Annotated in this window: 49 protein-coding genes and 2 riboswitches (2 of these 51 only partly in view); of the genes, 17 read left to right on the top strand and 32 right to left on the bottom strand. The window is 41.7% G+C overall.

Annotated elements, in window-relative coordinates:
• From BK575_RS05205 to BK575_RS05190, 4 genes are all read right to left on the bottom strand, one after another.
• A protein-coding gene (locus BK575_RS05205; protein ID WP_078409212.1) for a methylthioribulose 1-phosphate dehydratase crosses the window boundary here: on the bottom strand, positions 1-311 show its 5' end (the start). The gene continues 313 nt to the left of window position 1, outside the view; the window shows 311 of its 624 coding nt (coding positions 1-311); it begins with the start codon at positions 309-311; its stop codon lies beyond the left edge, outside the window.
• Positions 308-970 carry a 2-hydroxy-3-keto-5-methylthiopentenyl-1-phosphate phosphatase gene (locus tag BK575_RS05200; protein ID WP_078409211.1) on the bottom strand — a complete coding sequence of 221 codons (663 nt, stop codon included), beginning with the start codon at positions 968-970 and terminating at the stop codon, positions 308-310. The genes BK575_RS05205 and BK575_RS05200 overlap by 4 nt, the downstream gene beginning before the upstream one ends.
• Positions 967-2,211 (bottom strand): 2,3-diketo-5-methylthiopentyl-1-phosphate enolase, encoded by a 1,245-nt coding sequence (gene mtnW / locus BK575_RS05195; RefSeq protein WP_078409210.1) that lies wholly within the window; start codon positions 2,209-2,211, stop codon positions 967-969. The genes BK575_RS05200 and mtnW overlap by 4 nt, the downstream gene beginning before the upstream one ends.
• 169 nt (positions 2,212-2,380) lie before the next feature.
• Positions 2,381-2,495, bottom strand: a riboswitch (SAM riboswitch).
• Between the two features lie 84 nt (positions 2,496-2,579).
• Positions 2,580-3,761, bottom strand: a complete 1,182-nt coding sequence (locus tag BK575_RS05190; RefSeq protein WP_078409209.1) for a pyridoxal phosphate-dependent aminotransferase — start codon at positions 3,759-3,761, stop codon at positions 2,580-2,582.
• Between the two features lie 109 nt (positions 3,762-3,870).
• Between BK575_RS05190 and BK575_RS05185 the strand changes: the two genes are divergently transcribed.
• From BK575_RS05185 to BK575_RS05165, 5 genes are all read left to right on the top strand, one after another.
• A complete protein-coding gene (locus tag BK575_RS05185) occupies positions 3,871-4,656 on the top strand; it encodes a carbon-nitrogen family hydrolase (protein ID WP_078414653.1) in 786 nt (261 codons plus the stop codon).
• A 176-nt stretch (positions 4,657-4,832) separates the two neighbouring features.
• Positions 4,833-4,998: riboswitch (SAM riboswitch) on the top strand.
• 209 nt (positions 4,999-5,207) lie between these two features.
• The gene (gene mtnK / locus BK575_RS05180; RefSeq protein ID WP_078409208.1) at positions 5,208-6,389 is read left to right on the top strand and encodes an S-methyl-5-thioribose kinase; all 1,182 of its coding nucleotides are present in this window, start codon (positions 5,208-5,210) and stop codon (positions 6,387-6,389) included.
• An 89-nt stretch (positions 6,390-6,478) separates the two neighbouring features.
• Entirely contained in the window at positions 6,479-7,531 is a 1,053-nt protein-coding gene (mtnA, locus tag BK575_RS05175; RefSeq protein WP_078409207.1) for an S-methyl-5-thioribose-1-phosphate isomerase, read from the top strand.
• A gap of 155 nt (positions 7,532-7,686) precedes the next feature.
• Entirely contained in the window at positions 7,687-8,133 is a 447-nt protein-coding gene (locus BK575_RS05170) for a chemotaxis protein CheX (RefSeq protein WP_078409206.1), read from the top strand.
• Between the two features lie 237 nt (positions 8,134-8,370).
• On the top strand, positions 8,371-8,553 hold the full coding sequence (locus BK575_RS05165; protein WP_078409205.1) for a hypothetical protein: 183 nt from the start codon (positions 8,371-8,373) through the stop codon (positions 8,551-8,553).
• A 47-nt stretch (positions 8,554-8,600) separates the two neighbouring features.
• Here the strand turns inward: BK575_RS05165 and BK575_RS05160 are convergent, their stop codons facing one another.
• The 9 genes from BK575_RS05160 to BK575_RS05120 all read right to left on the bottom strand — a co-directional run bounded on the left by BK575_RS05160 (position 8,601) and on the right by BK575_RS05120 (position 20,379).
• Positions 8,601-9,122 (bottom strand): methylated-DNA--[protein]-cysteine S-methyltransferase, encoded by a 522-nt coding sequence (locus tag BK575_RS05160; RefSeq protein ID WP_078409204.1) that lies wholly within the window; start codon positions 9,120-9,122, stop codon positions 8,601-8,603.
• 13 nt (positions 9,123-9,135) lie between these two features.
• A complete protein-coding gene (locus tag BK575_RS05155; protein WP_078409203.1) occupies positions 9,136-11,301 on the bottom strand; it encodes a PAS domain-containing sensor histidine kinase in 2,166 nt (721 codons plus the stop codon).
• Positions 11,302-11,644: 343 nt separating this feature from the next.
• Positions 11,645-12,367 carry a LutC/YkgG family protein gene (locus BK575_RS05150; RefSeq protein ID WP_078409202.1) on the bottom strand — a complete coding sequence of 241 codons (723 nt, stop codon included), beginning with the start codon at positions 12,365-12,367 and terminating at the stop codon, positions 11,645-11,647.
• 1 nt (position 12,368) lies between these two features.
• Positions 12,369-13,793 carry a LutB/LldF family L-lactate oxidation iron-sulfur protein gene (locus BK575_RS05145; protein WP_078409201.1) on the bottom strand — a complete coding sequence of 475 codons (1,425 nt, stop codon included), beginning with the start codon at positions 13,791-13,793 and terminating at the stop codon, positions 12,369-12,371.
• Positions 13,794-13,849: 56 nt separating this feature from the next.
• Positions 13,850-14,566, bottom strand: a complete 717-nt coding sequence (locus tag BK575_RS05140) for a (Fe-S)-binding protein (protein WP_078409200.1) — start codon at positions 14,564-14,566, stop codon at positions 13,850-13,852.
• A gap of 412 nt (positions 14,567-14,978) precedes the next feature.
• Positions 14,979-16,757, bottom strand: a complete 1,779-nt coding sequence (locus tag BK575_RS05135; RefSeq protein WP_078409199.1) for an L-lactate permease — start codon at positions 16,755-16,757, stop codon at positions 14,979-14,981.
• A 202-nt stretch (positions 16,758-16,959) separates the two neighbouring features.
• On the bottom strand, positions 16,960-17,796 hold the full coding sequence (gene nadE / locus BK575_RS05130; protein WP_078409198.1) for an ammonia-dependent NAD(+) synthetase: 837 nt from the start codon (positions 17,794-17,796) through the stop codon (positions 16,960-16,962).
• Positions 17,797-17,998: 202 nt separating this feature from the next.
• A complete protein-coding gene (locus BK575_RS05125; RefSeq protein WP_078409197.1) occupies positions 17,999-19,459 on the bottom strand; it encodes a nicotinate phosphoribosyltransferase in 1,461 nt (486 codons plus the stop codon).
• Between the two features lie 206 nt (positions 19,460-19,665).
• Positions 19,666-20,379 (bottom strand): FadR/GntR family transcriptional regulator, encoded by a 714-nt coding sequence (locus tag BK575_RS05120; RefSeq protein WP_078409196.1) that lies wholly within the window; start codon positions 20,377-20,379, stop codon positions 19,666-19,668.
• Between the two features lie 380 nt (positions 20,380-20,759).
• Between BK575_RS05120 and BK575_RS05115 the strand changes: the two genes are divergently transcribed.
• The gene (locus BK575_RS05115; protein ID WP_078414652.1) at positions 20,760-21,674 is read left to right on the top strand and encodes a proline dehydrogenase family protein; all 915 of its coding nucleotides are present in this window, start codon (positions 20,760-20,762) and stop codon (positions 21,672-21,674) included.
• 316 nt (positions 21,675-21,990) lie between these two features.
• A complete protein-coding gene (putP, locus tag BK575_RS05110) occupies positions 21,991-23,454 on the top strand; it encodes a sodium/proline symporter PutP (protein WP_078409195.1) in 1,464 nt (487 codons plus the stop codon).
• A 215-nt stretch (positions 23,455-23,669) separates the two neighbouring features.
• Here putP and BK575_RS05105 read toward each other — a convergent pair whose 3' ends face one another.
• Positions 23,670-25,364: a sigma-54 interaction domain-containing protein gene (locus BK575_RS05105; protein WP_139367968.1), complete on the bottom strand. Its 1,695-nt coding sequence runs from the start codon at positions 25,362-25,364 to the stop codon at positions 23,670-23,672.
• 467 nt (positions 25,365-25,831) lie between these two features.
• Here BK575_RS05105 and BK575_RS05100 point away from each other — a divergent pair, with 467 nt between their 5' ends.
• Entirely contained in the window at positions 25,832-27,601 is a 1,770-nt protein-coding gene (locus BK575_RS05100) for a B12-binding domain-containing radical SAM protein (RefSeq protein WP_078409194.1), read from the top strand.
• A gap of 203 nt (positions 27,602-27,804) precedes the next feature.
• Here the strand turns inward: BK575_RS05100 and BK575_RS05095 are convergent, their stop codons facing one another.
• The gene (locus tag BK575_RS05095) at positions 27,805-27,993 is read right to left on the bottom strand and encodes a hypothetical protein (protein WP_078409193.1); all 189 of its coding nucleotides are present in this window, start codon (positions 27,991-27,993) and stop codon (positions 27,805-27,807) included.
• Positions 27,993-28,163: a hypothetical protein gene (locus BK575_RS28320; protein WP_028396784.1), complete on the bottom strand. Its 171-nt coding sequence runs from the start codon at positions 28,161-28,163 to the stop codon at positions 27,993-27,995. Before BK575_RS28320 ends, BK575_RS05095 begins: the two co-directional genes overlap by 1 nt.
• Positions 28,164-28,401: 238 nt before the next feature.
• Between BK575_RS28320 and BK575_RS05090 the strand changes: the two genes are divergently transcribed.
• Entirely contained in the window at positions 28,402-28,716 is a 315-nt protein-coding gene (locus BK575_RS05090) for a DUF3905 domain-containing protein (RefSeq protein WP_078414650.1), read from the top strand.
• Positions 28,717-28,759: 43 nt separating this feature from the next.
• Here the strand turns inward: BK575_RS05090 and BK575_RS05085 are convergent, their stop codons facing one another.
• Positions 28,760-30,112 (bottom strand): TrkH family potassium uptake protein, encoded by a 1,353-nt coding sequence (locus BK575_RS05085; protein WP_169907549.1) that lies wholly within the window; start codon positions 30,110-30,112, stop codon positions 28,760-28,762.
• Positions 30,113-30,293: 181 nt separating this feature from the next.
• On the opposite strand from BK575_RS05085, the gene BK575_RS05080 reads away from it, so the two are divergent.
• The 3 genes from BK575_RS05080 to BK575_RS05070 all read left to right on the top strand — a co-directional run bounded on the left by BK575_RS05080 (position 30,294) and on the right by BK575_RS05070 (position 34,293).
• Complete coding sequence (locus tag BK575_RS05080; protein WP_078409192.1) at positions 30,294-31,427, top strand: CdaR family transcriptional regulator; 1,134 nt, start codon at positions 30,294-30,296, stop codon at positions 31,425-31,427.
• Positions 31,428-31,549: 122 nt separating this feature from the next.
• Entirely contained in the window at positions 31,550-32,962 is a 1,413-nt protein-coding gene (gene glcD / locus BK575_RS05075) for a glycolate oxidase subunit GlcD (RefSeq protein WP_078409191.1), read from the top strand.
• Positions 32,959-34,293 carry a (Fe-S)-binding protein gene (locus BK575_RS05070; protein WP_078409190.1) on the top strand — a complete coding sequence of 445 codons (1,335 nt, stop codon included), beginning with the start codon at positions 32,959-32,961 and terminating at the stop codon, positions 34,291-34,293. Before glcD ends, BK575_RS05070 begins: the two co-directional genes overlap by 4 nt.
• A 223-nt stretch (positions 34,294-34,516) precedes the next feature.
• Here the strand turns inward: BK575_RS05070 and phaC are convergent, their stop codons facing one another.
• From phaC to phaR, 3 genes are all read right to left on the bottom strand, one after another.
• Entirely contained in the window at positions 34,517-35,605 is a 1,089-nt protein-coding gene (gene phaC / locus BK575_RS05065; RefSeq protein WP_078409189.1) for a class III poly(R)-hydroxyalkanoic acid synthase subunit PhaC, read from the bottom strand.
• A gap of 188 nt (positions 35,606-35,793) precedes the next feature.
• A complete protein-coding gene (gene phbB, locus BK575_RS05060; protein ID WP_078409188.1) occupies positions 35,794-36,537 on the bottom strand; it encodes an acetoacetyl-CoA reductase in 744 nt (247 codons plus the stop codon).
• A 112-nt stretch (positions 36,538-36,649) separates the two neighbouring features.
• A complete protein-coding gene (phaR, locus tag BK575_RS05055; protein ID WP_078414648.1) occupies positions 36,650-37,267 on the bottom strand; it encodes a polyhydroxyalkanoic acid synthase subunit PhaR in 618 nt (205 codons plus the stop codon).
• A gap of 383 nt (positions 37,268-37,650) precedes the next feature.
• Here phaR and phaQ point away from each other — a divergent pair, with 383 nt between their 5' ends.
• The 3 genes from phaQ (at position 37,651) to BK575_RS05040 (ending at position 39,288) form a co-directional block, all read left to right on the top strand.
• Positions 37,651-38,088, top strand: a complete 438-nt coding sequence (gene phaQ, locus BK575_RS05050; protein ID WP_268877701.1) for a poly-beta-hydroxybutyrate-responsive repressor — start codon at positions 37,651-37,653, stop codon at positions 38,086-38,088.
• A 173-nt stretch (positions 38,089-38,261) separates the two neighbouring features.
• On the top strand, positions 38,262-38,774 hold the full coding sequence (phaP, locus tag BK575_RS05045; RefSeq protein ID WP_078409186.1) for a polyhydroxyalkanoic acid inclusion protein PhaP: 513 nt from the start codon (positions 38,262-38,264) through the stop codon (positions 38,772-38,774).
• A 316-nt stretch (positions 38,775-39,090) separates the two neighbouring features.
• On the top strand, positions 39,091-39,288 hold the full coding sequence (locus tag BK575_RS05040; RefSeq protein ID WP_078409185.1) for an alpha/beta-type small acid-soluble spore protein: 198 nt from the start codon (positions 39,091-39,093) through the stop codon (positions 39,286-39,288).
• A 41-nt stretch (positions 39,289-39,329) separates the two neighbouring features.
• On the opposite strand, the gene BK575_RS05035 is transcribed toward BK575_RS05040, so the two are convergent.
• The 11 genes from BK575_RS05035 to BK575_RS04985 form a co-directional block, all read right to left on the bottom strand.
• The gene (locus tag BK575_RS05035) at positions 39,330-40,775 is read right to left on the bottom strand and encodes an anti-sigma factor domain-containing protein (RefSeq protein ID WP_078409184.1); all 1,446 of its coding nucleotides are present in this window, start codon (positions 40,773-40,775) and stop codon (positions 39,330-39,332) included.
• Positions 40,772-41,521, bottom strand: coding sequence for an RNA polymerase sigma factor SigI (gene sigI / locus BK575_RS05030; protein WP_078414647.1), 750 nt, complete (start codon positions 41,519-41,521; stop codon positions 40,772-40,774). Before sigI ends, BK575_RS05035 begins: the two co-directional genes overlap by 4 nt.
• Before the next feature lie 277 nt (positions 41,522-41,798).
• Complete coding sequence (locus BK575_RS27950) at positions 41,799-42,983, bottom strand: DUF5667 domain-containing protein (RefSeq protein ID WP_139367967.1); 1,185 nt, start codon at positions 42,981-42,983, stop codon at positions 41,799-41,801.
• Between the two features lie 221 nt (positions 42,984-43,204).
• A complete protein-coding gene (locus BK575_RS05020) occupies positions 43,205-44,005 on the bottom strand; it encodes a TerC family protein (RefSeq protein ID WP_078409183.1) in 801 nt (266 codons plus the stop codon).
• Between the two features lie 256 nt (positions 44,006-44,261).
• Positions 44,262-44,888: a DedA family protein gene (locus BK575_RS05015; RefSeq protein WP_078409182.1), complete on the bottom strand. Its 627-nt coding sequence runs from the start codon at positions 44,886-44,888 to the stop codon at positions 44,262-44,264.
• A gap of 233 nt (positions 44,889-45,121) precedes the next feature.
• Positions 45,122-46,198, bottom strand: a complete 1,077-nt coding sequence (locus BK575_RS05010; protein ID WP_169907547.1) for a Ger(x)C family spore germination protein — start codon at positions 46,196-46,198, stop codon at positions 45,122-45,124.
• Positions 46,195-47,289 (bottom strand): GerAB/ArcD/ProY family transporter, encoded by a 1,095-nt coding sequence (locus tag BK575_RS05005; protein WP_078414645.1) that lies wholly within the window; start codon positions 47,287-47,289, stop codon positions 46,195-46,197. Before BK575_RS05005 ends, BK575_RS05010 begins: the two co-directional genes overlap by 4 nt.
• Positions 47,290-47,316: 27 nt before the next feature.
• On the bottom strand, positions 47,317-48,747 hold the full coding sequence (locus tag BK575_RS05000) for a spore germination protein (RefSeq protein ID WP_078414644.1): 1,431 nt from the start codon (positions 48,745-48,747) through the stop codon (positions 47,317-47,319).
• Between the two features lie 348 nt (positions 48,748-49,095).
• Positions 49,096-50,064 (bottom strand): peptide-methionine (S)-S-oxide reductase MsrA, encoded by a 969-nt coding sequence (msrA, locus tag BK575_RS04995; RefSeq protein ID WP_078409180.1) that lies wholly within the window; start codon positions 50,062-50,064, stop codon positions 49,096-49,098.
• Positions 50,065-50,691: 627 nt separating this feature from the next.
• Positions 50,692-51,987, bottom strand: a complete 1,296-nt coding sequence (locus BK575_RS28845) for a globin-coupled sensor protein (protein WP_078409179.1) — start codon at positions 51,985-51,987, stop codon at positions 50,692-50,694.
• A 175-nt stretch (positions 51,988-52,162) separates the two neighbouring features.
• A complete protein-coding gene (locus BK575_RS04985; protein WP_078409178.1) occupies positions 52,163-52,663 on the bottom strand; it encodes a MerR family transcriptional regulator in 501 nt (166 codons plus the stop codon).
• A gap of 382 nt (positions 52,664-53,045) precedes the next feature.
• Between BK575_RS04985 and BK575_RS04980 the strand changes: the two genes are divergently transcribed.
• Positions 53,046-54,347, top strand: a complete 1,302-nt coding sequence (locus tag BK575_RS04980) for an NCS2 family permease (RefSeq protein ID WP_078409177.1) — start codon at positions 53,046-53,048, stop codon at positions 54,345-54,347.
• A 341-nt stretch (positions 54,348-54,688) separates the two neighbouring features.
• A complete protein-coding gene (locus tag BK575_RS04975) occupies positions 54,689-55,873 on the top strand; it encodes an MFS transporter (protein WP_078409176.1) in 1,185 nt (394 codons plus the stop codon).
• A 371-nt stretch (positions 55,874-56,244) separates the two neighbouring features.
• Here the strand turns inward: BK575_RS04975 and BK575_RS04970 are convergent, their stop codons facing one another.
• On the bottom strand, positions 56,245-57,671 hold the 3' portion of the coding sequence (locus BK575_RS04970; protein ID WP_078409175.1) for a methyl-accepting chemotaxis protein. The gene runs 562 nt beyond the window's last position; the window shows 1,427 of its 1,989 coding nt (coding positions 563-1,989); the start codon falls outside the window, past its right edge; it ends in the stop codon at positions 56,245-56,247.

The raw sequence follows: 57,671 nt of genomic DNA, 5'->3' as shown, positions 1-57,671 counted from the left end.
TTGTTGTCAAGCGTATGTACATGAAGACTGCACCCGGCATCCGTCTTATTATAAATTTCTACATGAAGCAGCGTTTCCGCCGAAGGCTTCAAATCCGTTTCCTCGGCCTTATTTCCCTGTGCGTCAACCAGCAGGAAATCTTCATTCGTGCGCTTGCGTTTATCCTTTCCGCTTGCCGTGACAAGAAACGTAAGCGGTTCGTCCGTTACTTTAATGGCCAGGTTCCCGCTTGTTCCCGGGAACCAGTCGCGTGCTGCCAGTTCATCTTTTACATCTGCCAGTTCGTGCCATCGCTTCGCCAACGTACTCATGATTTCACCCCCGTCAGTTCTTTTATATGGTCAATCACATCGTAAAATGTCGTAAATGGAAAATATGGAATTTGCAATTCTTCACATTTTTCGCTTAAGAAATCGCGGGCAATGACCGCATCGGCCATTTTAGCTGCCTGTAAATCGGTGATGGAGTCACCAACTACAATCTTAAAGTCCTCTTCCCGTTCAAGCTTTCGAATGAGGGAAGGCTTGCAGCAACCGCAATCATTACTGCACTTATCATCGCATGAATGCGGCCATGTAATCGTGATAGTATCACCGCTAAAATCAGAGCCGTTGCAGTAAATGTTCTCTTTTTCTACTAATCCATCCAGCATAGGATGAACGAAAAAATCGATTCCTCCGCTCACGATATAAAGGGGAAATCCCTCCTCTTTCGTAAAAGAGACAAACTCTGCAAAACCCTCTCGAATTTTTGCCTTTTCAAGCAAAAACTCGATAAGCTGCTGTTTCAGAGTTACCGGCAGAAGGGAAAACATCTTTCCGACCCCTTCTTTGATCGAGATATTTTGAGCAAGAACGTCATCTTTAATCGCTTCCCATTCGGGAGGGGCGAACTCTTTCATGAGGGCAATGATGTTATCGCTGTGTGTGATCGTTCCGTCAAAGTCGCAAAAAATAACGGGCTTTTTCATGATGGCACCTCTACTGTTCCCCATAGTTCAATTGCTTTTCTGAGAGGCTCGGATTGTTCAGCAGCTTGTTCAAGTGTTTGACCATTCAGCACGGCATCGACTGCATCACGGAAAGCACGTCCTCCACCGGCCGCTCCATCCGGATGGCCGTGAACGCCGCCTCCTGCATTAATAACTGAATCAATGCCAAAGTCATGCATTAACACCGGAACCATGCCCGGATGAATGCCGGCTGACGGAACAGGAAACGCCTGTTTAAGCTGTTTACTTGCAAATACCAATTCATCACTGATACTGACCGCATCCTCAAACGGCAAAGCGACGCTTCCGTATGGAGACGGGAATAAGGAGAAGTCTGCTCCCGCTATGCGCAGCAATTTTCCGAGTAAAAGAGAATACGAGAATCCGTAAAATTCAGATGGTGTGGATGCCCCGCTTACCGCCGGATGAGCCATGATTGGAAGCGCGATGTCATCATCTTCACGCAACGCTTGAAGTACATCCAATCCGTAAGCGAATACGTTGAACAAAAGGGCATCAGCTCCCAATTCAGCAGCACGCTTCGCCTTTTCTTTCAATTCAAACGTGCGCCCCGTTAAATTCACAGCGTATAACGTGCGATGTCCTGTTTGCTCAAACACTTCATCCAGCACCCGTTTTCCTTCCGTAATCCGCTTTTCAAACGGTGTCAGCTCGTTATCGAATAAAATTTCATCGTCTTTTACTAAATCGACACCGCCCAGTGCTTGTTCGCGAAGCTGCTCGGTTAAGTACTCAATGTCGCGTCCGATAACTCCTTTGAAAATACTCATTACAAGCGGGCGATCATACACACCGAGCTTTTCGCGGATTCCCTCAATTCCAAACCGCGGACCCGGAAAGGCTTGAAGCAGCTCGGGATGAAAATCCAGGTCAATTAGTTTTACTTTTCCATCAAGCGATAATTTTCCGAAAACCGTAGTTAAAACAGCTGGTAAATCGGCTGAAAAATTCACCGCCGGATAAGCGATTTTAATAATGGCTTGTGTCATTTGTTTATCTAAGTATTGATTGACTCTCTCGCAGTCTTGTAAAGGGGAAACCGACACAACACGCCCTTTATGTTTTTGCAATTGTTTTTGCTCCAGCAGCGGCAAATTCGTCCAGGAACCAACCGTCAGTCCAAGCGCGATTCCTTCTGCCTTTTTTTCTAAGTCCCCTGATGGGTCGTGAATCAAATAGCTTGCAATCACTTCACTCATATTCCGATTCTCCTTTGTTGTATATTCTACGGTCTTAGATTTTCTTGGCTGTTGAACCATTCATTTAAAACTGTTTCACTTTATGCCTTTACCATGCCCCTTTTTAGGATTTATGATAAAAATAAACAAAAAGCCCCTTCAATTAAGAAGAGGCTAATTACTAGCACTCTTCTTATCTCTCAGCGTATTGCTGCAAGAATTAGCACCGTGCTTAACTCGTTACGATCGTTAAGTCGGTTGCCGGGCTTCATCGGGCTCGTCCCTCCGCCTGCTCTTGATAAGAAAGTTGCTTATATATGTTATTTTTCAAAAAGTTCATTTCCAGTTAATCTAGTATGGATTATGACAGGAGTTTTTTTCTTTGTCAATTATTTTTCGGAAAATAAATTCAATTTTCCAATTCGCGCGACAGCTTCGCGTAAACGATCTTCATCCGTCAATAAACCGACACGAACATATCCTTCTCCATATTCACCGAACCCAATTCCCGGAGCCACGACCACTTTCGCTTCTTCCAGTAAGAAATCAGCAAATTGCTCAGAAGAGTATCCGTCGGGAACCGGCAGCCAGGCAAAAAAAGACCCTGCAGGCGCTTGTACATCCCATCCGATTCGCCGCAACCCATCAATTAGTACATCCCGACGCGCTTCATAAAGTCCGACAAGCTCATCGACACAGTCTTGTGGTTCCAACAGGGCAGTTGCTGCCGCTGCCTGAATCGCTCCAAAAATGCTGACATATAGATGGTCTTGCAGCAGGTTGATGGCTTCAATGACGCTTTCGTTTCCAACGGCAAAGCCAACACGCCACCCCGCCATATTATATGTTTTAGAAAATGTATAAATTTCAATTCCGATGTCTTTTGCCCCATCCGTTTGCAAAAAGCTAATTGGTTTTTGTCCGTTAAAACCAATGGCGCCATAAGCGAAATCATGTACAACGCAAATATCATGCTTTTTAGCCAATTCGACTGTTTCTTCAAAAAAAGCGGATGTGGCGGTCGCGCCTGTTGGGTTATTCGGATAATTCAAAAACATGAGCTTCGCCTCTTGCTTCACTTCTTCCGACAATTCTTCATAGTTTGGAAGAAATTGATTTTCCGCACGAAGAGGCATTATCTCCATTTTAGCGCGTGCCAGTTCCACACCCGACCAATAATCTGGATATCCTGGATCTGGAACTAAAACCGTATCACCAGGGTTCAGCAGGCATTGTGGAATTTCTACCAAGCCGGCCTTGCCGCCGAATAAAATGGCGACTTCTTTTTCCGGATTGACCTTTACCCCATATTCCCGTTCATAAAATGCAGCCACAGCCTTTTTCAAAAAAGAATGGCCTCGGAAAGGCGAATATTTATGATTCCGAGGATCTTCTGCTGCTTCTTGAAGTGCCTTTACAATATGAGGGGGTGTTGGCTGATCAGGATTCCCCTGGCCGAGATTGATCACATCATGGCCCTTTGCCATCACGTTTGCCACTTTATTTACAAGCGAAGCAAAAAATTGCTTCGGTAAATGCTTCAGTAACTCAGATTGCTCAAAATTTTTCATTTTTTGCACCTTCTCAAAAATTTCTTGAAATTCTAGTCACAAATAATATATCGTTGTAATCAACTTGTAAAGCTATTTTTTATTTCAATTGGAAGGCAGGAATATGCATATGGCATTAAAAGTCGCATGTATTCAGTTCGACATCGCTTTTGGCGATCCCGAAAAAAATTTTTTGCGTGCAGAAGAAAAAATGAAGGAAGCCCTTCAAAGCAATCCGGATATTTTAGTTTTACCGGAGCTTTGGTCGACAGGTTATGACCTGGCTCGCTTACAAGACATTGCAGATGAAAACGGTGAAAAAACGAAGCAATTTTTTTCCTCATTTGCCCAAAATCATCAAGTTGCCATTATAGCAGGATCTGTTGCTAAAAAAACAGAGAGAGGCATTACAAATACGATGTATGTATTTAACCATGAAGGAGAGGTCGTCTCTGAATATAGTAAACTCCACCTGTTTAAGCTCATGGATGAACACGTTTATTTGCAGGCAGGAGAAACGCAAAACCTATTCACTTTAAATGATACTTCCTGTGCGGGATTCATTTGTTATGACATTCGTTTTCCGGAATGGATGCGTGTCCATACAAGCCAAGGAGCGGAAGTATTGTTCGTTTCAGCTGAATGGCCTCTTCCTCGTCTGGCACATTGGCGCGCCCTTTTAATTAGCCGCGCGATTGAAAACCAGTGCTATGTCGTCGCCTGCAATTGTACGGGCAGCAACCCGGATAATGTATTTGCCGGCCATTCTCTTATTATTGATCCATGGGGAGAGATAGTGGCTGAAGCAACGGAAGAAGAGGAAATCATCACAGGAGTCATCGACAGCGAAAAAGTGCGGCAAGTACGTTCTCAAATTCCAATCTTTTCGGATCGGCGCACAAATTTTTATTCATAATTCATAAAAAATGTGTTGACAATCATGTGAATCTCCTGCTAATATTCACATCAAGCGATTAAAACATTCGAACTTTAAAGTAAATTCTAAATTTTCAAATGTACGTGGTATGTTCAAAAAGGACGCAAAAATTTTATCGGATTTGTTGAACAGCCGCTATAACCGAATATGTATGTCTCTTATCAAGAGTTGGCTGAGGGAATTGGCCCTATGAAGCCCAGCAACCGACCGTAATACCATCGCAAGGTGGAGCGCATGTTTCTCGCGCTGTTGAACATAACACTTGTTCACGAAGGCACGGTGCTAAATCCAACAGAAAGATATCTTTCTGGCAGATAAGAGGCTTGGACTCATCGTCTTCAAGCCTCTTTCGCAAAGAAAGAGGCTTTTTTGGTGGGCTTTGCCTGCCTAGGCAGGCAAAGCCCACCAAAAGGCAATGAAAAAGATAAAATCTTTTTCATTGCCTTGATTAAAACCTCTTTCTATTAAGTTAACTATAAAACTCATTAAACAGATGAGAACTCTTAGAAAAAACGATGGAGGTTTTTAACATGTCATTATCCACTCAAGTTGTTTACGAACCGCTAACAGAAGAAAAAGCGATTGCATTAGCTGTAAAATTACAATTTTTTAAAGAAGATGCTGTATTATTTTCCCGTGAAATTGGTGATGGAAATTTAAACCTGGTCTTTCATATTACAGATGAAAACAAAAAGGGCATCATCATCAAACAAGCGCTTCCATACGCGAAAGTTGTGGGAGAAAGCTGGCCGTTAAGCCTTAACCGGGCCAAAATCGAAAGTGATGCATTAAAGCGGTTTGCGCAATATGTTCCACAATACGTACCAAAAGTCTATTACGCGGATGAAACGTTGGCGGTAACGGTTATGGAAGATTTATCACATCTTAAAATTGCACGTACAGGACTTGTTCAAGGGGAAGCATACCCTCTTCTTGCTAAACATATCGGGGAATTTTTAGCACACGTTTTGTTTTACACATCAGACTTTGCGCTTGATCCGGAAGAAAAAAAGGAATTGGCTAAACAGTTTGTGAATCCCGACTTGTGTAAAATTACAGAAGATTTAGTCTTTACTGATCCGTTTTTTGATCATGAAACCAATGATTTTGAAGAAGAGCTTCGAGAAGACGTCAAGGCTCTTTGGGCGGATTCTCAAGTAAAACTTGAAGCAGCGAAGCTCAAGAAAAAGTTTTTAACAAACAGCGATGCGCTCATTCACGGGGATTTACATACCGGCAGTATTTTCGCTGATAAGGACACAACGAAAGTAATTGATCCAGAGTTTGCCTTTTATGGTCCGCTCGGTTTTGATCTCGGCCAGTTCATTGCCAACCTATTGTTGAATGCCCTCTCTCGCAGTGAAGAACAACAAAGTGAATTATTCGCTCAAGTAAACGATACATGGGAGATATTCAGTGAAACATTCACAGCACTATGGAAAAAAGACAGCCTGGAAGCTTTTGCTGGCGTCAATGGCTATTTGGAATACGTATTAAAAACAACATGGCGTGATGCCGTCGGTTTTGCAGGCTGTGAAGTAATCCGCCGTACGATCGGATTGGCTCATGTAGCCGATTTAGACGGCATCGAAGAGTCACAAAAACGCATTGAGGCAAAACGTCATGCACTGCGCCTCGGCAAAGCTCTTCTGCTGAATCAGCAAAGCATCACCCCTGATATCGTAAATGAAATTGTAAAAGTTACAGCTTAATAGATACGTTCAAGTTTAATATAGAGGTCCAAAAAGGAGGATAAACCCGGACTTTTTGAACAACCTCTTAACGAAAGGAAGTATTCACCATGACAACAACATTACCTCTACCACGCTCCGTACAATGGAACGATACACATATAACTTTATTGAACCAGCAAGCTTTACCTCTTTCTATCGAATATTTGGAGCTTCAAACATTGGAAGATGTGTGGGATGCAATCAAAACATTGAAGGTGCGTGGGGCTCCGGCAATCGGAATTACCGCGGCTTTCGGATTGGCTTTGGCTGCAAGCCGGTACGAAGAGGATAACATCGATGCATTCAAAGCAAGGCTGAACAAAGAACGTGACTATTTAGCCAACTCACGTCCAACGGCTGTTAACTTATTTTGGGCGCTTGATCGCATGGTTGGAAGCATTCAGGAAGTTACTTCCGTGAACGAAGCAAAAACAACGCTTGTTCATGAAGCTATTTGCATTCAAGTAGAGGATGAAGAAGTATGCTACAGCATCGGCAACTATGCTCTTTCTCTATTAAATAAACAGGATTCCGTCATGACCATTTGCAATGCTGGATCCATTGCAACTGCATATTATGGAACAGCGCTCGCTCCATTCCATTTGTCAATTGAGAAGGAAATTCCACTAAAAGTGTATGCATGCGAAACACGCCCTGTATTACAAGGATCACGTTTAACCGCTTGGGAATTGCAGCAATCCGGAGTCGATGTCACTCTGATCACGGACAACATGGCTGCCCACACAATTAAAACAAAAGGGATTAAAGCGATTATTGTAGGAGCTGACCGCATCGCAGCAAATGGTGATACTGCCAATAAAATTGGGACATACGGATTAGCGCTGCTTGCCAAATCATTTGAAATTCCATTTTATGTGGCCGCTCCCCTTTCCACTTTTGACCCTGCGATTGAAAGCGGTGCAGAGATTCCCATTGAAGAGCGTGCAGCAGAAGAAATCACACACCTGAATGGAAGCCGCATTGCCCCGGAAGGAATCTCGGTCTATAATCCGGCTTTTGACGTAACGCCTAATGAACTGATCACTGCCATCATCACGGAAAAAGGAATTTTAAAAGGAAACTATAAACAAGAAATTCAAAAGTTATTTCCGCAACAATGAATGGAGGGTGTCCTAAATCGGACACCCTCCATTCATTGTATAGCTTCATTCGTTATCATTTCTGTTAATAAGAGAAAAAATAAATTTCCTTCCTAAAATTTCGACAAATCATGATATGATAGTATTATTACTTTCGACTCAGACGAGGTGAGATTATGACATTGGCCAATTCAATGGAACATCTTTTAAAATCTGCTATTTCATCTTTCCAAACAATGGTGCCAGTTAGCATCACCATTGAATCAACATCCGACCCTTCTATGAATTCGATTCTTACCATTCAGCATGTTCATATCGGATTGACGGGAGATGTTTCAGGCTCTCTTATTATAAAAGGAGAAGAGAGCACGTTTTCCAGCCTTGCTCAATCTATGTTTGGAATGGAAGTAGAAGGCGCCATGCTCCAATCCTTTACATGTGAATTAGGCAATATGATTGCTGGCAATCTGGCCACTGAAGCAACGAATGCTCAGGTTTCCCTGGATATTACCACTCCTTCTCTTTATGAAGAACCCATTGCCCATCATACTGCCGTATTAGTAAGCTTACCATTAAAATTTCAAAACAGCGGTTATTTGCACGTGTCCATTTCTGCTGATTAAGGACGTATAACAATTTATTCTCATGTCTATGTTATTAATGGCGTCCTATATTTGTCATGAAAACGTAATAAAAAAGACCAACCTTAAAAGCATACAATGTAATGGTCCTATCATCGCCACCCTTCGTTTTCTTAATCAAGTTTGCACCAGCTTCGAAGGGTTGGGACACCGTATTCCTCTTTATGATTAAGAAAGGCCTGCTCACTTTCTTATCAACTCATGAAGGAGGCATTCTTTATGACGATGGACAATGCGAAGGAACCACATCTTTTGAAGAAAAGTAAGCATAATGAAGAAAAAAGAAAGATGTATCACAACATGAGGGACATTTCAACAGAGTACACGGAAGCCGAAGTTGTAACATCTGTAGATTTTGTTTTTATTGAAGGAGAAGGTTGGAAACTGGAAAGCAAGCAATAAGTCCTTTCTAGTTTCCAACCGGAAGTCTCCTTTAGCTCGTTCATTTTCTATCCTCGAATCAACATACCGTTTTGTGCATTCATTCCTTCGAGCTGTAAAAGCTCTTCTTTCAATCCGATTTGTTTCCCTGCATAACCTGTTAATTTTCCGCTTTTCCCGATTACCCGATGACAAGGCACGATAACTGGAATAGGATTGGCACGATTTGCCTGTCCTACTGCCCTTACAGCTTTTGGATTATTAATAGCTCTTGCTACATCGGCGTAAGACCATACTTCACCGTATGGAATGGTTGACAGCACCGCCCATACTTGCCGCTGAAATGGGGTACCTGTCATAATATCAAGAGGCACTTCAAAATTCGTTCGATTTCCCGCAAAATAATCCAACAGCTCTTGTTCTGCTTTAGCCGCCCATGATTCTGCATCTCCTTCTTGTACATAATGCCTTAGTTGAAATTGGGCAAACTCGCTTTTTGACACTAAAATATGAGAAAGGCCTTTTTCCGTTGAAATTAAATAAACATTTCCAAAAACAGGTACCTTCACGTTTCGATAAAATGTGTTCATAATAGTCCTTTCCTTATGAATATATCGGCAGATAGATGAAGAAAGTCGTCCCCTCTCCAAGCTTACTTTTTACATCGATATATCCTTTATGTTCTTCAATGATTTTATATGAGACCATCAGTCCCAGCCCCGTTCCTTTTTCCTTCGTTGTGTAAAATGGTTCGCCGAGGCGTTTAACCCGATCCTCCGGCATTCCATCCCCTTCATCTTGAATCGATACGACAACATAATCGTCACTATGCCTAAAAGCGGAAACGAAAATTCTGCCTCCTGACGGCATCACTTCGAGGGCATTTTTTAATACATTAATAAAGACCTGCTTTAATTGATTTGGTTCACAATAAATAGACGGAAGGGCATCGATGAATTCTGTCACGAACTGAACATTTTTCAAGGCCGCTTCTGCTCCGAGAAGGTCAGTGGTATCCTTTAAAATTTGGCTGACATTCCGCTCTTCATATTTTACCGCTTGCGGTTTCGCCAATACGAGAAAATCGGTAATAATGGTTTCAATTCGTCTCAGCTCAGATGTCATGACATCAAAATACAGAGAATAATCTCCTTTTATATTTCCTTGCAGAAGTTGAATAAAGCCTTTTAACGCCGTCATCGGATTTCGAATTTCATGTGCGATTCCGGCGGCAAGCTGCCCAACCACTTGCATCGTATCCGATTTTCGAATTTGTTCTTGCATGGCCTTTTTTTCTGTCACATCTCTTATCATCGTCATGTAAAGGCCAGGGATAAGATCTTTTTGGGTCGAAAACTCAATATTCTTTGTCCTGCCGTCTCTCATTTGATAAGTTAGTTCCCCGTCTGCCTTTCCTTCTATCTCAAGTGCCATATGATATTCATACAGCTCATCATAATATTCTTGCGGAATGAAATTCTGAAGGGGCCGCTGGCAAATTTCCTCTTTTGCCATTTCCGCAATTTTGCAGGCAGCCGAATTGACGTCCAAAATATTTTTATTGCCGTCCCACAATACAATTCCATCAAGAGATCCGTCAAAAATTTGGCGAAACTTTTGTTCACTCTCTCTGACCTCCTGCTCGATCCGCTTTCGCTCACTAATGTTTCGGTAGATGGTCAAATTATATCCTTCAATAATACCTCTTTTTGAGGTGAATTCCAGCTCTTTAATTTCTCCGTTTGGCATATAAAATGGAAGTTCAGCACGAATGGCTCCTTTTGCATAAAATTCATTCGTGACACGTACGGTTTCCGGATTCTCCATGTCTACGAAACGTTCCAAATTGCAGCCGATCAAATGAGAAAGAGGCAATTCGAACGTACGGGACGCTGCCAGGTTCGCGTCGATAATATTCTGGTAATCATCCCAAATAATAATAGCATCAATGGCATTTTCAAATATTTCTCGGAATTTCCGTTCACTTTTAGCCAGCCTCTGTTCCATTTGCCGCTTTTCTGTACTATCACGCATAATGGACATATAATATTCATTATAGATATTAGAGGTCGTTGTGCAGTCAAAGCACCTGCTCTCCCCGCTCTTCAAAGAAAGAAGAAGCTCCCCTTTTGCACATCCTGCTTGATATAGACTTCGCCACAATGTCGTCAGCTTATACCGATATGTTGGGTCGACCAGCTGTGCTAAAGACATTTCCAGCAATTGCTCTTTTTTATACTGAAGCGATCCGCATAACGAATGATTCACGTCGATGATTTGCCCATTTTTATCAAAAATAACAATTCCATCAATAGCCTGATCATACATATCCCGAAACATCCTTTGACTGACAAGGCGCTCTTCCTCCAGCCTTTTCCGCTCTGTCAAGTCATGAAATGTGCATATCAGCATATTCGTTTCGCCTGTATATTTTTCTGAGACAAATTTTATGTACTTCTTCAGCCCGTTGTGAAGGGTAATTTCTCCCTCATAGTAAAAGTGTTTTTTTATTTTAATAGATTCATAGTATTGTTCAATGACTTGATAAGGAAACATGATCAGAACATCTTTTATATGCAGTGACATCATTTCTTCTTTTGAGCGTTCCAGCAATCCGCATGCCGCATCATTCACTTTTATTACTTCAAACGAGTGATTAAATACAATAATGGATTCCATCACTCGATTAAAGATAATCTCTAATTGTTGTAACTCTTGATGTTTGGAATACTCCTCTTTCCCTTCGACTCGTTCATGCATAACTGTCATGATGAGACTACTACCCCTTTCTAATCAACCCTTTCTCCGATTTTACATATTCTACATCTTTTTGCTTTTTACCTGCCGCTATTTGTCGATTTTTATCATTGTCTATATAGATCGATTTAAAAAATCGGGCATGACCAAAGAACGGCCATGCCCGATTTTTTAGACTTAAGCGGCTGTCCCATAAGCCTCTAATAATAAATTACAAAAACTGATTTTCACTGAAAGGCCCCGTCACAAAATCCCTTTGTTTTACGGGATTTTCATGACGGGGCCTTTCAGGAGGATGACCGAAAAGGACTGTGTTTTACCCTTTTCGGTCATCCTCTTTTTCAAAAGCATGGTGCTATTTGTCATTGACGATGATATACGTTGCTTTAATGGGACCATGTACTCCAACAACCAAGTTCATTTCGATATCAGCAGAGTTACTCGGTCCCGTGATAAAGTTAATGCATGAAGCGATGTCTTCACCAGATTCTACGAGTCCATGCACATACTGGGCAGCTTGTGTAATACGCGGCACAATTGTGCTTTTAGGAATGATGGCAATGTATGTTGCCGGCAGCAGGCTGACAGAACGCCCTTTCCCATTTCCGCTAAATAATACCACTGTCCCGGACTCAGCCAGTGTCATATCGCTGAACGTAATCCCCACATTGGCTTGTTCGGCTTTTCGGACGTTTTCCTCTCCAATTTCCGGATTCCATACGTGAACATCTACCTGTTTGCTTTTCCACTCTTCCTTCATTAAGTGAGATAAGCCGTATTCTTCAAAGCGAGGATCGTTCCATGTGACCACCGGACCGCCGCCATAGCCCTCTACGACTCGTTTTAATGTATCCACAAGTCCTGCAGCCGACGTTTCCTCATAATCTGTGTAAATACGCGGGCAGTAATCTTTTAATTGCTGGGCCAGCTCATCTTGTGTCCATCCCTTGTATACATCATGCTGGGGCTGATGTTTCCATACTGGACGGGTGACTCCTTCTGTACGACGGCTTCTTCCAAGTTGCTCGGCTATGTTATTTAAAAATGTATCGCGATTTTGAATGGTACCGACTGTCATTTTACTTCTCTCCTTTTTGGTGGTCTTTAAACCACGAACGGAATGTTTCTTTGTTTGGTGCCGGAAATTCGCGAATTTCCGTCCATGCTTTTAATGGTCCTGGGCCTTTTGAGATTTTATCACCGGTTGTAAACGGATTCATGGCAGTTGGCGCAATTTTTGCTCCAATCTTATATAAAGATGACGAAGCAGCACCTAAGCCGAAAGCCTTCATAGCCAGCTTTTCTGAAATCGGTGCACGGCCTTCTCGTTCAACAATCACTTGACGATGTTTATGCAATAGCTCATGCAGCGGAATTTTAACCGGACAAGCGTCTGTACATGCCGCACACAAAGTGGACGCATACGGAAGCTCTTTGTAATCGTCGTATCCACCTAACAATGGTGATAACACCGCACCGATCGGGCCTGAATAAATCGAACCATATGAATGTCCTCCGACATGTCGGTAAACCGGACATACATTCACACAGGCTGCACAGCGGATGCATTGTAGAACAGATTGAAACTCGGTTCCTAAAATGTTGGAACGGCCGTTATCAACAATAACGAGGTGAAACTCTTCAGGACCATCTACATCACCAAGCTGTTTCGGACCTGTCAATGTCGTGACATAACTTGTTAGGCGCTGACCTACCGCACTGCGCGTCAACAAACTGACAAGCACTTCAAATTCTTCATAAGTTGGAACGATGCGCTCCATTCCCATTACCGTGATTTGCGTTTTTGGCAAAGCAGAGACGAGACGGGCATTCCCTTCATTTGTGACAAGAGAGACAGATCCCGACTCGGCAATACCGAAGTTACAGCCTGTTACACCCACATCCGCCGAAAGGAATTCCTCGCGCAGCATTTTACGTGCATGCAGGGCCAATTCTTCTGGTTTTGAACTACTTTTATACGCTAGCTTCTCTTCAAAAACGTCCCGAATTTGCTCTTTATTTTTGTGAAGAGCAGGAGCAACAATGTGGGAAGGTGGATCATGGTCATCTACTTGCAAAATATACTCTCCTAAATCCGTCTCTATTACCTCACAGCCGAGTGATTCAAGCGTTGCGTTCATATTGATTTCTTCTGTGACCATCGATTTGGATTTCACAATTTTTTTGGCGTTTTTTTGCTTAATGACACCGGTAATGTACTCATTGGCTTCTTCTGCTGTTGAAGCAAAAAATACGTGGCCGCCGCGCTTTACAACATTTTCACTTAATTGCTGTAAATAATAATCCAAGTTCTCAAGTGTATGCTGGCGGATTTCCTCTCCAAGTGAACGCCACTCCTCCCAATTGCCAAGCTCTTCTGCTGCATCTAACCGGCGTGTACGAAGGCGCTCTTGTGCCCCAGCAACCGCCATGCGCATAAATTCATTATTAATCCCTTTATCAACACGGTCTTTAAAACCGTCTGTACCAATTTTCATTGCCATCTTTCTCAGCCCCAATCTTTTACTTGCTATTCAATATCTTCGATCCCATTTTCTCTTTACTTACTATTCAATACCTCTGCAATGTGCATGACTTTCACCGGCTTACCTTTACGTTCCATACGTCCGCCGATATTTATTAAACAGCCGCAATCCGCCCCGATTAAATAGTCAGCTCCTGTATCGACTGCACATTGAACTTTTTCATCGACCATTTGTTCAGAAATTTGTCCCATCTTAACAGAAAACGTTCCGCCGAATCCACAGCAATTATGCGCGTTCGGAAGCGCTTCAAATTCTAGCCCTTCTACATTGCTTAATAATTTAAATGGTGCTTCTTTCACCCCGAGAAGGCGCGTCATATGACAAGATGTGTGATAGGTCGCTTTGCCATTAAGCTTTGCCCCGACATCCTCTACTTTTAATACATCTACAATAAATTGAGTTAATTCGTATGTTTTATCAGCAAGCGCTTGCGCTTTTGGCTCCCACACAGGATCACCTTTAAATACATGCGGATACTCTTTAAACATCGTTCCACAAGAACCAGAAGGCGTTACGACATACTCAGAATGTTCAAAAGTCGTAATCATATTTTTCATCGCTTCTTTTGATTCTTTGACATAGCCGCTATTATAAGCAGGCTGCCCACAGCACACTTGCGACTCAGGAAAATCAATTTCACAGCCAAGACGCTCCAGCAATTCTACCGTTGCTTTTCCTGCACCTGATTGGAACATATCTACTAAACACGTAACAAACAATGAAACTTTCATATCTTTTCCCTCCATATACAGATAGACCTCGTCATACTTCCTTATATATTATGAAACTGCGCTGATTTTATCGTACCTATCATTTTTATTCCGCCGAAAAGGTTCTCTTATAAAGAATGTAGCACAAAGAGCATTGACACATGTTGAAATTCTTCTACCAATCGTATGTCGACAGGTCATCTGATGACTATATTTATTATACTCTTTTTTCTGCAATTTTGACAGCCTTCTTTTTATCTGAACGAATGTTTTATACACGAAAACTTTGACTGACAGTGCAAAATAAATGAAACTTCCATCAATGGGTGTCTTACTGCCCGTTAATGCGGGACAAAACAACTAAGCTCGATGACAACCTTTTCCGAGGATGAAAAAGCGATTGTCATCAAGCTAGTATGTTCAAAAACTATTATTACGCACTCTTTTTAATATTTTGACCAGCATTTTCTTGCTTTCTTCCTGCAATAATCGCCGTGACAATCGCCACAGCCACAAGTGCAACCACAATGGTTCCTGGATTAAATCCTAATCCATGTAAGGTAATATAACCGACACCGCCTCCGAAAATAACATAGAAGGCCGTTGGGATCAACGTTTTTCGAATAATCGTTCCTTCATTACCCACTAATCCCGCTGCAGCTGAAGCTGCTACTACGTTATGCACACAAATCATATTTCCAGCCGCACCGCCAATAGCTTGGAGAGCGACAATCACTGCCGGAACAGCTCCGATATTTTCCGCTACACCGAATTGGAACAAGGAAAACATCATATTACTAATCGTGTTACTTCCGGCTACAAAAGCACCGATTGCACCGACCGTTGGAGCGGCAAGCGGCCAGTTATCTCCGAATACACTTGAAATCCCCTCTGCCAATACAAGAGGCATGCTTAAAAATCCTGATTCATTCACACCTGTGTTAATGAACACCTGTACCATAGGCACCGAAAATAGTAAGGCTGCCATGGCACTGGAAACAGTTTTGAAAGAGTCCCCCACTGCTTTTTTTGCTTCATTCATTTTCATTTTATGCATAAAGAACACAATTACAGCAACTGCAATAAATACAACACCTGGAATATTGAGAGGCTTGGATGAAATAACCATTTCAGTACCGAATACGTTTTCAATACTGATGACCACTGATTGAATCCATTCAGCAAACGGTAAAAACTTTACACGTGTTGCCACAAGGAATAAGGCAACCAGTACATATGGCATCCATGCTGAAATCATTGAAATCGAACGTCTAGGTTTTTCATTTGAAATATATAAGCTGCCTGTCCAGCCTTTTTCCCACTCAGATGCCGGCGCGAAATCCCATGTTGTTTTTGGCATTAAAAAGCCGCTTTTTGCTGCTGGAATAACGATTGCTAATCCAACTAGACCGCCGATCATCGATGGAAATTCAGGTCCCAGTAAATTGGCAACGAGTGCATATGGCACCGCAAATACCACTCCCGCAAAAATAGCAAACTTCCAAACTTGCAAACCTTCTTTGAATGATTTGTTTGGACCAAAAAACTTTGTAAGCATGGCAGCTAAGAACAATGGAATAAATGTTCCGACAATCCCATGGAAAATGGCTACTTGTCCGCCGATGCCAACAAGATATTGATCATATGTGACACCTAAGTTAGCGATATGCTCATTCACAAGCGGAGCATCTTTTAATCCTGTACCTACCCCGATTAAAATAGGTGTTCCCACTGCTCCAAACGAAACCGGAGTAGATTGAATAATTAATGCCACCATAACAGCTGCCATTGCCGGAAATCCGATCGCTACAAGTAACGGAGCAACAACTGCTGCCGGAGAACCCCAGCCCGCTGCCCCTTCAATGAATGAACCGAACAGCCAGCAAATGATAATCGCTTGAATGCGGCGGTCAGGCGTAATGCTCGTAAAGCCGTGACGGATGGTATGTACGGCACCGCTTTCTTTTAACATATTTAATAATAAAATAGCTCCAAATACAATGACCCCTACCTCTAAAGCAGAAATTACACCTTTCAGCGCCGCTGCTCCTATTTCGTTAACCGGTACCTGCCATACAACGGAGCTCATGACAGCGGTTACAATCAAAGCGATTGGCATTGCTCGCTTTGCGGGCCATCTTAGAATAACTAAAAATAAAAACACTGAAATAATTGGTACTATCGCTAATAACGCTAACATCCCTGTTCCCATACAGAGAGCCTCCTCCCATTATCTTCTCCCAAATTTCACTTATTTTATTCATCTCAATAAAGTCATCTGATGACTAGATTACCTGTTGTCATGATTATATGATAAAACGTTTTCATTTACAATATTATTTTTCACAAAATTGTACGGAAATTATATAAGCAAAAATAAAATGGACACAGGCGTTGACCTGTGTCCATTTTATTTATATATTTTTCCAGAAATCATCAAAAACAGTGATTGGAAGATGACGCTTATGCTGGGACTTCAAATAATGGGATTCGATTTTTGCCTGTGCTCCCGGCTTCACTTCTTTTCCTTCCAAGTAATCATCGATTTCCTCATATGTAACACCCAATGCCGCTTCATCCGGCAGCTGTGGACGATTTTCTTCCAAATCGGCTGTCGGTGTTTTCATATAAAGATGTTCCGGACATCCCAATTCTTTAAGCATCATTTTCCCTTGACGTTTGTTCAAACGGAAAATCGGTACTAAATCTGCTCCCCCATCGCCGTATTTCGTATAGAACCCTGTGATTGCTTCTGCAGAATGGTCTGTTCCCAATACAATCCCGTTATACATGCCGGCAATGCTGTACTGAACAACCATCCGTTCACGGGCCTTCACGTTTCCTTTCAAAAAGTCGGACAGTTGTCCTCCTGTCGCTTCTTCCACAGCCGCAACACTTTTATCGACTGCCTCTTTAATGTTAACAGCAATGCTTTTGCTCGGCTGAATAAAACGAAGAGCATCCTGGCAATCATCTTCATCGGCTTGCACCCCGTACGGAAGACGAACGGCGATAAATTGATACTTTTCTTCCCCGGCTTCCTCGTTCAATTCATTTACCGCTATTTGAGCCAATTTGCCCGTTAATGTGGAATCTTGTCCTCCTGAAATTCCAAGAACCATAGATTGTAAAAAAGGATATTTTTTAAAGTATGTTTTTAAAAAGTCGACACTGCGACGAATTTCTTCTTTCGGATCAATTTCAGGCTTTGTTTTCATTTCCTCCACAATTTGACTCTGTAACTCGTTCATAATAAATAAAAGCTCCTTTCAAAAATAAGCAATCTAGTAACGCAATCAAAAACTCACATCATGTGTAATTAAATATTACATAAAAAAAGACAAGTTTGGCAAAATTTTTGTATAAACCGCTACTACTTTCTTTTCACTTTATAACTTTAATATGATTTGGTAAACGAAAAGATTCGGCGAAAGTCTATTCAAAAATCATTTACTATAGGCGGCTTTTTCCTACAGTAAATGATTTTTGGCTGATTAATTTCATCTTTGTATTCCATACATCTTCACTCAAGTCGACAGGGTAACGTTCTGGATTGAGCTTTCGCAAATATTCATCCCAAAAAAACGTCAGTTGTTGCTGATGATGGTCACGAATCGTTTTTAAATCCGGCAAATCGTATGTTTGCCTACCGCTCACAAAAATAGGTTTAAGCAATTCGATTGCTTGGAAATTGGTGACGAATTTATGCAGATATATGTGAATTGGATCAAATAATTTAATTTTATCCTTGGTTTCTACTTCTTCATGCACAAAAGCAATATAATCGCCTTCTGCTTTTTGGTTGGCGTTGTTAATAATTCGATATACGCTTTTGAAACCCGGGGTTGTCATTTTCTCGGGATTCGCAGACAGCTTAATAACTGGCTTATACTCGTTCCCTTCTTTTTTTGCGACCAATTTGTACACACCGCCCAAGGATGGGTTGTCTGCTGCGGTAATAAGCTGTGTTCCAACTCCCCATGCATCAATTTTTGCTCCTTGTGCCTTCAAGTTGAAAATGACGTTTTCATCCAAATCATTACTTGCAACAATTTTCACATAATCAAGCCCTGCCTCATCGAGCATTTTACGTGCTTCTACGGATAAATAAGTCAAATCCCCGCTGTCTAAACGAATTCCCTTTAATCGGTGCCCCTTTTCTTCCAAATACTTCCCAACTTTAATCGCATTAGGAACCCCTGATTTTAGTGTATCGTAAGTATCGACAAGAAGCACCGTATTATCAGGATGAACTTTGGCATAAGCTATAAAGGCATCAAGCTCCGATTCAAAATCCATTACCCATGCATGGGCATGTGTACCAATGGAAGGAATCCCAAACATCTTTCCAGACTCCATATTGCTCGTGCCGTCAAATCCGGCAATATAGGCTGCTCTCGCTCCCCAAATCGCCGCGTCAGCTTCCTGGGCGCGCCTCGTTCCAAATTCAAATAATGTATCATTTGGAGCTACTCGGCGAATCCTTGATGCCTTCGTGGCAATAAGCGTTTGGTAGTTCATAAAATTGAGCAGCGCGGTTTCAATCAATTGAGCTTCAAAAATGCGCCCTTCTACTCGAACAATCGGTTCATTCGGAAACACGATTGTTCCTTCTTCGACTGCATATAAATTTCCTGTAAACCGGAAATTTTTAAGCTCTTGAAGAAAAGCCTCATCATATTGTTCCGGCTGCTCTTTCAAATAAGCGATATCCTCCTCGGAAAATCTCAGTCCATTTATATAATGAACGATACGCTCAAGTCCCCCGAATACGGCATAGCCATTCCCAAATGGAACTTTTCGGAAATAAGCATCAAACACCCGAATCTGGTCATGCCTGTTCAGCTTCCAATGTGCATAAATCATATTGATTTGATATTTATCCGTATGGAGCGTTAAATTATGGTCACTCATTCGAAAGATCCCCTTTCAATCCACCCCGCCTATTTTTGCTGGATGTTGTGTAAAAGATGGCTCAACAGCAATCATCTTAACAAAAACTGTCTTTGGTATCATTACCACTTACTTTCCCGCAATTCTTGTAATTTAATCTATATGAGTCCCCTTATCCCAAAAAATGCCCGAAAACCACTCTTTTTCGCAGCTCCCGGACATCCTTTTTATCGCTCAATATACTTCATCAATACCTGCTCTACCGCTGTCAAATGCGTTAGCATCAATTCTTGGGCCTTGGAGGCATTTTGTTCAGCAACCGCTTCATAGATTTGCATATGCTCTTGATACAATCGTTCAGACGTCGTTTGCTCGGAATAAAGCCAAAGCCTTCTCGTCTCTCTCATTGTTTCAAGCATCATTTCTGATACATTATTCATCAAATTGACAAGTAACGGATTTTGCGATGCCATGGCAATTGCCATATGAAAATCGAAATCTGCTTTTTCTCCAAGTTCCTCATTCCCTGCAGCCGCCTTCATATATTCAAGAGCCTCTTTCATTTTTTGCAAATCATCCATCGTACGCTTGGCTGCAGCCGCTCCGACCGTTCCCACTTCCAGCACTTTGCGAACTTCGAGCAAATGGCTGATATCTTCTTTTTTCATCAGCACAGCTGCCGTTACAGGAAACGAGATGAAATCTGCATCAAACTGTCGGATGTATGTACCTTCCCCTTGCTTCATCTCAACAAGCCCCATCGCTCTCAAAGCGCTTAACGCTTCACGAATGGCCGATCGCCCAACTTGAAAATTTTCAGCAAGCTGCTGAACAGAATCCAATTTGTCTCCCGGTTTCAATTGCCCTCCTTTAATCATACTTAAAAGAGCCTCTGCCACTTCCTCATATATTTTCTTTGGTTTAATTTGTCTATATGCCAAACACCTTCACCTCTAAACTTACTGCTTCCACATAGTATATGTTTTATTATATCAATACGTCTTCGTTGGATTCCACAAAAGAAAACGCTGCTTTTCTAAAAAATATCAAAAAGCCTCCTCTTCTATCGTATACTGCCAAGTTTACACACCGCATAAAAGGGTATTCGACTAACAAAGCTTTCCTACTTACACTATACAAAACAACCTTTTGAACAAAAGTGTTCAAATTTAAACATTTTATACAAAAATAAAAAAATAAACAAAAATGTTTAAAAAGTGATTTACAAAACTGTATAAACATTACTATAATTAATTTAACAAGTATAAAACTCTTAACTCCATAAATTCTCACAAGTTTAATTTGAAGGGGGCTATCAATGATGGAACTGTTGATGAGAAACATGTTTCAAGCCTTAGGAAAAAACCAATCAGCCAATAAACTCGCCAAAAAATACGGCTTGCAATTTGGAGCAGCCCGTTTTGTCGCTGGAGAAACCATCGAAAAAGCGGTTAAAGCAGTCGAAGAATTAAATCAAGCCGGGAAAGTCGTAACACTCGATCACTTAGGTGAATTCGTCTTTACCGAAGAAGAAGCAAACGAATCTGCAGCGATGTGTATCCAAACATTAGATGCAATTGCCAAGTCCGGTGTTCAATCGAATTTATCTCTTAAAATGACTTCGTTAGGTTTAGACATCAGCAAAGAACTTTGCATGAAAAACATGCGCAGAATTTTAGACCGGGCAAAAATGCATGGAAATTTCGTCAGAATTGATATGGAAGATTACGCCCATTGCCAGATTTCTTTAGACATTTACCGCGAGCTCAGACAAGAGTATGACAACGTAGGGATTGTCATTCAAGCCTACCTATATCGGACGGAACAGGACATGCAAGACTTGGATAAAGATAAAGCAAACCTCCGTCTCGTGAAAGGTGCATACAAGGAATCAGACACAGTGGCGTTTCCGGAGAAAAAGGATGTAGATGAAAATTATAAAAAAATTATTAAAACACATCTTTTAAACGGCCACTATGCCGCTGTTGCCAGTCACGACGAGGAAATGATTAACTATACAAAAAAAATTGTCCAAGAGCATAACATTCCAAAAGATCAATTTGAATTCCAAATGTTATATGGAATCTGCGTAGAACTTCAGGACAAACTTGTTCAAGAGGGGTACAAAGTTCGCGTCTATGTTCCATACGGGATCGACTGGTTCGGTTATTTCATGAGACGCTTGGCAGAACGTCCTGCGAATGTGTGGTTCGTTTTGAAAAACCTATTCAAATAAGATTTTTCCAAATACACAAACCCATAAATGATAACGGTTACAAAAAATTTTGGGTTTGTACCGAAAATACGATGGAACTGTTGCACAAACTATAGACATGAAGCCATTATTTAAACAGAAGCGGCCGACAGCGATTCACGGCCGCTTATTATAGGATGTTTTCTTAAAACATAACAGCGCAAAGGCTCTCCCTCGCAAAACCCAAAATGTATGCGTTATCATAATGGGGAATCTTAAAAAAAGTCGCACTATTTCTCGAAATGAGATAAAATATTATTTTCCTAGAAAAAAAACATACTACAAGGGGGATTTAACCATGGATTTCCAACTGCTTATTTCCATTTCCGTCTATATGATCGGAATGCTGTTTATAGGTTATTATGCATATAAACGAACATCCAACTTAACCGATTATATGCTTGGAGGAAGGACGCTCGGACCTGCTGTAACCGCCCTTAGCGCAGGAGCTTCCGATATGAGCGGATGGCTGTTGATGGGACTGCCGGGTGCAATGTTCGCCCAGGGGCTCAGTGCTTCGTGGATTGCAATCGGACTTACAATAGGTGCTTACGCGAACTGGCTCTATGTCGCGCCGCGTTTAAGAACCTATTCGGAAATGGCCAATAATTCAATCACCATTCCAGCTTTTTTAGAAAATCGTTTTGGTGATCAATCAAATATCTTACGTTTAGTATCTGGACTTGTTATTATCGTTTTCTTCACTTTTTATGTGTCTTCCGGAATGGTATCCGGCGGGGTGTTGTTCGAAAATACGTTCAACCTCGACTATAAAGTCGGCCTTTGGATTGTGGTAGCTGTTGTCGTTTCTTATACCCTTTTCGGCGGCTTCCTTGCCGTAAGCTGGACAGACTTTGTTCAAGGACTCATCATGTTTATTGCTCTTATTCTTGTTCCTATTGTGACCATCATGCATGTCGGTGGGATGAATTCGGCTTTTGGTGAAATTAAATCGATTGACCCGAAGCTCTTTGATATTTTTAAAGGAACAACCCTTTTAGGAATTGTGTCTTTATTTGCATGGGGTCTCGGGTACTTCGGCCAACCTCATATCATCGTGCGATTTATGGCTATTTCTTCTGTAAAAGAAATCAAAAAAGCCCGCCATATCGGAATGGGCTGGATGATCTTTTCGATAATAGGCGCAATGTTAACTGGCCTAATCGGGATTGCTTACTATTCTCAAAATGGCATAAAGCTGGACGACCCCGAAACCATTTTCATTGAATTGGGTGAAATTTTATTCCACCCTCTGATTACAGGCTTTTTACTGGCGGCCATTCTTGCGGCGATCATGAGTACCATTTCCTCACAGCTTCTGGTTACCTCCAGCTCATTGACAGAGGATTTATACAAAACGTTTTTCCGCCGTTCGGCCACGGATAAAGAGCTTGTATTGATTGGGCGCCTTTCGGTTTTGGTTGTCTCAATCGTCGCTGTTTTCATTGCATATAATCCAGGCGGCAGCATTTTAAACCTGGTCGGATATGCATGGGCCGGTTTTGGCGCTTCCTTCGGGCCGGTTATTTTGCTCAGCCTTTACTGGAAACGAATGAACAAATGGGGAGCTCTTGCCGGAATGATTGCAGGCGCAGCGACTGTAATCATTTGGACTCAATTTGACGTATTAAAAAATAACCTTTATGAGATTGTACCTGGATTTGTGGTGAGCTTAATTGCCATCTATGTAGTCAGCCTGCTCACACCGGCACCATCCCAAAACACTCAAGAACAATTTGATCAATATAAACACTCAGCTTAACAAAAAGGCTCTCCCCTATTTTTTAAGGGAGAGTCTTTTTATTGGGATGTTTTCGTAAATATGTTTGCTTTTTATACTGTTTATGTTTTTGATTCCTGCACCTTAAATATCCCACAAAGGTCTTTGCATAAACGCGGGAAGAATCCGTCCGGATTCTTCCCGCGTTTATGCGTAAATCAATGGACATGAGCGCTTTTTTGCTCATGCCCATTGATTTATAGGTCGTATTCCCTGATTTTATTGTATAAAGTTCCTCTTGATATACCTAGCAATTTCGCTGCTGCACTTTTATTTCCGTATGTTTTCTTCAACGCTTCTTCGATGGTCAGCGCTTCTTCTTTTCCTGGCTCTCTTCCTTTGGACAATGTTCCATTTGATAAAGGCCTGCTGTTTTTCGCAGAATAATCGGAAGTCATATTTTGCGGAAGATGCTCAAGCGTAACAACATCCCCCTCATTCAGAAGGATGAATCGTTCTACCACATTTCGAAGTTCCCTTATATTTCCCGGCCATTCATAACTTAATAATGCCTCTTTAGCTTCAGGACTGATGTCCGGCATGGATTTTCGATATTTAACAGCCAACTCTTGTATAAAGTTTTCGACTAATCCCTCGATATCTTCCTTTCGTTCACGCAATGGAGGAATATCTATTTTGATGACCGTCAAATGATAATAAAGATCTTTATGAAATTTCCCTTCTTGTACCATTTCTTCTATGGCAGAAGAAGCCGCTGCGATGATACGTGTACGGGCGTTTACAACTTCCATTCCCCCTACCCGGTAAAAGGATTGGTTCTCCAAATAATTCAAGAACTTCACTTGAATATCAAACGGCATCTGATCAATCTCTGCAATGAATAACGTTCCCTCTTGTGCTTGTTCAATTTTGCCCGCTTGACCCACCTGCTCTTCTTCTGTAAAAGGCCCCCCTTGATATCCGAATAGTTCGGCTTCTAAAAGGCCAGAAGGAATAGCAGAGCAGTTAATAGATACAAAAGGGCCATTGCCTCTCGGACCTCCATAATGAATGGCTTGTGCCAACATTTCCTTTCCCGAACCCGGCTCACCTGCCAACAAAACGGAAATATCCGCATGGGCTGTTTTTTGCGCGATTTGTACGGCTTGTTTAATTTGGGTACTTTCGCCAATCATCGAAGAAAAGGGACGTTCTTGATGGATGAGCACAGGAGTTGAAGCATCTATTTCTTCGTTAAGCCTTACGATTTGGGTAATGTCATGTTCGGTCGCCACTCCGCCAATAATCATATTATCCTGTATGATAGGAGAGGCATTTATAAGTACGTGGGTATCAGCGGCAGGATGATGATACTCTCCCCGGACTGGCCGCCCCTCACTTAGAATACGGTGAAGCATAACGGATTCGGCGTGGAAGTGGTCCCCGATTTTTCGGCCGATAATCTCATCGCTCTTAATTCCATATGTTCTTTCCGCTGCAGCATTCCAGCAAATTACTTTTCCTTCCTGGTCAACTGCTGTGACCGCATCATTCACGGTTTCTGCCAGTGTTTCAAAATAAGCCGTCAGCCTTTTTGTTTCCGTATGTAATTTTTTGATCCATATGTTAGCTGTCACAATTCCAATAATTTCTTGTTTTTCATTTTCAATTAGAATTGGCCGTCTCCAATCCGCTTCCTCTTCCCGTAATTGTTCCTCGCTGAAGATCGGTGAAGGAGGCCAATGCACCTTTTCAAGCCACTCATATGCAAGCATGGAATCGTGGGCTGAGGCGATCATGGGATATTCATGATTCGCAATCGTATAGCTTATTTCTCCGGTAATCACAACAAAACCGTATTGCAAAAGCTTGCTCTTTATTTCCGATAATGGGGTATCCCGCTTAATCAAAATAAAGGAGTGATCCATATTAATTTGTTCAAATTCCAGCACGCTAAATCCCTCTCTTTATATGATCTTTTTCTACTACTGTATCATGTTTATATCGTATTATCTATATAAACGCACCTAAACCATTCAACATTAATAAAGGAAACTTCCAGGAAGAAAAAGTAATCCAATTGAATTTTCCTGAGCGCCTTTGGCGAGAATGTGATAAAATAATGCTTTGTGCTAAGAGGATGAATCAAAAGGTATAAAAAGCATACCTTTTGATTCATCCTCCTGAAAGAACCGTTATGGAAATCCAGTAAAACTAAAGATTCAGCGACGGGTCTTTTCAGAAATAAATAATTTTTGCGGTCTCTTTAAGTCTTATGAGACAACCATTACCCCTATCTTTTTGAAATACTTAAATATGATAAGCATGAGTAAAGATCAAAGATTACAAAAATGCTAAAGATTTGGATTGAATTCATATAAAAGTAAAAGAATAAACCAAAAGGAGTTTGAATAAAGAAATGAATATTATTTGTGCGACGTTAAATGCGAAATACATTCATACGAATTTGGCGCTTCGCTGTTTAAAGGCCTATGCCGCTCCTGAATACGAGATTGAAATGGCCGAATATACCATTAAAGATCCTTCTTTAAATATCGTTACGGATCTATACAATAAGAAGCCTGATGTATTAGGATTCAGCTGTTACATTTGGAACATCGAAGAAACGATTAAAGTTATTAAAATGATGAAAAAGATTAAGCCTGACATGAAAATCATCCTTGGTGGACCGGAAGTCACATATGATGTAAGCGACTGGCTCGACCGTATTCCAGAAGCTGACTTTTTCGTCCTCGGCGAAGGAGAAGTAACATTCAAACACCTTCTTGATGAATTAAACGGTGAAGGGAATTTTGAAAACATCAGCGGCCTTGCCTTCCGCAGCGGCGGTCAAAAGGTTATTAACGCTCAGCGAAACAAAGTCGACTTAAAAGAAATGCCATCGCCGTTCCGCTTTGAAGAAGATGTCCCCCATCTCTCAAAACGTGTTGTCTACATCGAGACGAGCCGTGGCTGTCCATTCAGCTGCCAATTTTGTTTATCTTCCATCGAAGTCGGCGTTCGCTACTTTGATCGTGAAAAAGTAAAAGAAGATATTCGTTACTTAATGAAAAACGGTGCACGAACCATTAAATTCGTTGACCGTACATTCAATATTAGCCGCAGCTACGCCATGGAAATGTTTCAATTCCTGATTGATGAGCATGTACCCGGGGTCGTCTTCCAATTTGAGATTACGGCTGATATTATGCGCCCGGAAGTCATCCAATTTTTAAACGACAACGCGCCTGCAGGCTTATTCCGTTTTGAAATCGGAGTTCAATCAACGAATGATGACGTCAACGAGCTCGTCATGCGCAAACAAAACTTCCAAAAGCTGACCCGCACCGTCACAATGGTAAAAGAAGGCGGGAAGATCGATCAGCATCTTGACTTAATCGCTGGTCTTCCAGAAGAAGACTACCATTCTTTCAAGAAAACCTTTAATGATGTCTTCGCTCTTCGCCCTGAAGAGCTTCAGCTCGGTTTCTTAAAGATGCTGCGCGGCACAGGTGTTCGTTTACGTGCTGATCAACATCAGTATGTATACATGGACAATGCACCATATGAAATTTTAAGCAACAACGTCCTATCCTTCGAAGATGTGATTCGAATTAAACAAGTAGAAGACATTTTGGAAAAATATTGGAATGACCACCGCATGGATGAAACGATTGAATACCTTGTTTCCCATGTGTATGAAACACCCTTCGATTTCTTCCAAAACTTCGGTACCCATTGGGATGAGGCTGGCTGGTCCCGCATCGGCCATCAGCTGGAAGATCTATTCCGCCGTTTGAAGGAATACTTACTAACCGAGAATTTCAGTAAACAAGTAGTGATTGAAGGATTCATGAAAATCGATTATTTGCAAAATCAAAAATACAAACCGCGTAAACCATGGTGGGATGATGCGATTCAAAAGCAAGTCCGTTCCCACTACTATCAGCAAATTTTAGAACAGCCGGCTTTAATGGGCGATGTGTTCGCCGGAGAAAAATTGGCAGAAAAAGAACTGTACAAGCATACAGTGCTTGAATTTCTTCCTTTTGATTATAATCATTATAAACAAACAGGCCAAATCGTCCGTAAAGAATCTTTAATGCTCGTCTACTTCGATCCGAAAGAACTGAAAACGAAAATTTATACAAAACCGCTGGAAGCATTCGGGCTTCCTGTAGCGAATTAAGAAAAGCGGAGGCGCCTTGATTTAAGAAGGCGACTAAGGGCGCCGCGTCAATCACCAACGTCGGCATGACCCACCTCCTGTGGGCCCAAGAAAATAGGGATTGACCCAGAAGGCGGCTTTTGGCCGGGCAATCGTCTTTTTCCGTGCTAAGCTAGGCGCTGGAGCTAGATAATAACAAAAACCTCGGGTTGCCCCGAGGTTTTTTATTTAAGTGTAGCTTTCTTACTCTTTTTATGGGAAGAAGCTTCAGCTGCCGCCTCATACAATTTGCTTGCATTTGTGTGCCCTAATTCATGGCCAAATTCTTCTTGAAGCAGCTGCCGTGTTTCTGCTTTCTCAGACATCAAGCTTCCGTTAGCTTTACGGGCTTTTTTGAATTGTTTTTTATTCATTAGCGCCCTCCGCCGCTTCTGCCTTTACGGCCTTGTTTAGAATTGCGGTTTGCCCCTTTAATGGCGTCTTCTCCTCCATACTCTACCGAAAACTCCGTATCAGGAAGGCTTTCCTTCGGTGTGAAATTGTTTTTTTTCGCTGCATCATGTGCCACTTTTCTTTTTGCCATCGTGACCATCCCCTTATCCAACATAATTGGAGCATCTCTGCTCACCCATTAGTATGAAACGAAAGGTCTCCCCAAATCCTTTGAAAAAATTGACTCCCTTTCCTCCATTCTTAGCTGGCTGATTGTGCAAAATCCCCTTCGATTAAGTAACTTCTTTTGTCCGATAGACCATACTAATAAAAATGACTTCAAAAGGAGAGAATCAGATTTGGATAAAGAGGAACAGTTAACTTCCCCCATGATTGATGACACCATGCCCCATCAGGCAGCCGCTCCATCTTTTAAAGGCAGCGGGATTCCAATCGAAAAGCCATTCGTCAATTCACACGGTGTCGTAATTGGAGACAGTCACTACAATTCAGACCAATCACCTTTAAATAATTGGAGCGATGAAATTGACCCTGCCATTATGTCAGGCGACGAGTGGGTTCATCCGACAAATGACATCGGCTGGAACACAAGCGAAAACCGCGACCTTGTCGAACGCCAAAAAGCACCCGAAGAAGTCCCGTTTACCCATCCTGACAAAGATGTCAGCTACGGAACGGATTGAATAGAAACAGCCGCAATCCCTTTAGGGCTTGCGGCTGTTTCTGTTAACCAATAATAATGCGCTCTTTTGGATAGTGATACTTAGGTTGGCTTGTCGGTCTCCCTAACATAAAGATAAAAGGTAAAATACCGACCCGCCCAATAAACATCAGTACAATGATAATCAGCTTTCCGAAAGTGCTCAACTGAGGTGTAATTCCCGTTGAAAGTCCATTTGTACCGAAGGCCGAGCATACTTCAAATACAATTTCGGTTAAAGAAAATGGCTCGATTACCATAAGCAGCAAAGTAGCCGTCGCACAAATGAAAATAGCCATAAAGCTGACTACAACAGATTTTGCAAGATCGTCTTCATGAATTTCGCGATTAAAAACGCGAATATGTTTTCTTCCTCTCGCAAAATGGAACACAAACAAAATATTCAAGGCAAATGTCGTCGTTCGAATTCCTCCTCCGACGGAACTTGGTGATGCCCCGATAAACATAAGAATTGATAAAAAAAGCAAAGTCGCAGCCGTAAATTCATTCACATTCATCGTGGCCAACCCGGCGCTTCTTGTTGTCGCAGACTGGAAGAAAGCATAAAAAAACGATTCATGCCAACTTTTCCCCGCTAAATAGTGTTGGTGTTCAAGCAATAAAATAAGGATGGTGCCCGCAGCAAGCAGCCCTACATACATTACCGTCGTCAATTTCGTGAACAAAGAAAAGCGAAACAGCTTCTTTTTATTTAAGTTTTTAATAAACTGTTTCACTTCAATCAATACTGGAAAACCAATGGCCCCTAACGTTATCAGCAAAATATTGACCGTTTGAACAAAATAATCCGTGGCAAACGGAGCCAATGATGAACCGGTAATGTCAAAACCGGCATTTGTAGTCGCACTGATCGATGCAAAAAAACCGTGCAAAAACGCCTCTTGCCAGCTGGGATAATACTGTAGAAAATAAACACCTAACACCACAGCCCCAACCAACTCAATAATTAAGATGATAAGCAAGATGTGTCTCATTAAGTTGACAAGCCCCGATAAACTCGATTGGTTTTGATCAATCATGATAAGCTGACGTTCTTTCAAACCAATTTTTTTCCCCATCAGCAGCCAAATGAATGTACTTAATGTCATTACACCGATTCCGCCAATCTGGAATACGAATGTCAAAATAAAAATACCGGGCACACTAAAGGTGTCCACAGTAGAAACAGTCGTCAATCCCGTTACACTCACCGCACTCACGGCAACAAATAAAATATCAATAACAGCAAATTCAACCCCAGGCTTATGAGCAATCGGCAAACTCAGCAGCAAAAAAGAAACCGTTACAGCTACTAAATAAAACAGCACAATATACTGTGCCGACGACAAACGCTTCAGCCTTGATTTAAAACTTCTCATAAAAGTTTAACCTCTTCTTATTGTCTTAAAATCTTATGCGCGAGTTTGACCATCCTTCTTCCACCTTTTGGACAGTTCCCTCCCTTACACATTCTTAACACAAATTGGACGAGAATGAAAGGTTTCTTGCCCATTTTTTTGATAATGTATAATAAAGTAAAAATGATTCGGAGGTATTCTCTTGTTACTTTTACCTTCTTTAGCCAAAAAAATCATTCATGAAGTGAAAAAACTAATCGATGAGGACATCATTATCGTCCATACAGACGGCACCATCATTGCCAGCACAGATGAAAAACGGATCGGAACCTTCCATGAAGGAGCCGTTCTAAGTGTAAAAGAGCGACGGAAGATTATTATCACGAAAGAAGATGAACAACGGCTGGACGGAGTGAAATCCGGCCTGAACTTGCCCATCCTTTTCTCCCATGAGGTTATTGGTGTGATTGGCATTACTGGAGAACCCGACCACATTTTACCATACGGCGAGTTGCTGAAAAAGATGACAGAATTGCTCATCCAGGAAAGCTATCACTCAGATCAGCTGCAATGGCGCTCCCGAATGCTGGAGGCATTCGTTTTTGACTGGCTCCAATTAAAGGACTGGTCCAAGCCATTCATCGATCGCGCACATTTGTTGAAAGTGGATTTGCAAGCGAACCGGCAATTAATTTTAGTCTATTTGAACGGTCATCAAACATTTTTAGATGAGGACATATGGCAATTGATTCACGTTTGGAACGGTGATCATGATCACGATTTATTTGTGCGCTGGGGAAGCGACCGCTTTCTCATTATCCAACACGTTCAGCCAAACATGTTGAAAAAGACCATCAGGCATAAAGTGAAACAGCTTAAAGCGTTCATAGAAGAAACATGGAATACCTCTGCATCCTTTGGTATCGGACAAACAGTCGAGGGACATGAGCTCAAAAAATCGTATGAACAGGCAGAACGCGCATTAACGGTAGCCATGAGAGAAAACAGCATCATTTTCGATGCCGACTTGCGCCTCGAGATGTGTCTTGAGGATATTTCTTTACCTACGCGCAAGGAGTTTATAGGAAGGGTCCTGCATTCCGTAATGGAACAAGAAGAGCTTCTGGAAACATTCCGGGTCTTCTTCCAACAAAACATGTCCTTTAAACAAACGGCCGAAATCCTTCACATTCATATCAATACGCTCCACTATCGCATCAAAAAATTAGAGGAGTCAACAGGACTGAACTTCAAATATTTCCCTGATATTGTAAGCCTCTATTTATCTCTTTATTTTTTGGATGATCATCTAAAAAATAAAGATGAAAGCAAATAAATTTTATATATTCATCCATAGAACAAGCAAGTCGTATCCTTTATGATGGACAGTAAGAGAAACAGGACTTATCCGTAAAAAATCGGATATACTCTACGTCTTGAGAAAAGGATGAGAAACAGATGATTACAGCGAATATAAAAGCAATGCTGACAGCCATTGTCGGCCAGGAAAACTATGATGATTCCAAAGCCGAACGACTTGTTTATTCATATGATGCGACTCCCCAGTTTCAATCGATGCCGGACGCCGTCATGGCTCCCCGCAACACGAAGGAGGTCGCAGAAATCGTAAAAGTGTGCAATGAGCATAAAATACCGCTCGTTCCTCGCGGTTCAGGAACGAATCTTTGTGCAGGTACATGTCCAACAGAAGGCGGCATCGTCTTGCTGTTCAAACACATGAATCAAATTCTAGAAATAGATGAAGAAAATTTGACGGTCACGGTACAGCCAGGTGTTATTACACTCGACATGATTAACGCCATTGAAGAAAAAGGGCTGTTTTATCCTCCCGATCCAAGTTCGATGAAAATCTCGACAATAGGCGGCAACATCAATGAAAACTCCGGCGGCCTTCGCGGTTTGAAATACGGAGTGACACGCGACTATGTCATTGCGCTTGAAATCGTTTTGGCTAATGGTGACATTATCCGTACCGGCGGAAAGCTCGCAAAGGATGTAGCCGGTTATGATTTAACACGTTTGTTTGTCGGCTCTGAAGGCACGCTTGGCATTATTACAGAAGCAACCCTCAAGCTTGTGCCAATGCCTGAGACAAAGAAAACGATGCTGGCTTTATACCAAGACATTGATGCAGCTGCCCGTTCGGTTTCAAAAATTATCGCTAACAAGATAATTCCTACTACACTTGAATTTTTAGACAAAGCCACGCTTGAAGTGGTAGAGGATTTTGCTAAAGTTGGCCTTCCGACAGATGTGGAAGCTGTTCTGTTAATTGAACAAGACGGGGCTCTTGAGGTTGTTGACCGCGATATTCAAAAAATTGCTGAATTGTGTAAAACGGAAAATGCGGTATCCGTGGAAATAGCCCAATCTGTAGAACACGCAACAGCATTGGCGACGGCACGACGTTCTGCACTATCAGCGCTCGCTCGCTTAAAGCCGACGACCATCTTGGAAGATGCGACCGTTCCGCGTTCCGAAATTGCGAAAATGGTACGGGCCATTAACGACATTGCAGCAAAATATGATGTGAAAATTTGTACATTCGGCCATGCCGGCGATGGAAACCTTCATCCAACATGCCCGACTGATTCACGTAATCATGACGAAATTGAGCGTGTAGAGAAAGCCTTCGCCGAAATTTTTGAAAAAGCGGTAGAGCTCGGCGGCACAATCACAGGTGAACATGGGGTTGGCGTGATGAAAGCCCCTTATCTGGAACTGAAACTCGGCCAAGAAGGAATTGCAGCCATGCAGGGTATTAAGAAGGCATTTGATCCAAATAACATCATGAACCCAGGAAAAGTCTTTGCTAAAGAATCTCGTAAACGTGTGGTGGTAACAAAATGACAACAGTGAAAGAACGTGAAACCATTCAAAAGAAATTTAAAGAACGCATGGACGAAGACCAATTGCTGAACTGTATGCGCTGCGGCTTTTGTTTACCGTCTTGCCCGACGTACACCGAGTCAGGTTATAAGGAGTCTCATTCTCCTCGAGGACGAATCGCGCTAATGAAAGCTGTCGTCGACGGTTTAATTGAGCCTGATGAAGATGTAGAACGAACGCTGGAGCTTTGCCTCGGCTGTCGTGCGTGTGAGCCTGTTTGTCCGTCTGGTGTCAAATATGGTCATCTTCTCGAAGAAGCTCGTGATATCATCAATCAAAACAAAAAGCACTCTTTGCCTGTAAGAGCGGTGCGTAAAGTCGTATTTGAAGAGCTCTTCCCCCATCAAAAACGAATGCGTACATTAACGGGATTAATCGGGCTTTACCAGCGGTCCGGCTTGCAGACCTTTGCCCACAAAACGGGACTCATCAACATCCTGCCAGATCATTTAACATCGATGGAAAAGGTGCTTCCAAAGGTGTCACCCATGAAAGAAATGAAGAACCGCCCTACCCACCTTCAAGCAGAAGGCATAAAGAAAAAACGGGTGGCATTCTTCTCCGGCTGCTTAATGGATACGATGTTTTTAGACACGAACAATGCGACGATGAAACTTCTTCAAACAGCGGGATGTGAAATTGTCATTCCCGAAAATCAAGCATGCTGCGGCGCCCTTCACGGCCACAGCGGTGAAAAAGACGGAGCAAAAGAATTAGCGAAACGCAATATTCAAGCATTTGAAGATTTACAGGTGGATTACATCATCACAAATGCCGGGGGCTGCGGGGGGTTTTTAGTTGAGTACGATCACTTATTGAAAAACGACCCGCAATGGAAAGACCGCGCCAAAGCTTTCGTTCATAAACTGAAGGACATTTCATCCGTACTCATAGAACTTGAATTTGACAAACAGCCGCTTCGTCTTCCAGCTCAAGTCGTGACTTATCAAGATTCCTGTCACCTGCGAAACGTGATGCGAACATCAGGAGAACCAAGAAGTTTATTAAAAGCTATCGAGGGCGTCGAGTTCCGCGAAATGAAGGGAGCCGACAGCTGCTGCGGTTCTGCTGGTATTTATAACGTAGTGGAATCGGAAATGTCAATGCAAATTTTAGACCACAAGATGGAACACGCGAAAGCCACGCATGCCGCCACCATCGTTACGGCAAACCCCGGCTGCTTGCTGCAAATGAAACTCGGAATTGAACGGGAAGGTTTATCTAACAAAATGCGTGCTGTTCATATTGTAGATTTATTATTGGAAGCAGCGGAATTCGCTAAAAAAAGTTAATTAGCCATTTCCCTTTCTTTACCCTCTCTAACAAGCAAAAAAACGTTATGAATCCTTTTTTAGCTCTTGTCAGATTAAATAACCAAAGAAAGAGACAACATGGTGGATACGTATAAAGGAAACTTCCATTAGCGGGGGCCTTACTGCCCGTTAATGAGGGATAAACAAAAAAGGTGTACAAAAGCTACAGCTACGCGGCTTTTGTACACCTTTTTGATTTCTCTTATTTAGAGCGAGGTTCTAACCAATCCCCAATCGACGGGTAAGTTTCTTTTACGGCTTTTGGACCGAATACTACGGAAACGTGTCCTGTTTGCAGCAATTTGAATTCTTTATCCTTACTGGAAATTACATCCATTAAAGCTTCCACTTGATGAGGCATCGCGATATGGTCACGGCTTGCCGCAATATTCAAGACATTAGCTTTAATATTGGATAAGTCCACTTTACGTCCGCGAATAGTAAGTTCCCCATTGATGAGCTTGTTTTGCTGATAGAATTCGCGAATCCACTGGCGGTAGGCCTCACCCGGGAATGGAATTCCATCTCCCACCCACTTTTGCATCAGCTTCCAGCTCTCAACAAAACGCTGGTTTTCAGAGCGGTCAACAAGCGTCACATATGGACCGTAAAAATTAGTGATCGGCTTTAACATTTTGTTTCCGAAGTCGATCATTTCAGGAGGAACATTTCCTAATGTGTCCACCACTTTATCAACATTGAAATAACGCTCATCTAAAAATGAACCATATAAGCCTGTATCGGAAAAATCAAACGGGCTTGTCATAAAAATTAAATTCTTGATTGGAAGCTCTTCATTTAAAGCAGCAGAGATGGATAACATTGTGCCGCCCATACAATAACCAAGAATGGACAAATCAGAAGCACCTGATGTTTTCAACACTTTTTTGGCCGCTCTTGGAATATAGTCCAAAATATAATCATCAAGCTTCATGTCTGCATCTTCGAGACCCGGTGTACCCCAGTCAAGCAAATACACATCAAATCCGCGCTCAAGAAGATATTCAACCAGACTGTTTCCTGGAGTCAAATCCAAAATATACGGTTTATTAATCAATGCATATACCATTAAAATCGGAGTACGGTGCACCTGCTCTTTCTTTGAAGTATAGCGGTACAGCTGCGCTTTATTTTTCTTCCAAATGACTTCTTTCGGTGTTAAACCGACTTCCGGCTCTGCTTCTGCTGTTAAAATTTCAATTGCACGCTTAAAACGGCGCGCGGACTGTTTATATTCCTTCGGCACGGATTGCATCATTTTTTCCCATTCTTGTATAGGTGATACTGCCATGTTCCTTCACAACCTTTCAAAAAAGTCAGAGTATTGTCCCAAAACCAATACATGTAATTTACACATATATAGCAGTGAAAAAAGTCAGGGAAAAACCAGTTACATGTCCGCTCGAGACACTCCTCGTTCAACAGAGGGTGTCATCGAGCCGGATCCTTGTACTGTATATGTTGATTTCCCTAACTTAATTACATGTATAATCCGCCGTTGATGTTTAACTGCTGACCTGTAATATAAGCGCCGTCTTGGCATAAGTACACAATACCGCGGGCGATTTCTTCCGCTTGTCCAAAGCGGCGTTTTGGAATTTTTGACACGATTTGCTGACGGATATCTTCTGGAATGGCCATAACCATTTCTGTTTCAATGAAACCAGGGCAAATAGCGTTAACTGTTACATTTGTTTTTGCAAGCTCAAGTGCTAAAGACTTCGTGAAACCAATCATACCTGCTTTTGCTGCAGAATAGTTTGTTTGACCAAAGCCGCCCGCTTGACCGATGATGGAAGAAATATTGATAACACGGCCACCCTCAGATTCAAGCAAGTATGTAAGAGAAGCTGTTGTTGTATTATAGACACTGTTTAAGTTTACATCGATTACTTTTGTCCAATCTTCATGAGAAAGCTTTTTAAATGAACGGTCACGTGTAATACCTGCATTATTTACAAGAATATCAAGCTGGCCGAATGCTTCTTTTGTTTCTTCTACAAGGCGTTTTGCTTGTTCTGGATAAGAAACGTCTGCTTGGATTGCAATGCATTCGCCGCCGTTTTCTTTAATTTCGTTTACTACTTTCTCTGCTGCCTCTGCACTGCTGTTGTAGTTTACAGCGACTTTTACTCCATGAGAAGCAAGCTCTTTTGCGATTGTTGCTCCGATCCCTTTTGATCCGCCTGTTACGATTGCTACTTTACCCTCTAATGTCATCATGAAAAAAATCCCCTTTGCTTCAGCTAGTAATTTTTTAATGTATCTTGTTGTAGTAAATTTATATAATTCTGCATCTTACAGCAGGTACTACCCATTCACTTTGTTATTACAATTACTTTTGCTGCCCCTTTGTTTCTTTAACAGGTGCCTGTGCTTTAATAGGCTCTTTCGTATCTTTTGCTGCAGCTTGCTCTTGAAGCTTTAATTGTTCTTGAAAGGATGCTTGTAACTGTTTGTTTTGCTGCTGCAACTTTTGTTGAAGCTGTTCTTGAAGTGTGCTTTGAAGTTCATTTTGAAGCTTTGATTGAAATTGCTGCTGTTGTTCAATAGCTTCTAAGACTTGATCAAGCTTCTTTTCGAGAGACTTAACGTCAGTTTTAATTTTGTTTAATTCGCGTTTATAAAGTGCGCTGTTATCTTGAGTCTGTGCATCGTGCCATTCATCCAAACGGTCTTCCAATGCTTCTACTTTTTCTTCCACATTGATGACTAATGATGCAACGTTAGCAACATCATCTTTTGTCGGGATATTCACTTGTTGAAAATAACGGCCCGTTGTTTCGTTCAACGCATGATGATATTGAAGATTTAAATTGAGGACGTTCCCCATCCATTGAGAGAATTCCTCTTTATTCATGTTTTCGCCAAGTACCTTGCCCCAATAAGACTCTGTCTTATCATACATTTCCTTCCACGCCAAAAATGGATCGTATACTTTCTGTTGATCCAAAATTTCCATCTCCTTCCGTTTCATGTAAAAGTGATGGCTTGCCTCAACTTTTATACCTTTTACCATTTAGAAATGATAACAGCAAAGCTTCCTGTTCACTTTTGTCGATTGCCAACAGATGTTCCGTATCTTGCTTGTTTTCATGCTACTCCCTTATTATAAAAGGTGTAACGGGTTTAAACAATTCTAAAAATTTAGCTTTTTTTGATAAGTTTTGTTGATAATTGTCGAATTTATTTAATGAATTGTGAACTTTTTGTAAATGGTATGAAACGAGTTGACTTTTGGTCCATATAAGTGTAAATTACACATAGATTAAAAAATGCGGAGATTGAAAAATGACTCCAGTCCATTTGGATAGAGAAAAAACGGGGGGATCCACCTTGTCGGAAAATCAAGATAAAAAAAGCGGAACACAAACCAATTTAGAAAAAGCCATCACGGGCGCTCCTAAAAATTTTATGATCCCTTTTTTGCTGTTAAGTTTACGTAACTGGAATCTCCATGGCTACAAACTAATTCAGCAACTGATGAGCTTTGGATTCACTTCCGTCGATCAAGGAAATGTGTATCGCACATTGAGACAGCTGGAAAAGGATAACTTAATTAAATCGGAATGGGACACTTCATCAGACGGGCCCGCACGCCGCATTTACTCGATCACTGATGCAGGCGAGCAATATTTAAAGATGTGGGCATCATCATTAGAGCAATATCAAAACATGCTGAATTCTTTTTTCACTATGTATACTGATATGTTCTTTCCATTTAGCACATCATCCAAACAGCAAAAAGATGAGTCACAAAAAGATAAGAAATAGGGATTCGCACAGTCTGTTTGCAGCTGTGTTTCCAATATAAAAAATGAAGGCTGCTTAGCGACTTTCGTTGGAATGTTGATGGTATGGACATCTATGAACACTCTCAATTATGCATCTGTTTTCCTTTCAACATACGCTTTGCATGGCCAGTGAACCTAGGGAGGAATTTTCTAATGTCAGCAGTTAAGTATGATTCTGTAATTGATGCTATGTGGGAACAATGGTCAAAAGGTTTCAACACTCTTTTAGAAAACAACAAACAAGTCGAGCAATGGACTGTAAAAGCTTTGGAACAGCAAAAGGAATTCGTCAACAAAGCCTTGGAACAAGCTCAACAAGTAGACCATCAATGGAAGCAAGAGGTTGAACAGCTTCAAGCAAAGGTAAGCGAAAACTTGCGTAAAACAGCAGGAAATGTTGCGGCTGACTCTTATGATCAATGGGCAAACCGCGTTCATGAAGTAATCCAGAAGCTGCAGCAAGTATCTATAGATCAAAACAAAACAAGCTATCAGTTTGTTCAACAAGCGCAGGAGCAATACCAACAAACGCTCTCTCAAGTAATCGAAGAGCAACAAAAAGCTCGCGAAGAATTCCAGCAAGTATCAGACGCTTATGTCGAGCAACTAAAAGCTTTGCAAAAATCTTTTTTACAATCAGTTGAACAATATTCACTTGTAAAATAACAACCAGACTGGGACACAACCAACCGTCGTTAACGTATAATTAAAACCAAAAAATCTCTTCTATTCATAAGCATCCCCTTGCTTCATAAATAGAGTGAGAGTAAACGGAAAAGCCGCTTCTTTTCCATCACAGCAAAAAGCCGTATCTCCTGGAATTGGAGATACGGCTTTTTGCTTTACATTTATCCTGCATTAACGGATTGGGATGGGAGAAATCACCTTAACATGGATTACCAGTATGGAATATAGCCGCTCTGAAATAATATAGATACAGCGAGAAATCGTTGCAAAATCCTCTTAAGGAGATGAATAGAAAGTGGCTAGAAATACTAACAAATTGCTTGTTCCTGGTGTAGAACAATTCTTAGATCAATATAAATATGAAATTGCTCAAGAGTTTGGTGTAACGCTTGGCTCTGATACAGTTGCACGCAGCAACGGTTCAGTTGGCGGAGAAATCACAAAGCGTCTTGTAGCTCAGGCACAAGCACAATTAAGCGGAAAAACTAAATAAACATGGCTAAGCCGAAGCATACATGCTTCGGCTTTTATGTACTATAATATTTGATCGTGTTTATGCGGGCGATCTTTTTTGTGATCTTCCTTACCATTCCAACGCTCACGTTGATTCTCTATTTTCGCGGGCTTAGAATGAGATTGTTCAGGCTTTTGTTCCTTTTCTCGGAAAACAGGTTCCACACGTCCCTCTTCTCTTTTGGATGAAGAGTTTAAATGAGAGGGTTTCGGTCCATTTTTCTTTTCATTATTTTCTCGTTCCTCATGTCTTTGTCGAAATGAGGAGGGAGCAGAAAAAGCAGGCTTCTTTTCCGTCTCGTTTCTCATTTGTTTTTCTTTCTCTACTCCGGGCGTTTTTTGGTGAGAAGGATGCTTTTCCTTCTCTCTATTAGCGTTCTTGCGCTTTTCGTTCTCTTTTTTGAAGGAATTACGCCCTTCCCATCCGTCATTGCCCTTTTGTTTTTCTTTCTCTATTTCAGGCCGCTGATAAGAAGCAGAAGTCGATTTCTTCTGCTTATCATCAGCATCCTTTTGTTTTTGCTTTTCTTTTGCTTTTTCAGCAGGCTGCGGAGAAGGTTTTAACTCTTTTTCTCCGCCTTTTGGCAATTCTTGTTTATTATTCAATTTCGACTCAATCTGCTGCTTGATTGGTTTTAACGTTGAATTCGCCTTCTCTGTTGGCTGTTCCTCTTGTTTTGCTGGAGAAGGCGATAAGTTGTTTTTTCCTTTTTGAGAAGGCTGAGGGTTTACCGGCTCTTTTGAACCGCTTTTATGAACACTATTCGGTTTCACAGGTTTTGACTTCGATGCCGGCTTTTGTTTTATTTCTTCTTTTCTCAGCCATGTACCGGTGGAGACACCGAGCTCCACTGCTTTTTCCCGTACCTCTAAAGAACTTTTAACCGTTTCGATTGTATAAGGCTTTTTCTTCCACTCTTCTGTAACAGATTGGATATCTGTCTGTAATTGTTCCTTGTAGTCTTTCTTTTCTTTTTTAAAGACCGTCGTAATGAGTACTTCTTTTTCTCTTTTTAAGTACCCTTGGTGTTCGCTTGCCGCCAAAATTTTTGAAGTCACCTCTTCAACCGGACGATGCTTCCACTCTTTTATGCTGGCGACTAATTTTTTGGCATCTTTGTTAAAAGTTTGTATTTCTACTACTTCAAATTGACGATTGACCCCCAATTCCAAGCTCGGGTTAATATCAATAGACATGTACGCATACACTTGCTGCTGCAGATAATAAGGAAGGAAAAAAAGCAAAAGTGCAGCTGCAGCAACAGAGCTGAGAACAGCTCTTCTCCATGAACGTCTCTTTATCTTTGTTTCGGAGACGTCAGGTTGGCCTTCGATGAGGGGAAAAAAGAGGATTTCCTCTCCCAATTCATATTGGCGCTCTTCATGTCTACTTCGTAAAAACTCGCCATCAGGGGTTAACATCGTTACATAATCTTCTGTAATCTCCATGACAATGCCCTTTTTCAAGACCCGAGCACCCCTTTTATATAATCTTTTAAATAGACATAATCCCCCGCTAAAACGATGGCAATCGCGATAATATATTTGCGGTTGCGCTCAATTGTCTTGCGACTTACCGTTACGTGTTTCTCTACTAATCGAATTGGTATTTGTTTCTTTTTAAACAGCTTTTCGCGAAGCTCTTCATGATGAACGATAAACTGCGCCACTTCTATTGCGTTAACACGTGCGTCAGCATGCTTTGGCGACTGCTCCACAATCTCGGATAAAGTCATATCAAACTGTTGCAGCACTTGATGAAAATGAACAATCTCGTCTTTACGCAATTCTTGTTCCATCTGACGAACATATTCATCAAGCGATAAATTCGCTTCGAGCTTTGTTTGAGAGAAATCCTCGTTCTCCTCGTCACACGCATGCAAATGCAGCGTTTGCATGCGTGCCTCTTTACGAATATAGTCAATGACGCGGCGCTTAATAATGAGCTCTGCAAAAGCAAGCAATGAACTTCCTTTTTCTTTTGTATATTTTTCTATAGCTTCATTAAAAGCGATGAGACCAATGCTGAATTCGTCATCTGTTTCTTGTATATATCTTTTGCAAACGCCCGAAACCGTCTTAGCGACAAACGGTTTATATTGCTCGATGAGTTCATTTTGCAGTGCTATATCCCCTTGTTGAATCCTTAGTACCGTATCTTCGAGCGTTTTCTTTCGGCCGATTTTAAACAGTACACTAAGCAATGGTTTCACCTCTTGTCCATACATCATTCGTTCCACCTGTCGTTTTTACGGGTGTACTAGGATGAAAAAATAGTCACCTTTCTGTGGCGACTATTCATTATAACGCAAATCCCCTTAGTTTGACCATAATTCCCAAGTATGATTCCTTTTACAATAAAAAACAAGGAGCTGAATACCAGCTTCTCCATTTTAATGTACAAGAAAATCTCCCACGCATGGAAATGCTACTTCATGGCAAGGAGTGCCCTAAAGCGAACGCTTCGCTTTAGAGCACTCCCATTTAGCCTTATTCTTTATCTGCTTTGTTTTCATGCTTTTCTTTTGCTGCTTGTTGTGCTTGCTTTACTTCGGCTTTTGCTGCTTGTTGTGCTTGTTTTACTTCAGCTTTTGCTGCTTGTTGTGCTTGTTTTACTTCAGCTTTTGCCTCTGTACGTGCTTGCTTCACTTCTGCTTTCTTTTCTTCACGTAATTCTTTTACTTCCGCCTTTTTGTCTTCACGTAATTGCTTCACTTCTGCTTTCGCCGCTTCTTTTGCTTGTTTCGCTTCCGTTTTCGCAACTGGAGCAACCGCTGGAACGACGTTCACCTCTTCTGCTTCTACTGCTTCGTTTTCAACATCCTCTTGAGCTGTCACTGTTTCTTCTGCTTCCTCTACAGTCGTTGTTGTTTCTTCTGTTACAGCCTCTTCTGTTTCTTCCTTAAGATCACCTAAAATCTCTTCAATTTCCGCTTTTAATTCTGCTTGCTCTTCTTCTAACTCAGCAAGACGGGCTAATTTGGCTTTAAGTTTGTCTTTTGCTTTTTTAATATTTTTTTCTAAAGCTTCCTTCGCTGGTTTGTCTAATAATTTTTCCATATTAGCTTGTAATGCAACAATGTTTTGCGCGATACTTTTTTCAAGTTCAGTTGTTGTTTCTGCTGCTTCTTCAGTTACTTCTTGAGTTTCTTCAGTTTTCTCTTCAGTTACTTCTTCATTCTCTTCAACTGTTTCTTCCTTTTCTTCGTCTGTGGACTCTACTGTCGCTTGTGCGTCTTCCATTTGCTCTAACGCTTTTGTTAATAGTTCAACCGCTTCTGTTTCTTTCCCATCCTCCATCAATGCTTCTGCTTCAGCGATACGCTCTGCAGCAAATTCTACTAAAAGCTTAGCTTCTTTGGTATCGTCTGCTGTAATCGCCAATTGGATTTTTTCCATCATTGTTTTTAGGAAATAAAAGAAATCACCAGGAACTAAAGAAGGTGCTACTCCCTCTTCTTTGGCATCTGTGATCTTATTTGCTTCTTCAGTAACTGTTTTCTCTGTTGCAGTTTCCGTTGTAACTACTTCCGTTTCAATCGATTTTCCGTCTCCTGTCATCACTTCGATAGTTTTTGGTTCATATGTATTCTCCTCTGCATATGTTGACATCCCCGCAAAAGGTGATGCTGCCAATACAAAGGCTAATGAGCTTGCTAATGTTTTCTTTTTCAATGTAACTTCCTCCAGTTCAAGTAATGGTCATGAATGTTAGCGCTAACCTTTATTCACTTCCCTATACTTGTACGGGGCATCAATAAAATTTACGGGGGCACCATAAAAAGTTTTTTTGTGGAAATTATATCCCACATTCTAAAAGATCATGGCCGGAATGAAAAAAGAGCCGCTTGGATGCCCCTGATTTTATAGGAGCTCCACCACTGCTCTTTTCCGATCTACTTTACTTTTTGTAATGTACGTTGTTCGCGTTCTTGCTCTTCTGTTTTTTCTTTTTGTTCTTTTGATAAGAACCAGCCGCCAGCTCCAATGGCCAGTAATACAGCCCAGAAAATTCCTTTCCATAAGGCAGATTCAGGGAAGTGATGGTCAATCACTGCAAGTTCTGGATGTGCAAGCGTATGAACGGCCAGCTTCACCCCTACCCATCCAACAATTAAAAACGCGGCCGTTTCAAGACCAGGGCGTTTTTGTAAAAGCTGTACGAACATATTGGCTGCAAAGCGCATAATGATTAACCCGATAAGCCCTCCGGCAAAAATGACGAGAAATTGTCCGCCATCCAATCCTCCGATGGTTGGAAGTGTAGTGGACGGGAGTGTCACTGCAAGTGCAACAGCTGCCAAAATGGAATCAATGGCAAATGCAATATCTGCTAACTCCACTTTTATAACAGTTGCCCAAAAACCCGATTCTTTTTTCGGCTTTTCCTCTTTAGCAGGACGATTTTTCTTGGCATAATGTTTCATAAGATGATTAATCGAAATAAACAGCAAGTACGCTGCACCAATTGCTTGCATCTGCCATACATCAACGAGAAACGAAATAAGAAATAATGAACCGAAGCGGAAAATAAACGCTCCTGCCAATCCGTAAAACAACGCTTTTTTACGTTGCTCCTCTGGCAAATGCTTTACCATAATAGCCATAACAAGAGCGTTATCCGCTGCTAAAATTCCCTCTAACGCAATGAGAACTAGTAAAACCCACCCGTATTCAAGCAACAAAGATATTTCCATCATTAATCTCCTCTCTTTTTCTTTGCTATTCTTTTCCCCTCAAATGGTCTTAGAAAACATAAAAAGACCTTTGCCATAAATGGCAAAGGTCTCGCTAAGCATTTATTATGCCAACAAAGCCGATGGAAGCTAATCCATGAAATGACGACTTTGTTTCAGGTTCCCCTGACGCTACTCCCCTTCACGTGGAAGAAAAATATATAGTTGATAATTCAATTTTATGCACGGTATTCAATTATGTCAATAGACAAAATGCTCAACGTTTTTTCATCGTGAATTCTTTTACAGAATAAGTGGATGTTTTCTTTCGTTTTTTCAACAAAACGTACAACATAATAAATAAAACCATCCCCACTAAGATTGGAAGAGTGTATTGATCGGCAAGATGCCCTACATCTTCCCAACGGGGCCCAAGTTTATATCCCAGGTAGACGTACAAAAAGGTAATAGGAAACATCGCAACGAATGTATAAATGCTAAAGGTCCATGGATTCATTCTGGCCATGCCGCACGGAATCGAAATGATGGTACGAAGCCCAGGCAAAAATCTGGCTGAAAACGCGACAATTGCTCCATGCCGCTCGAAAAAATGATCGGCCGCATCTAGCTGCTTTTCTTTAACGAAGAAATATTTACCGTACTTTTCCAAAAACGGTCTTCCGCCCCATCTTCCCAAACAGTATAATGTCAACGGTCCAAATGTCCCCCCTACAGTACCGGCGAGGACCACGAGCCACAGATTCATGTCACCTTTATAAACCCAATACCCAGCAAGCGGTAAAACAAGCTCTGCGGGGACAAATTCAAATGAAAGAGCAATGACAATTCCTAAATAGGAAAGTCCTTTTAAAAATTGGACAAACTCCAAAATCAATTGTTCCATATTGTTCATTCACCACCTCATATATATCCTTCCTCCTCTGCCGCGAAGGAGAAAGATAGGACAGACTGTTATGTCCATACAAGTATACGGGCGTGATTCACAAAAGTTTCTCAACATTGATATTTTTGTTAAATATTATGGATGTTCTTTCACACTTTGCAATTTTTGCTGTACTTCTTGAATTTTCAATTTTGAAATATGGGCATATTGTTGAATATCGAAAAAGTAGACTCCTACTCCACAACCCCCGATTGTAAAATATGAACTTGTACTTGCAAATCCACGTCTAAATCTTTATAGATATTTTTCCATTCCTCTTTAGTCGAATAGCGATTGAACTTTTTGTAGCGCTCACCGATACTAAATGGATCAATTTCTATTTCTTGGAATTTTTCTATCATTGCCCTTCCCTGCTTTTCCATTGATTTCTCCATATCCGCCTGGATTTTTCGTACCGCCTTTTTCTCCTGTAAATTTTGGCGTTCTGTCAGCTCTTTGATCTGCCCGTCCATTTCAATAGAGATGTGAAGTGTCGGTTTCGACGTTTTTCCTTTAAATTTATAGTCCGTCTTGGCTACGATGTTTTCGACAACAGCATAGGAGTTCTTGTCTTCCAATTTGAACTCATATGTTCCTTTTTTATACCCTTCCACAAGCATTTTAAAAACAAACATTTCCTCGAGAGAGATTTTTTCAATGTATTTATCCCCTTTAAACAGTGCCATCCCGATAATCCTGACTTCACTTTTATTGCGGCTCAGCAAAGGCAAATACGGATCTCCTCCTTCGGAAAAATACTTGTATAAAAACACATGGAGATTATTTTTAGGTACATTTTCATTTTTGATATTTTGTTCCAGGAGATTGGATATATACATAGCTGGATTCGTATTTGGATTATACTTTTCTTTAACAACAGGGGCCGCTTTTCCTTCTACCACAGCCAGCTGTGTCGTGTTGCCGATTGACGCATCACGATAAAGCGTATCAACAATATCGGAAATTCCTTTTCTCGCTAATTCCTCCCCATACAAAGCGACGCGAAGCTGACCGCTGACAATGGGCTTCGGGGCTTCACCGCTAGCTTTTGACCGGATATATTTGCTCGTATGGCCCGTTGCTGCGTGAACATCAAATTGTCCGGTTTGCTGCTCTGAATAAACGGGAATCATTGCAGTTCCTTCAATCTGGTTGTCCTTCGCCATATCATAGGCTATCGCTTGCATCAAATCGACATCATCTAAAATGTTCGCTCCGAGTCCGCAACCCGATAACATCATTATGATTGTTAATAAAATTAGGTGTCTCATTGATTTCCACTCCCCACCTTTTTCACGGTCTTTTGTACAACATATAAAAATGGGATATAGACATAAATAAAATAAAATCCAAATCTTCCATTCCATGTATTAGCCCTATCGATTTCAGCTCGGTCATCGATATAGTAAGTGTAGATGAAAAAAAGCAGCAACATTCCAATGAGAGGAATACGCTGTTGGATTTTAGCCACATCCCGCACAATGCGGCTTGCCGCCCAAAAAAACAGCACAATATTGGGCATGACAACAAGCAGCCAAAAAGAGATGTGAACGTACTCAAAACGCTGTAAAAAAGTAAACTCGACTACCTTTGTCATCGTTAAGTACGGCCAAATACTTACAAGCAATTGCTTTTCGCTGAAGAACGCGAAAGAAACGAGACATACGACCAAATACAAAAAAGTGGTAAACAACGCACCAAACTGAGCATATTTATGGGATTTTTCAGGTTTTTGGATAAATGGATAATAAATAAGAAGCGTTTCATATCCAATATAGCTGAGTGACATAGAAATGGTAGCTTTCCAAAGCTCTTTCACCGAATGAGTAAACATCGGCATTAAATTATCGAAATGGGCATATTCCAGTGGATAAATTAATGTAATAAATAGCCAAAGCGGCAAAATGACCCCAAAATAACAAACCCCGGTAATGACCTGAAAGCCGGATGAAATGATGTAATACGCTAAAAATAGAAAAAAAAGAGCAGGTAACCAAGAGGGAAGGCTTGGGAACATCCACACTTGTATCACCTCGATATACGTCCGGAGAACCGTATAAGCAGAATTCCAAAAATGAAGAGCCAGCACAAGGTTCAATGCATTGCCAATCCATTTGCCAAACAACGTCTGATGAATGTATACAAGGTTTCCCCCGCCCTCTTTTAACAATTTGTACATGATAAAGATTGAAATGTTGACCATCGCTCCTCCAACGATGACCCCTATCCATCCATCATATCCCGCTACTTTAGCAAGAATACGCTCAAATCCAAGGATACCTATTCCTACTTGAGCGCCCGTCACCAAGAAAAAGACAAGAGAAGGAGCGACTTTGTATGTTTCTTTCACTTGTTGGCTCATGCAAAAAACCCCTTCTGGATTTAAACGTTACGGATCTTCCGTAAAATCATTAATGATCTTTTCCTTCTTTTGTTGAGGCTTAAACCGTTCCTTGCTTTCTGTCTGCAAAAAGACCGGACGATTCTTAAAGGTCGTAAATGGGAGACGGATAATCGAGTCTTTCAAATCCTTTAGCCTCGGCGGATAAATTGGCTCTAAATAAGGACGGCCGAGAGAAGTAAGGCGCATTAAATGGGATAGTACAAACAACGAACAGATCATAATCCCAACGAGCCCGAGAATTTGTGCAAACATTAAAAACGGGAAGCGAAGCAAACGAATCGTATTCCCCATTTTATACGTTGGAGTTGTAAAGGAGGCCAGTGCGGCCAACGCTACGATGATGAGCAAAATATTGCTTGTGATTCCCGCTTCGACGGATGCCTGCCCGATTACAATCCCGCCCACGATACCGAGCGTCTGACCTACTTTCGTCGGCAAGCGGGCTCCCGCTTCCCTCAGCAGCTCGATAGCGAGCTCTAAAATAACCGCTTCAATAATAGGTGGAAACGGAATCGCGGTTCGCGATGAAATTAATGTCTGCAATAAATCCTTTGGAATAATTTCATAATGATAGGTGAGCACTGCCACATAAGCAGGTGTCGCAAAAATGGAAAACGCAACGGCAAAACCTCGAATTACACGGAAAGCTGTCGCAATCATCCAATTCAAGTTATAATCCTCAAGCGTACCAAAAAATTCAGTAATGGTACTTGGTGCAATCAAAGCATTGGGCGAACCATCCGATAAAATGGCAATTTTCCCTTCTGCCAAAGCGGCTGCCACCCGATCCGGCCGTTCCGTATTGACGATTTGGGGAAACAGCGACTTCGAATTATCCTGAATCATCTGTTCCAAATAGGAACTGTCAATAATTTGGTCAAATTTAATATCATCGATTCGTTGTATGACCGTTTGCAAATTTTCTTCGTTTACGACTCCTTTTACATACAAGATTGCAACTTTTGTTTTCGAGACCCTCCCTACGCATGTCTCTTTTACTTTTAAGTCACCAATGGGAAGACGTTTGCGAATTAAGTTCACATTTAAAAGCACTGACTCTACAAAAGCTTCTTGCGGACCAACAACACTGAACTCGATTTCAGGCGACCCAACTTGTCGAAAATTCGTATTGACAGCACACACAACGAGTACCTTTTTATCGTGTTGATGGACGCGAATCACTATGTTCCCTACAAGCAAACGCTCCTTGATCTCTTTCGGATCATCCGTAATAATCGTTTGTTCAATCGGCATCTTCCCTTTTAATTCTTCAAGCGATGTGATACTCCCATCGAGATATGGCAAAATATACTCATGAACGATTTCATTATCCGTCAAAGTAACGAAATACGATACCCAAAACGGACCGTTGTTGGCGGATGTGCTAAATTCAACAAAATCATCGGACAATCGCATCTCCTGTAACAACTCTGCCAACGATCTGGGTGCATCTTTTTCCTTTTGGCCTTTTAACTCATCATTCTTGTTTTTTTTAGAAAATAGTTTTGAAAACAAGGCAAACCTTCCTTTGTTTGTCTTTTTTGTTAGTGTTTTTGAAACACTTCTTATTTATTCCTTTCCTACCGAAAAAGGGACATCCCGAATTCACCGAGCATTGTTCCAATCAAAATGCCAAGGGCAATGAGGAAAGGAAGTTTTTTCAGTTCCTTTTCTGACATGTATATTCCTCCAATTCCATTATTTTTCTTTACCGTTAGCATGACCCATTGCAAAAAAAATAAGCAAAAGGGGAATCCCTTTTGCTTATTTTTTTGCAAATAGATGTATATACTCGCTATACCCTTCTTTTTCAAGATCGTTTTTCGGAATAAAACGAAGGGCGGCTGAATTGATGCAGTAACGCAAACCGGTTGGATGCGGGCCGTCTTCAAAAACATGGCCAAGGTGGGAATCGGCTTCCTTGCTGCGCACTTCCGTCCTGATCATGTTATGGCTGACATCTGTGTATTCAGTGACCTGCTCTTCTTTTAAAGGCTTCGTAAAAGAAGGCCAGCCGCAGCCGGAATCGAATTTATCAAGCGAGCTGAACAGCGGCTCCCCTGATACGATATCCACATAAATGCCTTCTTCTTTATGGTTCCAAAACTCATTGCGAAACGGGGGCTCTGTCCCGTTATTTTGCGTTACCTCGTATTGTATCGGGGTAAGCTTTTCTTTGAGCTTTTGTTTATCTGCCTTCGGCCAATGGTCTTTTAAAAAATTTTCACGACCCGAACCTGTACGATACAGCTGGTAACGGATCGGGTTCTTTTTATAATAATGCTGATGATAGTCTTCCGCTTCATAAAACGGTTCTGCCGGTAAAATAGGCGTAACAATCGGGTTAGAAAAACGTCCGCTCTCCCCCAGCTTCCGCTTTGACTCTTCGGCGATTTGTTGTTGTTTCTCCGTATGATAAAAAATGGCGGTACGATAAGAATCCCCGCGATCGGCAAATTGGCCTCCTTCATCGGTCGGATCAATTTGCTGCCAATACAGCTCCACTAAACGTTTATATGGAAAAACGGACGGATCAAATGTAATTTGCACGGCTTCATAATGCCCCGTCGTATCGGAACAAACTTCTTCATACGTCGGATTTTCCGTATGGCCTCCCGTATAACCGGAAACGACCTTCATAATACCCGGCTGTTCATCAAACGGCTTCACCATACACCAAAAGCACCCGCCGGCAAAGGTCGCCAACTCATATTGTTTTTCATTTTCTCCCATCGAAAACCCTCCTCTACTAGCACTTGTCCTTATTATACGTATGTTCAACCGTTCTACCAAACAATCTGCATTCGAAGAAAAGCGGAGGCGACTGTTCAGCTCGTGAAGAAAACAGGGATTGATCCATAAGGCGCTTTTTGCCTTATGAGAGCAATCATCGTTTTCACAGCGAGCTAGGAGCCGCAGCTGAACAAAGAAGAAAAGCGGAGCGAGCTCGTTCACACCCATAGGGCATTTATAGCTTCTGACAGAGAAACCGCTTTTTGGTTTCGGCGGAAGAGGCGAAATGACCGTAGGGTGTAGCTCGCGCAGCTGGACAGCAAAGGAACGAAGCCTAAGAGCGCAACGTTAATCGCCACGGCTTCATTTGCACATCCATGTGCTTCAAGCTCCGGCGACTTCTTGCCTTTGCAATTCATTTATAGACATTCCATCCAATAACTTGACATATCTTCATTCCAGCAAGACACATTCACAATCAGTTATCCAGACAACTTGGATCCGCCCTCAAGGGTTCACCTATGCGGATGGCGCCAACCCCGCAAGGGGGGTGTCAGCCGCTTAGGTCTAGAAAACGGGGCATGACGTTCTTTGGCCATGCCCCGTTTTCTAGGTCGACCTATATAGTTATGATTGCGAGAGCACCCTCAATTCATCCGCTGTTTGGGCAACCGTATGGATCGTTTGGGTCGCTTCGTCAATGACGCGGGAAATGGAATCAAGTTCTTGCTTTGTCTTATACGTTTGCTGTTTATTTTCTTTAACAAGCTCAATTACACTGCCGAAGAACGAGCTCATCTGCTCCATCTGAGTGCTGCCTTTTACCGTTAAATCTGTCACTTGTAAGACGGATTCCGAAATATGTTCGATTTGCTGATGAATTTCTTGAATAAGTGTACTAACGCCCGATACAGATGTTTTCGTTTCTTCGGCCAGTTTCCTTACTTCATCCGCCACAACCGCAAATCCCCGGCCATGTTCTCCCGCACGCGCAGACTCGATAGCTGCATTTAAGGCAAGTAAATTCGTTTGATCGGCAATAGATGTGACGATAGCCGAAATTTTATAAATTTCGTTGGACGTTTGATCGAGCATTTTCATTTTGGACGAAATATCTTGCATGCTTTGCTGAATATGATTCATTAATCTTTGCTGCTCATCCAGATCATTCTTCCCCGTTTCTGCTTCTTCTTCCACCGCACTGGCCACTTCCGTACGGCTTGTGGCAAATAAGGCGACTTCTTGGGCTTGAGCATTGATTTCTTCCATGAACTGATTCGTTTGCTCAGAAACCACCGCTAATTGATAAGCGCTTCCACTAATTTGTTGAAGCAGCTTACGGTATTTGTCTTCTGCTTCCTCATGAATGCTTTCATATAGATGGCGGTACTCGTCCAATACTACCTGTTCCTCAAAATTCATGACCTTTGACACAGAGCTGATTGCCTGAACTGTATCTTCTTTACTAAGAGAATGCTCGCCAATGATTTGAACAATCGAATAAAATAAATTTTGGAACGCCAGTACATACCATTTCGGTTCAAGGCCGATTTTCACATGCATTTGCGCAATCCGTTTTCTTTTTATTAAATACTCTTCATCAATGACTCCGTTGAACATTTCTTCAATATGTATACGAAGCGTCTTTTGCAAGCGATCGATGCTGCTGTGCTTTTCAATGATTTCGAACAAAGACGGTTCGCTCTTCAATCCTTCATAAAAACGGCGGGCGACTGCGTCAAGGTCTTGCTGGATAACAGGCTTTAAAGCGGCCGCTACCTTCAAATCCTTTTCTGTCAGCGAAATCATATGCAGCTGTCTCTTTGCTTCTTCACTTGATAAGTCTATGCGAACAGGTATGGCCTCTACATGCTGCTGCCATTCTTCCCTCGTATCTTTCTCCTTTTTTCTGAAAAAAACCATTATGTTCACCCCAAATTTATAAAAATACGAAACAATACCATATTTCCTATCATATCACCTTTTCTCATTTTGACTAGATGTAACAATGACATTTGTACTACACATGACTCCCTTACTTTGCAGATTCATGCGGACTTTCGAACGTACAATAAAAAAACGCCTGCTCAGGCGTTTTTTAAAGGAGATTTGTAAGGAAGGTTCTCCACCTTGAAGTACGTTTTTGGGGAAGATGAGAAAGGGAGGATTCCGTTTGCTTTTTCTCTTCCAGTTCTTGAATGCGCGCTTCCAGTTTTTCCACTTTCTGTTGAAGATCGTCAATCTCGGAACGATGTTCTAATATTTGAAACGTCACGACTTCCCCTGCTTTTTCTTCGATTCGCCTCTCATTTTCCATCAGACGCATTAACATCTGATCTATCTGCTTTTGCATCTCCTGCCATTTTTCCGTTTCTTCTATAGTGAGGGACACTGTCCCCTCACGTTTGGATACTGTTGACGCCACACGCTGTGATGGTGAGTTTGATTGGACTTGCTTCAGCTGCTCGAGATGTTGGTCCGTAAATTCAAAATGGCCCAGTTCATTCTTTTCACAAGGAATGTCGTGCTGTTTAACCCATTTTAATACCGTTTTCGGATTGATACCAAGCTCTTTCGCCACATCGCTCGTTTTCATCATTTTTCTCACTCCATCCTCGAATTCTATATTGTCACACTTCTAGAAAAAAGGACAGACTCCTTCACACTTGACAAAACTAGTCTTCGTTCAACATTTTCTCTAATCACTCCCCAAAAAGAATGAAAAGAAAACTTGTTTTTTTAATCCATAATATGATGAAGAACAGAAAAGTAAGAGATACTATTGAAAAACAACATCATACAAAAAACGATTATTATCCTTTATCTTGAAGTTGAATATGTTCAAAAACCGAACATTTTGGTAAAGTTCCTTTAAATTCATGCATATTTCCCAAGAAAAAATGAAGATTGTTCTTGCAATTGATGAGAAATAGCCATATTATAATAGAGGCTTTTGAAATGTTCGTTATTCGGAGGGAATTATGTTTAAACTTAAAGAGTACAACACGAATGTAAAAACCGAAATATTGGCCGGGATTACAACGTTCTTAACGATGGTATACATCGTCATCGTCAATCCAATTATCTTATCCGATGCAGGCGTACCGTTCGAGCAAGTGTTTACGGCAACGATTATCGCATCCATCGTCGGAACGTTATGGATGGCGCTTGGGGCCAATTATCCGATTGCCATTGCCCCTGGAATGGGCATGAATGCTTACTTTGCCTATTCAGTAGTTGGCTCCCATGGCGGTATCGATTATCAATCGGCCTTTGCTGCCGTTTTTATAGCCGGTTTAATTTTTGTTATTTTATCATTAACATCATTTCGCGAAAAATTGATTGAAGCAATTCCCGGCAACTTAAAACACGGAATTACAGCGGGAATCGGGCTATTTATCGCTTTCATCGGTCTTCGCTTAACAGGTATCATCACGGATCATCCGACAAACTTGGTCGCATTGGGTGACCTTCACTCTCCTTCTGTGGTGCTAGCCTTAATCGGCCTTGCCGTCACGCTCGTCTTAATGGTGCTCGGCGTAAACGGAGCTTTATTCTTCGGAATGATTGTGACAGGGATTGTCGCTTACTTCACTGGAGAACTTTCGTTTAAAGAAGGGTTTGTGGCTATGCCGCATCTTCCTGAAGGGTTACTGATTGCCAACCCGATTGCAGCTTTTGGGGATGTGATTCAGAACAGCTTATATGCCGTTGTTTTTTCTTTCTTATTAGTCACTATTTTTGATACAACCGGCACTATGATTGGTGTGGCCCAACAGGCAGGATTAATGAAGGGAAAAACGATGCCGCGTGCCCGTCAGGCATTACTGGCTGATTCATTTGGTACGTCCATCGGAGCGATGTTCGGGACAAGTCCTACCTCTGCTTATATTGAATCTTCTGCCGGTGTAGCCGCAGGCGGCCGTACAGGATTAACGGGGCTGACAGTCGCCATTCTATTCATCATCGCCGCCTTCTTCGGTCCGTTGGTTGGAGCGGTATCCGGCATTTCTGCCATTACAGCTCCAGCGCTTATTATTGTTGGAAGTTTAATGATGGGCGCCGTTTCTGAGATCAACTGGTCAGAGCTGGATGAAGCGTTCCCTGCATTCCTTGTCATCTTAAGCATGCCGCTGACATCAAGTATTGCAACTGGTATCGCTTTAGGCTTCATCGCTTATCCGTTAATGAAAGTCGTAAAAGGCAAAGCAAAAGAAGTCGACCCTCTTTTATATCTATTTGCCGTATTATTCTTATATCAATTAGCCTTCTTACCACATTAAAAAAACGTGTACCCTTTAATCCGAAGGGTACACGTTTTTTATATACATTCCACTTCATAACTCGACACATCTTCCTCCTATCAAAGGATACCACCATCAGTCATCCAGACAACTTGGCTCGTTCACCTATGCGGATGGAGCCAACCTCGCAGGGGGGTGACAGCCGCTTAGGTCTAGAAAATTTGACATGACCGTTCTTTGGTCATATCAAATTTTCTAAATCGATCTAAATAGTTGGGAAAACCTACTTAAATGAACATTCTTTGGTATACTAGTAATTGACTATTATATAGAAAATTTTGTGGTAAGAGAAAAACCGCAACAAAGACAGAAGGTGACATATGAAGAAACAAATCTTTACATTAATGTTCATTTTATTTATGGTATTTGTCGGCTTTGGAATCATCATTCCGATTGTTCCGGAAGTCATTCGTGCCACCGGTGCCAGCAGTGTCAACCTGGGCTTTTTAATGGCTGTTTATTCTATCGGGTCGTTCATTACGGCTCCGTTTTGGGGAAATCTATCGGATCGAAAAGGCCGCCGCCCCGTACTCCTTATAGGACTCATCGGTTTTAGCGTCAGCTTCTTTATTTTCGCGTCTGCAGAAAATTCGCTTATTCTCATGTATGCATCACGTATCCTCGGCGGTTTATTCGCGGGAGCTGTCATTCCATGTGCATTCGCTTATGCGTCAGACATTACAACAGAAGACGACCGAACAAAAGCAATGGGATTACTTGGGATGACGATCGGTCTCGGGTTTATTTTCGGCCCTGCCCTTGGCGGATTATTATCAACGATCAGCTTATTCTTCCCGTTTATTGCATCGGGAATTTTAGCAATGATCATGACCTTGTTCGCCTTCCTTGTTTTACCGGAGTCTCTCTCTGCCGAAAAACAGCAGCAGCCATCCGATACACAAAACCAATGGCAATTATTTAAAACCGATTTCCAGGGACCTGTGAAATATCTATATATGCTCGCTTTTCTCGGCACATTCACATTGGCAGGCATGGAAGCAACCTTTCAATTTTTCCAAATAGAAAGAATCAATGCCACCCCGGCCACCATCGGCTGGATGTTCATGGCAAGCGGCTTAACGCAAGCCATCATTCAAGGAGGCGTTCTCCAGCGTTTTAAGAAAGGAAATGAAAAAACGCTCATCGCCGTCGGCGTCTTCACGTCTGTCACTGGCTTCATTTTATTGCTGTTTTCATCCAATGTCGTGAACGCCACCATCTTCTTGTCCATCTTAACGGCAGGAAACGCCTTAATTCGTCCGTGCGTGCTGTCGCTCATTACAATGAAAACCAAAGTCGGATACGGAGCAGCGTCGGGTATCAGCTCTTCTATGGACAGTCTTGGACGCATTTTCGGCCCTGTGCTTGGAGCTCTGGCTTTCAGCCTAAACAGCTCCCTTCCCTTTCTCATCGGCAGCATACTGTCTCTCATTGCGTTCTTGCTGCTGCAAGGATACCGAAAAGCCGATAGAGATTCTTATAAAACCGTGGAGGCTGTACAGTAGGTATCTATGACTTCGTATGTTCATAACCTTTGATTGGCCAGACATTTCATCGACACCTAAACAGGCCGCAAAAATTTTTTTTTAACGAAAAGCCCCGTCACAAAATCAAGATTTTGTGACGGGGCTTTTCATGAGGATGATTTAAATGGTTTGCTCTTCTAAAAAATCTAGCACTTGATCGATGAGCTCTTTGCTGTTTATCTCATTTCCGTGATCGATGGATACTTCCATGCAAAAACGCCCCTTTCTTTTCTTCTTGTTGTATAAGATACCACACTTTTTATAAATTAGAACTAAAAAATTATGTAAATTTTTTGACAATATTCGTTCAATTATAATAAAAACCTCTCCACATACGGGAGAGGTTTTTATTATAATTTGAAACGATGAATAATACCAGCTAATTGCTCACTCAATTCCAGCAGTTCCTCTGCCGAATGAGACAGTGAACTGACTGCCCTCACTTGCTCTTCTGCCGAAGCCGTGATTTCTTCGGCCCCTGCAGCAGATTGCTGGGCAATCGCCGCAATGCTTTCTACCGCTGCGGCCACTTCTGTTTTTAAATCATCCATCTCATGCATACTCTCATTCGCATCATGGATGGACGCCACCATTTTCGACACATTTGATTCAATTTGCTGAAACGCCGATTCGGTATCAGATACAACCTCGCCTTGCTTCATTGAAAGCTCTGTTGTTCGTTTCATTTCATCTGCAGCCTTGTTCGTTTCCTTTTGAATGCTTTGAATCATATCATTGATTTCACTTGTTGCACGTGCGGATTGCTCTGCCAGCTTCCTCACTTCTCCCGCAACGACGGCAAACCCTTTTCCGACATCCCCGGCTCTAGCCGCCTCGATGCTCGCATTTAATGCCAGCAAATTCGTTTGATCCGAAATGTTATCAATTGTATGCACGATACTTTCGATGTTTTTCATCTTTTCCGTTAGAGAAAGCATGACATCATTCACTTGTTCAATGACCGTAAGCGTTTCGTTCGTATGGGAACGAAGCGAATGTATTTGCGAAATCCCCGTCTCGCTCGCTGCCGTCACGACTCCCGATAATTGGTGCAATTCTTGATTTTGTTCGAGTGCATGGGCAATTTGCTCTGACAATATAATGGTTTTATGGTTGGTCACATCTGCGTCTGTTGCCTGCTGTGTCGTCCCTTGGGCAATTTCGCCGATGGCACGGCCAATTTCTTCACTCGAAGCGGTCGCCTCTTCTGACACGGAGCTTAAATGCTCAACAGACATATGAACAGACTCGACCGATTTCTCGACAGCCAAAATTAATTCTCTCATGTTCTTTACCATATTATTGAAAAAGATCGCTAATTCCCCGATTTCATCATTCGATGAAACCTTTACCTCAACGGTCAAATTACCTTCGGCGACAAGTCCCATTTGCTTTTTTAATTCCAGGATCGGCTTGGTGATTGTTCTTGAGAATAAAAACACTAAAATCCCTGCAATGATGACAATAATAATAGACGTCCAGATGATCGACTTCAATATGACGCCGGCATTGCTTAATAAGTCTTTCTCTTTATAAACGATTCCCATTTTCCAGTTTGTTTGATCAATCGTGGTAAACGGCATAATACGATTTTCATTGTCATATGTATACGCCAAATATCCTTCTTTTTTATCATACATTTGTTTAATAAACGGGAGTTCCATCAAATTATCCCCTGGAAGCGTCGGATGGACAAGCGCTACCCCTTCCGTATCAAGCATAATAGAATAACCGTTATAGCCAATCTTTGTCTCATTAACCATTTCGGTTAACTTCG

The sequence above is a fragment of the Priestia abyssalis genome, assembly GCF_002019595.1.
GTDB classification, from domain to species: domain Bacteria; phylum Bacillota; class Bacilli; order Bacillales; family Bacillaceae_H; genus Bacillus_BA; species Bacillus_BA abyssalis.
This window is presented reverse-complemented; position numbering and strand designations above follow the sequence as displayed.

Bases quoted from the DNA above. Each gene is read 5' to 3' on its own strand.
- glcD (WP_078409191.1), top strand. From the start codon at position 31,550: ATGATTACAGCGAATATAAAAGCAATGCTGACAGCCATTGTCGGCCAG.
- mtnA (WP_078409207.1), top strand. From the start codon at position 6,479: ATGACAACAACATTACCTCTACCACGCTCCGTACAATGGAACGATACA.
- BK575_RS05015 (WP_078409182.1), bottom strand. From the start codon at position 44,888: ATGGAACAATTGATTTTGGAGTTTGTCCAATTTTTAAAAGGACTTTCC.
- putP (WP_078409195.1), top strand. From the start codon at position 21,991: ATGGATTTCCAACTGCTTATTTCCATTTCCGTCTATATGATCGGAATG.
- BK575_RS05020 (WP_078409183.1), bottom strand. From the start codon at position 44,005: ATGGAAATATCTTTGTTGCTTGAATACGGGTGGGTTTTACTAGTTCTC.
- BK575_RS05170 (WP_078409206.1), top strand. From the start codon at position 7,687: ATGACATTGGCCAATTCAATGGAACATCTTTTAAAATCTGCTATTTCA.
- BK575_RS05000 (WP_078414644.1), bottom strand. From the start codon at position 48,747: ATGCGATTGTCCGATGATTTTGTTGAATTTAGCACATCCGCCAACAAC.
- mtnK (WP_078409208.1), top strand. From the start codon at position 5,208: ATGTCATTATCCACTCAAGTTGTTTACGAACCGCTAACAGAAGAAAAA.
- BK575_RS05085 (WP_169907549.1), bottom strand. From the start codon at position 30,112: ATGAGAAGTTTTAAATCAAGGCTGAAGCGTTTGTCGTCGGCACAGTAT.
- nadE (WP_078409198.1), bottom strand. From the start codon at position 17,796: ATGAACGAGTTACAGAGTCAAATTGTGGAGGAAATGAAAACAAAGCCT.
- BK575_RS05090 (WP_078414650.1), top strand. From the start codon at position 28,402: ATGATTGATGACACCATGCCCCATCAGGCAGCCGCTCCATCTTTTAAA.
- BK575_RS05200 (WP_078409211.1), bottom strand. From the start codon at position 970: ATGAAAAAGCCCGTTATTTTTTGCGACTTTGACGGAACGATCACACAC.
- BK575_RS05095 (WP_078409193.1), bottom strand. From the start codon at position 27,993: ATGAATAAAAAACAATTCAAAAAAGCCCGTAAAGCTAACGGAAGCTTG.
- phaC (WP_078409189.1), bottom strand. From the start codon at position 35,605: ATGGCAGTATCACCTATACAAGAATGGGAAAAAATGATGCAATCCGTG.
- BK575_RS05100 (WP_078409194.1), top strand. From the start codon at position 25,832: ATGAATATTATTTGTGCGACGTTAAATGCGAAATACATTCATACGAAT.
- BK575_RS04980 (WP_078409177.1), top strand. From the start codon at position 53,046: ATGTTTAAACTTAAAGAGTACAACACGAATGTAAAAACCGAAATATTG.
- BK575_RS05155 (WP_078409203.1), bottom strand. From the start codon at position 11,301: ATGACAGTTATGCATGAACGAGTCGAAGGGAAAGAGGAGTATTCCAAA.
- BK575_RS28845 (WP_078409179.1), bottom strand. From the start codon at position 51,987: ATGGTTTTTTTCAGAAAAAAGGAGAAAGATACGAGGGAAGAATGGCAG.
- msrA (WP_078409180.1), bottom strand. From the start codon at position 50,064: ATGGGAGAAAATGAAAAACAATATGAGTTGGCGACCTTTGCCGGCGGG.
- BK575_RS05150 (WP_078409202.1), bottom strand. From the start codon at position 12,367: ATGACAGTCGGTACCATTCAAAATCGCGATACATTTTTAAATAACATA.
- BK575_RS05145 (WP_078409201.1), bottom strand. From the start codon at position 13,793: ATGGCAATGAAAATTGGTACAGACGGTTTTAAAGACCGTGTTGATAAA.
- BK575_RS05135 (WP_078409199.1), bottom strand. From the start codon at position 16,757: ATGGGAACAGGGATGTTAGCGTTATTAGCGATAGTACCAATTATTTCA.
- BK575_RS05115 (WP_078414652.1), top strand. From the start codon at position 20,760: ATGGAACTGTTGATGAGAAACATGTTTCAAGCCTTAGGAAAAAACCAA.
- mtnW (WP_078409210.1), bottom strand. From the start codon at position 2,211: ATGAGTGAAGTGATTGCAAGCTATTTGATTCACGACCCATCAGGGGAC.
- BK575_RS05070 (WP_078409190.1), top strand. From the start codon at position 32,959: ATGACAACAGTGAAAGAACGTGAAACCATTCAAAAGAAATTTAAAGAA.
- phaP (WP_078409186.1), top strand. From the start codon at position 38,262: ATGTCAGCAGTTAAGTATGATTCTGTAATTGATGCTATGTGGGAACAA.
- BK575_RS05165 (WP_078409205.1), top strand. From the start codon at position 8,371: ATGACGATGGACAATGCGAAGGAACCACATCTTTTGAAGAAAAGTAAG.
- BK575_RS05190 (WP_078409209.1), bottom strand. From the start codon at position 3,761: ATGAAAAATTTTGAGCAATCTGAGTTACTGAAGCATTTACCGAAGCAA.
- BK575_RS05160 (WP_078409204.1), bottom strand. From the start codon at position 9,122: ATGAACACATTTTATCGAAACGTGAAGGTACCTGTTTTTGGAAATGTT.
- BK575_RS04975 (WP_078409176.1), top strand. From the start codon at position 54,689: ATGAAGAAACAAATCTTTACATTAATGTTCATTTTATTTATGGTATTT.
- BK575_RS05185 (WP_078414653.1), top strand. From the start codon at position 3,871: ATGGCATTAAAAGTCGCATGTATTCAGTTCGACATCGCTTTTGGCGAT.
- BK575_RS05005 (WP_078414645.1), bottom strand. From the start codon at position 47,289: ATGAGCCAACAAGTGAAAGAAACATACAAAGTCGCTCCTTCTCTTGTC.
- BK575_RS05140 (WP_078409200.1), bottom strand. From the start codon at position 14,566: ATGAAAGTTTCATTGTTTGTTACGTGTTTAGTAGATATGTTCCAATCA.
- BK575_RS05010 (WP_169907547.1), bottom strand. From the start codon at position 46,198: ATGAGACACCTAATTTTATTAACAATCATAATGATGTTATCGGGTTGC.
- phbB (WP_078409188.1), bottom strand. From the start codon at position 36,537: ATGATGACATTAGAGGGTAAAGTAGCAATCGTAACAGGCGGATCAAAA.
- BK575_RS05125 (WP_078409197.1), bottom strand. From the start codon at position 19,459: ATGAGTGACCATAATTTAACGCTCCATACGGATAAATATCAAATCAAT.
- BK575_RS04985 (WP_078409178.1), bottom strand. From the start codon at position 52,663: ATGATGAAAACGAGCGATGTGGCGAAAGAGCTTGGTATCAATCCGAAA.
- BK575_RS28320 (WP_028396784.1), bottom strand. From the start codon at position 28,163: ATGGCAAAAAGAAAAGTGGCACATGATGCAGCGAAAAAAAACAATTTC.